This window comes from Prevotella pallens, from assembly GCF_900454935.1.
GTDB classification, from domain to species: Bacteria; Bacteroidota; Bacteroidia; order Bacteroidales; family Bacteroidaceae; genus Prevotella; species Prevotella pallens.
Genome location: NZ_UGTP01000001.1, coordinates 807401 through 865071 on the forward strand (window position 1 = coordinate 807401; position 57671 = coordinate 865071).

At 36.8% G+C, this 57671-nt stretch carries 46 protein-coding genes and 1 pseudogene (2 of these 47 running past the window's edge); 25 read left to right on the forward strand and 22 right to left on the reverse strand.

Going from position 1 to position 57671, the window contains the following annotated elements:
* From DX009_RS03510 to DX009_RS03610, 22 genes are all read left to right on the forward strand, one after another.
* On the forward strand, positions 1-1169 hold the 3' portion of the coding sequence (locus DX009_RS03510; protein WP_006045342.1) for a uracil-xanthine permease family protein. Its footprint begins 46 nt before the window's first position; 1169 of the gene's 1215 nt are visible here — the last part of the coding sequence; its start codon lies beyond the left edge, outside the window; the stop codon is at positions 1167-1169.
* A 433-nt stretch (positions 1170-1602) separates the two neighbouring features.
* Positions 1603-2511, forward strand: a complete 909-nt coding sequence (locus DX009_RS03515; protein WP_438823209.1) for an IS256 family transposase, variant Zn-binding type — start codon at positions 1603-1605, stop codon at positions 2509-2511.
* A 225-nt stretch (positions 2512-2736) separates the two neighbouring features.
* Positions 2737-3201, forward strand: a complete 465-nt coding sequence (locus DX009_RS03520) for a hypothetical protein (protein WP_245944574.1) — start codon at positions 2737-2739, stop codon at positions 3199-3201.
* Positions 3202-3329: 128 nt separating this feature from the next.
* Entirely contained in the window at positions 3330-4370 is a 1041-nt protein-coding gene (gene rlmN / locus DX009_RS03525; RefSeq protein WP_115083026.1) for a 23S rRNA (adenine(2503)-C(2))-methyltransferase RlmN, read from the forward strand.
* On the forward strand, positions 4357-5271 hold the full coding sequence (locus DX009_RS03530) for a DUF4837 family protein (RefSeq protein ID WP_115083027.1): 915 nt from the start codon (positions 4357-4359) through the stop codon (positions 5269-5271). Before rlmN ends, DX009_RS03530 begins: the two co-directional genes overlap by 14 nt.
* A 37-nt stretch (positions 5272-5308) precedes the next feature.
* On the forward strand, positions 5309-6400 hold the full coding sequence (locus tag DX009_RS03535; protein WP_115083028.1) for a PdxA family dehydrogenase: 1092 nt from the start codon (positions 5309-5311) through the stop codon (positions 6398-6400).
* A gap of 35 nt (positions 6401-6435) precedes the next feature.
* Positions 6436-7428 carry a lysylphosphatidylglycerol synthase transmembrane domain-containing protein gene (locus DX009_RS03540; RefSeq protein WP_115083029.1) on the forward strand — a complete coding sequence of 331 codons (993 nt, stop codon included), beginning with the start codon at positions 6436-6438 and terminating at the stop codon, positions 7426-7428.
* Between the two features lie 66 nt (positions 7429-7494).
* Positions 7495-9177 (forward strand): right-handed parallel beta-helix repeat-containing protein, encoded by a 1683-nt coding sequence (locus DX009_RS03545; RefSeq protein WP_115083030.1) that lies wholly within the window; start codon positions 7495-7497, stop codon positions 9175-9177.
* A gap of 477 nt (positions 9178-9654) precedes the next feature.
* Complete coding sequence (locus DX009_RS03550; protein ID WP_115083031.1) at positions 9655-11247, forward strand: hypothetical protein; 1593 nt, start codon at positions 9655-9657, stop codon at positions 11245-11247.
* 17 nt (positions 11248-11264) lie between these two features.
* Positions 11265-11423 (forward strand): hypothetical protein, encoded by a 159-nt coding sequence (locus tag DX009_RS13285; protein ID WP_181792311.1) that lies wholly within the window; start codon positions 11265-11267, stop codon positions 11421-11423.
* Positions 11424-12278: 855 nt separating this feature from the next.
* Complete coding sequence (gene gyrA, locus DX009_RS03555) at positions 12279-14867, forward strand: DNA gyrase subunit A (protein WP_115083032.1); 2589 nt, start codon at positions 12279-12281, stop codon at positions 14865-14867.
* 101 nt (positions 14868-14968) lie between these two features.
* On the forward strand, positions 14969-16222 hold the full coding sequence (locus tag DX009_RS03560) for a tetratricopeptide repeat protein (RefSeq protein WP_115083033.1): 1254 nt from the start codon (positions 14969-14971) through the stop codon (positions 16220-16222).
* A 172-nt stretch (positions 16223-16394) separates the two neighbouring features.
* Positions 16395-17498: a tetratricopeptide repeat protein gene (locus DX009_RS03565; protein ID WP_115083034.1), complete on the forward strand. Its 1104-nt coding sequence runs from the start codon at positions 16395-16397 to the stop codon at positions 17496-17498.
* 59 nt (positions 17499-17557) lie between these two features.
* On the forward strand, positions 17558-18715 hold the full coding sequence (locus DX009_RS03570; protein ID WP_174262615.1) for a UDP-N-acetylglucosamine--peptide N-acetylglucosaminyltransferase SPINDLY family protein: 1158 nt from the start codon (positions 17558-17560) through the stop codon (positions 18713-18715).
* Complete coding sequence (locus DX009_RS03575) at positions 18702-20018, forward strand: DEAD/DEAH box helicase (RefSeq protein ID WP_115083035.1); 1317 nt, start codon at positions 18702-18704, stop codon at positions 20016-20018. Before DX009_RS03570 ends, DX009_RS03575 begins: the two co-directional genes overlap by 14 nt.
* Before the next feature lie 206 nt (positions 20019-20224).
* Positions 20225-21295 (forward strand): 3-phosphoserine/phosphohydroxythreonine transaminase, encoded by a 1071-nt coding sequence (serC, locus tag DX009_RS03580; protein WP_115083036.1) that lies wholly within the window; start codon positions 20225-20227, stop codon positions 21293-21295.
* 77 nt (positions 21296-21372) lie between these two features.
* Positions 21373-22290, forward strand: a complete 918-nt coding sequence (locus DX009_RS03585; protein ID WP_115083037.1) for an NAD(P)-dependent oxidoreductase — start codon at positions 21373-21375, stop codon at positions 22288-22290.
* Positions 22291-22383: 93 nt separating this feature from the next.
* Entirely contained in the window at positions 22384-23631 is a 1248-nt protein-coding gene (locus tag DX009_RS03590) for a DUF1015 domain-containing protein (RefSeq protein WP_115083038.1), read from the forward strand.
* A 42-nt stretch (positions 23632-23673) separates the two neighbouring features.
* Positions 23674-24264 carry an IMPACT family protein gene (locus DX009_RS03595; protein ID WP_115083039.1) on the forward strand — a complete coding sequence of 197 codons (591 nt, stop codon included), beginning with the start codon at positions 23674-23676 and terminating at the stop codon, positions 24262-24264.
* Between the two features lie 579 nt (positions 24265-24843).
* Complete coding sequence (locus DX009_RS03600; protein ID WP_006046532.1) at positions 24844-25191, forward strand: hypothetical protein; 348 nt, start codon at positions 24844-24846, stop codon at positions 25189-25191.
* The gene (locus DX009_RS03605; protein WP_245944575.1) at positions 25182-25964 is read left to right on the forward strand and encodes an RHS repeat domain-containing protein; all 783 of its coding nucleotides are present in this window, start codon (positions 25182-25184) and stop codon (positions 25962-25964) included. Before DX009_RS03600 ends, DX009_RS03605 begins: the two co-directional genes overlap by 10 nt.
* A gap of 9 nt (positions 25965-25973) precedes the next feature.
* A complete protein-coding gene (locus tag DX009_RS03610) occupies positions 25974-26486 on the forward strand; it encodes a HicA family toxin-antitoxin system (protein ID WP_115083040.1) in 513 nt (170 codons plus the stop codon).
* A 593-nt stretch (positions 26487-27079) separates the two neighbouring features.
* Here DX009_RS03610 and DX009_RS03615 read toward each other — a convergent pair.
* The 5 genes and pseudogenes from DX009_RS03615 to xpt form a co-directional block, all read right to left on the reverse strand.
* A pseudogene (locus DX009_RS03615) lies at positions 27080-28136 on the reverse strand (IS5 family transposase).
* Between the two features lies 1 nt (position 28137).
* Positions 28138-28614 carry a hypothetical protein gene (locus DX009_RS03620; protein ID WP_147278665.1) on the reverse strand — a complete coding sequence of 159 codons (477 nt, stop codon included), beginning with the start codon at positions 28612-28614 and terminating at the stop codon, positions 28138-28140.
* 136 nt (positions 28615-28750) lie between these two features.
* Positions 28751-29227 (reverse strand): hypothetical protein, encoded by a 477-nt coding sequence (locus tag DX009_RS03625; protein ID WP_115083042.1) that lies wholly within the window; start codon positions 29225-29227, stop codon positions 28751-28753.
* A 95-nt stretch (positions 29228-29322) separates the two neighbouring features.
* Positions 29323-30666 carry a nucleobase:cation symporter-2 family protein gene (locus DX009_RS03630; protein WP_006045314.1) on the reverse strand — a complete coding sequence of 448 codons (1344 nt, stop codon included), beginning with the start codon at positions 30664-30666 and terminating at the stop codon, positions 29323-29325.
* Between the two features lie 6 nt (positions 30667-30672).
* Complete coding sequence (gene xpt / locus DX009_RS03635; protein WP_115083043.1) at positions 30673-31245, reverse strand: xanthine phosphoribosyltransferase; 573 nt, start codon at positions 31243-31245, stop codon at positions 30673-30675.
* 294 nt (positions 31246-31539) lie between these two features.
* Between xpt and DX009_RS03640 the strand changes: the two genes are divergently transcribed.
* Positions 31540-33612: a TonB-dependent receptor gene (locus DX009_RS03640; protein ID WP_115083044.1), complete on the forward strand. Its 2073-nt coding sequence runs from the start codon at positions 31540-31542 to the stop codon at positions 33610-33612.
* Between the two features lie 962 nt (positions 33613-34574).
* Here DX009_RS03640 and DX009_RS03645 read toward each other — a convergent pair.
* From DX009_RS03645 to DX009_RS03660, 4 genes are read right to left on the reverse strand one after another with little or no spacing between them, the layout of a single operon-like run.
* The gene (locus DX009_RS03645; RefSeq protein WP_006045310.1) at positions 34575-35561 is read right to left on the reverse strand and encodes an MlaD family protein; all 987 of its coding nucleotides are present in this window, start codon (positions 35559-35561) and stop codon (positions 34575-34577) included.
* Positions 35558-36817: an N-acetylmuramoyl-L-alanine amidase family protein gene (locus DX009_RS03650; protein ID WP_115083045.1), complete on the reverse strand. Its 1260-nt coding sequence runs from the start codon at positions 36815-36817 to the stop codon at positions 35558-35560. The genes DX009_RS03645 and DX009_RS03650 overlap by 4 nt, the downstream gene beginning before the upstream one ends.
* Positions 36818-36868: 51 nt before the next feature.
* A complete protein-coding gene (folB, locus tag DX009_RS03655) occupies positions 36869-37252 on the reverse strand; it encodes a dihydroneopterin aldolase (protein WP_115083046.1) in 384 nt (127 codons plus the stop codon).
* A 20-nt stretch (positions 37253-37272) separates the two neighbouring features.
* Positions 37273-39876 carry an adenosylcobalamin-dependent ribonucleoside-diphosphate reductase gene (locus tag DX009_RS03660; RefSeq protein WP_115083047.1) on the reverse strand — a complete coding sequence of 868 codons (2604 nt, stop codon included), beginning with the start codon at positions 39874-39876 and terminating at the stop codon, positions 37273-37275.
* A gap of 94 nt (positions 39877-39970) precedes the next feature.
* On the opposite strand from DX009_RS03660, the gene DX009_RS03665 reads away from it, so the two are divergent.
* Positions 39971-40708, forward strand: a complete 738-nt coding sequence (locus tag DX009_RS03665; RefSeq protein ID WP_006045305.1) for a nitroreductase family protein — start codon at positions 39971-39973, stop codon at positions 40706-40708.
* A 480-nt stretch (positions 40709-41188) separates the two neighbouring features.
* Here DX009_RS03665 and DX009_RS03670 read toward each other — a convergent pair whose 3' ends face one another.
* The 12 genes from DX009_RS03670 to topA all read right to left on the reverse strand — a co-directional run bounded on the left by DX009_RS03670 (position 41189) and on the right by topA (position 55522).
* The gene (locus DX009_RS03670) at positions 41189-42667 is read right to left on the reverse strand and encodes an MBOAT family O-acyltransferase (protein WP_115083048.1); all 1479 of its coding nucleotides are present in this window, start codon (positions 42665-42667) and stop codon (positions 41189-41191) included.
* 9 nt (positions 42668-42676) lie between these two features.
* The gene (locus tag DX009_RS03675; RefSeq protein ID WP_115083049.1) at positions 42677-43435 is read right to left on the reverse strand and encodes an SGNH/GDSL hydrolase family protein; all 759 of its coding nucleotides are present in this window, start codon (positions 43433-43435) and stop codon (positions 42677-42679) included.
* A 4-nt stretch (positions 43436-43439) separates the two neighbouring features.
* Positions 43440-44192 (reverse strand): exodeoxyribonuclease III, encoded by a 753-nt coding sequence (locus DX009_RS03680; protein ID WP_006045302.1) that lies wholly within the window; start codon positions 44190-44192, stop codon positions 43440-43442.
* A gap of 60 nt (positions 44193-44252) precedes the next feature.
* Entirely contained in the window at positions 44253-44846 is a 594-nt protein-coding gene (gene folE, locus DX009_RS03685; protein WP_006045301.1) for a GTP cyclohydrolase I FolE, read from the reverse strand.
* Between the two features lie 246 nt (positions 44847-45092).
* A complete protein-coding gene (locus tag DX009_RS03690; RefSeq protein WP_115083050.1) occupies positions 45093-45761 on the reverse strand; it encodes an SPOR domain-containing protein in 669 nt (222 codons plus the stop codon).
* Between the two features lie 78 nt (positions 45762-45839).
* Entirely contained in the window at positions 45840-47960 is a 2121-nt protein-coding gene (locus DX009_RS03695; RefSeq protein ID WP_115083051.1) for a BT_3928 family protein, read from the reverse strand.
* Positions 47953-48504 (reverse strand): DUF1599 domain-containing protein, encoded by a 552-nt coding sequence (locus DX009_RS03700; protein WP_115083052.1) that lies wholly within the window; start codon positions 48502-48504, stop codon positions 47953-47955. The genes DX009_RS03695 and DX009_RS03700 overlap by 8 nt, the downstream gene beginning before the upstream one ends.
* A 925-nt stretch (positions 48505-49429) precedes the next feature.
* Entirely contained in the window at positions 49430-49909 is a 480-nt protein-coding gene (locus tag DX009_RS03705) for a hypothetical protein (RefSeq protein WP_006045297.1), read from the reverse strand.
* On the reverse strand, positions 49899-50408 hold the full coding sequence (locus DX009_RS03710) for an RNA polymerase sigma factor (protein ID WP_006045296.1): 510 nt from the start codon (positions 50406-50408) through the stop codon (positions 49899-49901). The genes DX009_RS03705 and DX009_RS03710 overlap by 11 nt, the downstream gene beginning before the upstream one ends.
* A 155-nt stretch (positions 50409-50563) precedes the next feature.
* Entirely contained in the window at positions 50564-52456 is a 1893-nt protein-coding gene (speA, locus tag DX009_RS03715) for a biosynthetic arginine decarboxylase (RefSeq protein ID WP_006045295.1), read from the reverse strand.
* Between the two features lie 79 nt (positions 52457-52535).
* Positions 52536-53126: a shikimate kinase gene (locus tag DX009_RS03720; RefSeq protein ID WP_115083053.1), complete on the reverse strand. Its 591-nt coding sequence runs from the start codon at positions 53124-53126 to the stop codon at positions 52536-52538.
* 50 nt (positions 53127-53176) lie between these two features.
* Positions 53177-55522: a type I DNA topoisomerase gene (gene topA, locus DX009_RS03725; RefSeq protein WP_181792312.1), complete on the reverse strand. Its 2346-nt coding sequence runs from the start codon at positions 55520-55522 to the stop codon at positions 53177-53179.
* Between the two features lie 508 nt (positions 55523-56030).
* Between topA and DX009_RS03730 the strand changes: the two genes are divergently transcribed.
* Positions 56031-57644 carry a hypothetical protein gene (locus DX009_RS03730; RefSeq protein WP_245944576.1) on the forward strand — a complete coding sequence of 538 codons (1614 nt, stop codon included), beginning with the start codon at positions 56031-56033 and terminating at the stop codon, positions 57642-57644.
* 18 nt (positions 57645-57662) lie between these two features.
* Here DX009_RS03730 and DX009_RS03735 read toward each other — a convergent pair whose 3' ends face one another.
* Positions 57663-57671, reverse strand: partial view of a SprT-like domain-containing protein gene (locus DX009_RS03735; RefSeq protein WP_115083056.1) — the 3' portion only. Its footprint extends 654 nt past the window's final position; 9 of the gene's 663 nt are visible here — the last part of the coding sequence; its start codon lies beyond the right edge, outside the window; its stop codon occupies positions 57663-57665.

The following is a 57671-nucleotide window of genomic DNA, read 5'->3' on the forward strand; positions in this document are numbered from 1 at the left end:
TACAATTCCTTTTTGTAGCTTTCGGTGCTACTGTTTTAGTTCCATTACTTGTAGGACTCGATCCAGCTACTGCCCTTTTTACAGCAGGCATTGGTACTTTTATTTTCCATCTCACCACAAAAGGTAAAGTTCCTATATTTCTTGGATCATCATTCGCTTTTATTGCACCTATTCAAAAAGCGTCAGAACAGTGGGGAATGCCTGGAACATTGGCGGGTATTATAGGTGTCTCGCTGGTTTATTTTGTTATGTCGGCTCTTATAAAATGGCAAGGTAGAAAACTGTTAGACCGACTTTTCCCGCCTGTTGTTATAGGACCAGTTATAATCTTAATTGGACTTTCGCTTTCTAGCTCGGCAGTAGATATGGCTAAAAGTAACTGGCTTTTGGCTGGAATATCGCTTTCTGTGGCTATTTTAGTGCTTACTTTGAGTAAAGGACTTATAAAGCTCGTGCCTGTAGTTTGTGGTATCGTTGTAGGTTATATTGTTGCAGTTTGTGCGGGAGACGTAGACTTCGCTAAAGTGGCAGCTGCACCTTGGTTTGCATTGCCACCAGCATTGGCAGACTTTCATTTGCCACAATTTGCTTGGGAACCATTTATTTTTATGATACCAGTAGCAATTGCACCTGTTATAGAACATATTGGCGATGTTTATGTGGTAGGAGCTGTGGCGCAGAAAGATTTCGTAAAAGACCCCGGTCTGCATCGAACAATGCTTGGCGATGGATTGGCTTGTCTTGCTGCAAGTTTCTTCGGAGGACCTCCTGTAACTACTTATAGTGAAGTTACAGGTGCTATGAGCATTACGAAAATCACCCAACCGCAAGTAATTCGTATCTCAGCGGCTACGGCTATTGTTTTTTCTGTAATTGGAAAGCTTAGTGCTTTACTGCAAAGTATACCATCTGCTGTGCTTGGCGGCATTATGTTGCTACTTTTTGGTACCATAGCTTCGGTTGGAATACAGAACCTTATACAACATAAGGTGAACTTAAACCACACTCGAAATACTATCATTATTTCGGTAACACTAACCATTGGTATTGGCGGAGCTATTCTTACATACGGTAATTTCGCAATGAGTGGTATCGGCTTGTCTGCCATTGTGGGTGTATTCTTAAATCTTGTGTTGCCACATCCAAAGGAAGAAGACGTAAAAGAATAAGGGTTTATAAAGGTTTGTTTGCCACAAATAGTAAGTAACCCTGCGGAGATAACTGGACAAAAATACAGTTATTTCCGCTTTTTTATTGTTATATAGTTTACTCTATTAAACATAACTAAAATCAGAATATTATAGAATAAGAAAATTCATAATCCTCGTCAGAATAAATATCTTTTAAGCATTATAATGTATAGCCATTAGAGTTGTAGTTCTTTATGATATCTAATACGCAACCGACAGATATCTGAGACAAATGTGATAGATATCTGAGACGAACGTGATAGATATCTGAAATAAAAGTAACCAAAAACAGATGTTTTATACCTTTATTATATAGATGTTGGCGTAATGGACATTTGGTAGGCTGAAACCTCACGGAACGCTTTTATTTACTACCTTTGCAGCATTTGAAAACCTATGAATAAAAAACTGTATATTCTGCAACAGCTCAAATGTTAAAAAGAATGGTCATCGACGTAATGTTCAGATGTATCTTTGCAGGGATTGTGGTAGGCAATTCCAAGGTGGATTACGTATAAATAATGTGTCTCTCTGGAATGACTATCTTGCTGCAAATAGAACAATCTCAGACCTATCCATTCTTTATAAATGCTCAGAACGAACCATACGACGTAGGTTAAGTTTAGTGGTGGATAGTTTTACTGCTACTTATCCCAAATCTGCAGTAATAATAATAGATACGACTTACTTTTCCAAGACATTTGGCGTGATGCTTTTCCAGGACGCATCATCAGGTAAAATACTTTATCGCAAGTTTGTTAAGAACGAAACTAATAAGGATTATCTTGATGGACTTCGGTATATTGCGAAGCGTGGAACTACAATAAAAGCAGTGGTATGTGATGGACACATGGGACTTTTACAAGCTATAAGTTTCTGTCCCGTACAAATGTGTCAGTTCCACCAATTCCAGATAGTTAGAAGGCTTCTTACTAACAATCCACATTTACCTGCAGGCGTTGAACTATTAACTTTAATGAGAAGTATGTTCTCTTTGGGAAAAGAAGAGTTTATAACAGCTTTTGAGAAATGGTGTGAACAATGGAAAGAGTTTCTAGACGAACGAACTCTTCTAATCTCTGGCAAGACGACCTATACACATAGAAGACTGAGAACTGCAAGACGTTCTGTTAAGACTCATCTTAAATGGCTCTATACGTATGAGGATTATACAGAATTACAAATTCCTAATACAACAAATCTATTGGAAGGATTTAACTCACAGCTTAAAAGGGCACTACATAATCATAATGGATTGAATGAAGCTAACAAGAAGAAGTTTATAGATGGATTCATAAATACAAAAAGTAGGCTGGAATGATCAGCCTACCAAATGTCCATTACTAAAACACGTGAGGTTTTCAGCCTACCAAATGTCCATTACGCCTAGATGTTCTATGTATATCTTTTTAATGTGGAGCGTATAAAATATATTTTATTATAATAAAAGACTTAAAAACTCGTTATAAGTACGAATATTATTAAAAAATGAAAGTAACAAATGAAGAAGTCCTTATTTTTATTTATATCTTGTTGTGTTATAACAATGTTCCTAACATCGTGCCACAAAGAAGCAGAACTAACTCCTGAACAAGAGAAAACTATAGCTGTACGTAAACTTTATTATGGACAGATATTGGGACAATGGTATTACTACGAACAAGATGCGACAAGCTACAACTACATAGCCTATAATTTCAAACCTAAAGGAATGTTAGAAACTCATAAGAAAGAAGCTGTACGTAAACAAATTGCTAATGGAGCTACGGCAACATATAGCGATTGGGAAGTAAAAACCGACACCATAATAAAAGGAAAATGGGACTTAGGCTGGGAAGAAGAGTATGGCGAGATGTATCTTTCTACATCAGAGGAAGATGGTAAAGGACACAGTGTAGTGCAACTTCACGGTTTAGAATATGTAAATCAGTATGAGATGGTACTGAAATACTTTGGAACAGGTAATCATTCTATGCTTTTTAAACGTGGAACCTCTACACCTACAATTTAGTAAAGCTTTGCTTTTGTGAAGGAATAACCACGTTCTCCTGTCGGTAATTCGTTTATTATTCGACAGAAAAACGTGGTTATTCCTTATTTTTTCGTTATCTTTGCACCATATATATAGCGAAAAAAGAAATGGAAGTTGTAAAGAAATCACTTATGGGCCTAAATCTTTTGGAACTGAAAGCAGTTGCAAAAGAATTTGGAATGCCTGCTTTTACAGGCGGACAGATGGCAAAGTGGCTTTATATACAGCACGTAACTACGATTGATGAGATGACAAATATCTCTAAGAACAATCGTGAGAAACTAAAGGCAGCTTATACCATAGGGTGTAAAAAACACATAGATGCACAGTATTCTAATGATGGGACTATAAAATATTTATTTCCAACAGATAACGGGAAGTTTGTAGAAACTGTGTATATCCCTGATGACGACCGTGCTACTCTCTGTGTGTCATCACAAGTTGGCTGCAAAATGAATTGTCTTTTCTGCCAAACAGGAAAGCAAGGATTTGAAGGAAACTTATCGGTAGCCGACATATTAAACCAAATATACTCACTACCCGAAATAGAAAAACTAACAAACATAGTTTTTATGGGGCAAGGAGAACCAATGGACAACTATGATAATGTGTTGCGAACCACTCAAATATTAACATCTGATTATGGTTTTGCGTGGTCGCCAAAACGTATAACAGTAAGTTCTATTGGTGTTAAGAGTAAACTAAAACGCTTTCTTGAAGAGAGCGATTGCCATATTGCTATAAGTTTGCATTCGCCTATTCCAACAGAACGAGCAGAGATAATGCCTGGCGAGAAAGGAATGTCAATAGCTGAAATAGTAGAGCTGTTGCGTAATTATGACTTTTCTCATCAAAGGCGATTGTCGTTCGAATATATTGTTTTCAAAGGCGTGAACGATACAGAACGTCATGCAAAGGAAATAATAAAACTGTTGAAAGGATTAGACTGTAGAATAAATCTGATTCGTTTTCATACCATTCCTAATGTACCATTACATGGAGTGGACGACAGAAAGATGGAAGAGTTTCGTAATTATCTAACAAAACATGGTGTGTTTACAACTATTCGTGCTAGTCGTGGAGAGGATATATTTGCAGCATGTGGTTTGCTTTCTACAGCAAAAAAAATAGCCAATGAACGTACATAGGCAACTCTTATTTGTTGTTTTTGTAGCTATGTTGATGCTGCTTGGGTGTAAGAATAGTATAACCCACTTGGCAAGTTATGGTAAAGCCTACGAAGTAGTAGTTATTAACGATATCGATAGTTTGCTTTACAATACACTTTCGGTGCCAATGAAAGGATTACCACAAATAGAACCCACATTTGATGTTGTGGAAATAACCTCAGATAAACTCAAAGGCGATAGTAAATTGGTGCGTAATATAGTTGTACTAACCATAGATAAACGTCAAAAGCGTGTAGATATAAGCAGTAAACAGAATGTATATGCGCAACCACAGGTAATAATAAATATAGTAGCTCCATCGCAATTGAGCCTACAAATATTCTTAAAGAAATATGGAAATGAGTTGCGTAACTATCTTATCAAAACCGAATTGCATCGTGCTCAGGGAGATATAGCCAGACAAACAAATGTGAAAGCCGCATCAACAATATATAAAATGTTTGGCATAAGAATGCAAGTACCTCCTGAATTAACAACAAGCAAGGTAGGAAAGAACTTCCTTTGGTTGTCGAACAATGCATCATCTGGTATGGTAAATCTCTGTATATATAGCATTGGGAAAGGTAAATTTGCTCAAGAGCGAGATAGTGTAATGCGTAAAAATATTCTTGGAGAGCAGAAAGGAATGTATATGCGGACAGCTTCTATTGTTTCAATGGTACATGGAAAGTATAATTCGGTAACAATACGGGGACTTTGGGAAATGCAAAACGATGCAATGGGAGGACCTTTCGTTGCATATTGGAAACCAAATGGAAAACGAATTGTTGTAACAGAAGTTTTCGTTTATGCACCTGAAACAAAGAAACGAAATCTTGTACGCAGATTGGAAGCAGCTCTTTACACTCGAAATAAATAAGAAAAGAAATAGAGATACATAATATTTTAAATAAGTTATGAGTAATAATAGAAAAGTGCGAGTAGCCATTACACATGGCGATACAAACGGAATAGGATACGAATTGATATTCAAAGCATTTGAGGAACCAACAATGTTGGAACTCTGCACACCTATAATATATGGTTCTCCTAAAGTTGCTACTTACCATCGTAATGCTTTAGAGATGGAAGTAACCTTTACTATTATTAATGATATAAGTGAAGTTCAAGAAAACAGAATAAATTTTATACCAGTATTCGATGAAGAAATAAAAGTAGAACTCGGTATTCCTACAGAAGAATCGGGTAATGCTGGCTTGCTTGCAATAGATCGAGCATTAGAAGATTATAATGCTGGTGGATTTGATGTTTTAGTAACTGCACCTTTAGAGAATAATGAATGTTTTCATTTTAGTGGACAAAGTAGATATATTGAAGATCATTTGCTAGCTGAAGAACCATCGCTCTCAATGCTTATAAGCGAAAATATGCGTATTGCTTTGGCTACTCGTAATCTGCCATTAAAACAAGTTGCCGAATCTCTTTCTATTGAGAAAATCACCGAAAGCGGTCGTCTGTTATTTCAAAGTATACGCCGCGATTTTCGTATTTCTAATCCGCGTATAGCTATTTTAGCTCTTAATCCGAAAGCTGGAGATAATGGATTGTTAGGTTCAGAAGAACAAGAACTAATAGAACCTGCCATTGATATATTAGAGAAAGAAAATATTTTGGCATTTGGCCCATACGCAGCAGATAAGTTTTTTGCAGGTAACGATTGGGATAAATTCGATGGAATTCTTGCTATGTACTATGAACAAGGATTAACACCATTCCGTTCGCTCACAGTAGAAGGAGGAGTTAGTTATCTTGCAGGACTACGATTGATACGTACAACTCCAGAAGTTATAGATAATTTCAGTATTGCTGGTAAAGGAATTGCCGATGCAATGCCTATGCGCCATGCTATTTTTCTTGCTATAGATATATTTCGTCATCGTAAAGAATACGATGCTCCAATGGGAAATCCATTGCCAAAGCTATATAAAGAACGCCGCGACGATAGTGAGAAAGTACGTTTTACTATTCCAAAACGTAAAGAAGAATAACAAGAAAGCAGAAAATAGCATAAACCATTGAGCCAATGAAGAAGAAGTTTCAGAATGGATTTTTCCTTTTCGGAATAGTAGTGTTAGCTATAATGGTAACACAGTTAAACTTCTCCGAAGTATGGAAAGGATTGCAGCATGCAGGCTATTGGTTCTTCGCTGTATTGTTGTTGTGGGCATTTCTTTATATATTCAATACAGCATCTTGGTATATTATTATTAAAAGTCAAACTAAGGGAGAAGATAAACGAATGGTTTCGTTTGGATATCTCTATAAACTTAGTGTGTCTGGATTTGCATTAAACTATGCAACACCAGGCGGCTTAATGGGTGGCGAACCTTACAGAATTATGGAATTGTCGCCATATATTGGAGTAGAACGTGCCACATCGTCGGTGCTTTTGTTTGTAATGACACACATATTCAGCCATTTTTGGTTCTGGTTACTATCTATTCCTCTCTTTATACTAACACAACACGTTAGTGTTTTTATGGCTATTATGTTAGCAATATGTGGAATTTTTTGTTTAACAGCTATTTGGTTCTTTTTCACGGGATATAAAAAAGGACTCGCTGTTCGTGTTATGAACCTGCTGAAACATATTCCTGGTATAAAAAAATGGGCACATAAATATGTCGAAAATAATAAAGAACGCTTAGAAAATATAGATAAGCAGATTGCAGCATTACATAATCAAGACCCAAAAACATTTATATCGGTTGTTCTTATAGAACTATCTTGCCGTATTTGTAGTGCTCTCGAGGTGTTCTTTATACTGTTAGTGTTGTTTCCAAGCATTAACTATTTGAATTGTATCCTTATAATATCCTTTACAACATTATTCGCAAATATTTTGTTTTTTATGCCTTTACAACTTGGAGGACGTGAAGGTGGATTTCTAATGTCAATATCCGGATTAGGTTTAACAACTAATGCAGGAATTTTTGTTGCTCTTATTGTGCGTGTAAGAGAACTTATTTGGACGGCAATTGGTTTGCTTCTTATTAAAATATCAAAAAGCAAATAGGAGCTATAATAACAGGAGAGAGGTAATTTTAATATTCTAACTTAACAAACAAAAGCATATTGAAAAATGAAACATTTAAATCTTTTTGCAGTAGGATTTGCTGCCTTTTTTGCAGCAACTCCATTACAATCGAAAGTCTATTACGTAACAACAAATGGAACAAACGATGGCACTTCGTGGGAAAAAGCTATGGGAAGTTTAGACGATGCCTTAGCAAAAGCAACTTCGGGCGATGAAATTTGGATTGCAGCAGGTACATATAAACCCACACAACTCATTAAAACTTCGAAGAAAAACTCACGACATATTCCTCTAAAAAATGGCGTTTCTATTTATGGAGGCTTTGCTGGTACAGAGAAGAATAAAGAAGAACGTATGAAAGTAGAAGATGGTGAAGCTTACGATTATGTGAATACAACAATATTGAGTGCTGATGATGATGTTCCTGATGAGTGGATTAGAGAAACGAATGCAGAAAATCCGTATATGTTTGGGTGGAAAGTTGATAACAATATAATTCCAGGAACGGCAAATAATGCTAACCATATATTATATACGAAGGAAGAAATAACAGCTCCCGTAACAATTGATGGACTTACCTTGAAAGGTGCAAATGCAATGGTGTATAATGTGCAATGTTCAGGAGGTGCTATTTATGCTGTAGGCGATGTTACAATAACTAATTGTCGATTTATAGAAAACTCTTGTTACTTTACAGCCGAAGGAAATAAATATGCCAATGGTGCTGCTATTTATTTAATAGGTAAGAACAATGCAAAAATATCTGGCTGCTATTTTGAACGTACTTATGGTCATTCTCCAAATACACAAGCACAGGGTGGGGCAGTGTATGCCGAAAATGTAGATATAAACGATTGCTTCTTTTTAGATTGTGTTGCTTTAGATGCAGGTGGTGCTATATATAATGTGGGAGGCACCATTACCGATTGTCTTTTCGAAGGTTGTTATGCTCGTGAAGGTGGTGCAATCTATTCGACAGGCTTATTACGCGATAACGAAATAATAAGTTCTCGTGGACTTATTGGTGGTGGTATCTACAATTTAGGCACTGCGATAAATAACGTTGTAACCAATTGTTTTGCCGATTATACATTATTGGGCGACGATAAAGGTGGTGCTGGTGGTGGTGTTTATAATAAAGGAACTTTCGTGGGAGGTCTTGTTTACAACTGTACATCGTTTAATGGTGGTGGAATATATACCGATGGTGGTAAAATTATAAATAGCACAATTCAGAATAATAAGACGAGAAAGGCTACTACAAATGCAAATTTAGACTATTCTTCTAATTGTAATGTTGCAACTGATATTGTAAATACCATAAATAGTAACACTGTAGACAAAGCAAATTTTGTAGCTCCAACTAATTTTGATGGCTTTACTACCAATAAAGATTCTATTGCCGATATTTTGTTTGCTAGTTGGGAACTGCAAATGGGTAGCGAATTTGTTGATAAAGGAATGCCTATTAGTATTGAAAATTACACAGAAGATATTTATGGTAATAACCGAATAATGGGTAAAAGTATTGATGTTGGTGCAGCAGAGTTTAATCCAGCCACATTTATTACACCAATTAAGCCAGAATCCGAAGGTGTTAAACAAAACTATTATACACTTGACGGGCGATATATAGGCAATACTCGTCCAGCATTACCAGGCATTTACGTTGTACAAACTGTAAATAAGAGAAAACTTCTGACTGTAAAGAAAATATTTATAAAGTAGTGTTTTTTATTTACTTGCTAATATTTATATCTTAACATTTACGTAATAAAAAGTTTTGATATAAGTATAGTGTCGTTACATTATAGATGAACGTTATTTAGTATAAGTTTGTTTATAATAAAAAGAGTATCTGCATATCGAATGTGAATTTGATATGCAGATACTCTTTTTATAGTTTGTATTTATTTGTATAATACTCGTAAATGCCTTAATATCTTTTAATTAAAAGATTACTAAAGAATTTTATTTGTTCGTAAATGTTATTTTAGAGAGTATTTATATACAATTTTATTTCTATTTTTGCTTCACAAGATACTCAGAAATTCATTTTTATTGACTTATATATTTTGGATATTAAGACTATAAATGTAGCTCTGATTTAAAAAATGTTTTGCGTTATATTTTCTATTTCGCACTCAAATTAAATAACTCTGATTATAATTTTTAATTGTATTATATTTTAAAAAAAGGAAAGTAATGATGAAAAAATTACGTTTGATTCAATTGGTCCTATTGTTCTTATTCACAATTGGAGCATATTCTGCAGGACCTATTTCTGGCTATTTTCGTATTAAAAACGCATATACGCGAGCCGATAAGAAACAGTATGTGCAAGTTACGGGTAAGTATCGGGCACAACCAAACCAAACTGCCGAAGCTGTAAAGACACAACCCGGAAGTGTTATTCAGTTAGACGCTGAATGGGATAACACTAAAAATATCTATACCATTAAAACTTTACGTTCGCAGGGTGTAGATGTTGTAAATGACTATTTGTTGAAAGCCATAGATATGGTTAAAAACAAAATAAACCAAAAATTGCACGATAATCTTGGTAATGGTAATTTTTATACTATGGCAAAATCTGAATTCGATGGAGTATTTGCGCAGTGGGATTTAGATATGCACTTAAAAGAAGTTACAACCCAAAATGGCGAAAATGCCTTTTATATGTATGCAACAGTGCCATCTATGCAACCTATTGTAGATACTTATCGGCGTGCGAGTGGCTTATTATCTATTTTTTATCCCTCACTTCTACCCCAAATAGATAATGCTTTTGCAAGCTATCCCGATATTCTGGCAGGACTGAAAGCAAACAAAGCCGATGTGGTGTGGAAAGCAATGGAAAAATATGCAGTGCAAGCACTCGAAGGACGTTTTGGAACAAGCAGCGATTTAGTAATATTGGTAAAAAGTTATGTTGATGCCGGCAGAGTTAATCACGGACATACTTATTATTTAATGGAAGGTGCCCTCGACCGAGTAACAGAAAATGGAAATGCTGTAAATAAATATCGTGAAGGCGATGCTTTGTTCAACTTCTGTAATAATAATAGCACTGCATGGTATGGACCAGAACTGCCAGTTGTAGGAGAAGCTGCAAAATGGATAATAGAACCTGTAGGCGAAAGTAGTAACAATTATTTTGGAGTTACCACAGCCGACAAGATGAAAGGTAAGAATAATAAGTACTTTACAACCCTCTATACCGATTTTCCAATGAAGATAATAGACAATATTAATGCTTACGTTGTGGAATCTGTGGGTACAATCGGCGAAGAAAAAGGATATGCAAAGTGTACAAAAATAGCATCGCAAGGCGAAATAATTCCTGCACAAACTCCAATTATATTAGAATTAGAAACAACTCAAAGTAATGCAAATAGATTGTTGCCTATTGCAAGTTCCAATACAATATCTACAAACAATATTCTTAAAGCTATATTTTTTGATGAGGTAAAAACAACTGTAGAAACTAATGGAAAAACAATTCGTGTGTTCAATATAAATCCAAATACTTCAGTGCGTAATCCGTTGGGATTTTATCGCTATCGTGGAACAACTGTCAAAGGAAATAAAGCATTCTTATTGGTAGATGCAAACACTTCTGGAGCAAAGTTAGACGGATACGATATGGAAAACGAAGAAACTACGGCAGGTATAGAAGAAGTTGCCACACCAAAAACAAACAACGAAACTGTTTATTACGATTTACAAGGTAGACGTGTAGAAAAACCAAATAGAGGTATTTATATTGTAAATGGCAAGAAAGTTATAATTAAGTAAGATAGGAGAGAATAGAGATGAAAAGAAAAGAATATACAATGCCTATTTCTGAAGTTGTTGTATTGCAACTTAGCAACGAATATCTTGAAAGAACGCTTGCTGGACAATCAAAAGTGCCAATAGGTGGCGAAACAGATGACGAAGATGAAGACCCAGAAGTAGATGATATGTATTAAATTCTAACCAATTATTAGGCAATAACACTATGTGCAATTGTAAATACCATTATCTTTAGTAATTTCTAATGCCTAATTAGGTATTAAAGGCTTGCCAAAGTGTACATAGTTTACACGAAATCTACATTACATATATAGTAATTAGCAGCATATTTGCCAGATGCAAATATGCTGCTTTTGTGTTTTCAAATATAGTATTCTCTCTAAGCGTATTATGAATCTGAGAAAATAATAATTATAAAATAGAAAAAAATAATTACAAAATGAAAAATCATAATTAAATTTTCCGATACTTTTAATTATAAATTTTAAAAGGTATATTAAATACAGATTAATAGTTGAATAAAATGCCATATATATCGTCTATAGTTCTCACTCTTAATCATCTTGTTTACCTTTATAAATAGCTGTAAATCAATGTATCTACATTGCAAAGCATATAAATCTGCTTAACAATAAAACAAAATTTACGAGAGTCTAAAATTCTATTTAAGTTTTAGTTTTGGTATTTGTATTATTAACGAGACCCCAATTTAAAATAAAATCCTTTTTTTGTTTATTAATTGTAAGAGCATAGAAGAAAGAGTATCTATAAAAAGATATTTCTTTCTAACCTTCTTGTTTTTCATATTAAGTTATGGCTTTATGTTGTTTTTCTTCAACCATAAGAATACTTAAAATAGTGTTTTTTTCGTTTTTAGGGGTTTATATGTCATTTTTATTTAGTACTTTTACAGCCCGAAATAACAACCAGAAAGGCTTAAAACGAAAATAAATGCTATTTAACGCAATTTTATTAAGAATTTAAGCGGTTGTAGCGAAACAAAAATAATAGAATATAAAAATACAAAAATAATGGACGAGAATCAAACAGTAGACCACGATCGTATTTTAAAAATAAACATTGAGGAAGAAATGAAAAGCTCTTATATCGACTATTCAATGTCGGTAATAGTAGCTCGTGCTCTTCCAGATGTACGCGATGGTTTTAAGCCAGTTCATCGTCGTATTCTTTATGGAATGCGAGGAATAGGCAATTTTAGTAATCAACCCTATAAGAAATGTGCACGTGTTGTAGGTGAAGTGCTTGGTAAATATCACCCACATGGCGATTCTTCTGTATATGGAGCCTTAGTACGTATGGGGCAAGAATGGAATATGCGCTATAAACTGGTGGACGGACAAGGAAACTTTGGTTCCGTTGATGGCGATTCTCCAGCCGCTATGCGTTATACTGAGTGTCGTTTAGCCAAAATGGGCGAACACGTAATGGACGACATTGAGAAAGATACGGTAGATATGGTGAATAACTTTGACGACACGTTGAAGGAACCAGCCGTAATGCCAACCAAAATACCTAATTTACTTGTAAACGGAGGTAATGGAATTGCTGTAGGTATGGCAACAAATATTCCGACACATAATTTAAACGAAGTAATAGATGGTTGTTGCGCATATATTGATAATCCAGAAATTACTGTAGACGAATTAATGCAATATATACCAGCACCAGATTTTCCTACAGGAGCTTATATTTATGGGTTACAAGGAGTAAAAGATGCCTACGAAACAGGAAAAGGACGCGTGGTGATGCGTGCAAAAGCCGAAATAGAAAGCGGAGAACAACACGATAAAATAGTTGTAACCGAAATTCCATACGGTGTAAACAAACAACAACTAATAGAATATATAGCCGACTTAGTGAAAGAAGGTAAGTTGGAAGGTATTTCAAACGTGAACGACGAAACAGGACGTCAAGGAATGCGTATTGTTGTAGACGTGAAACGCGATGCCAATGCTAATATTATTCTGAATAAACTATTTAAAATGACAGCTCTGCAGAGCTCGTTCTCGGTAAACTGTATAGCTCTTGTAAATGGTCGTCCACGTTTATTGAGTTTATACGACTGTGTGAAATATTTTGTAGAGCATCGCCACGATGTAACTATTCGTCGTACAAAGTTCGATTTGAATAAAGCAAAAGAACGCGCTCACATTTTAGAAGGGTTAATAATAGCTTGCGACAATATTGATGAGGTTGTACATATAATTCGTGCGAGTCAAACACCAGCCGAAGCTCAAACTAATTTGGAAAAACGTTTTGAATTAGACGAATTGCAATCGAAAGCTATTGTAGATATGCGTTTATCGCAACTTACAGGTTTGCGTATGGATCAATTGCATGCAGAATATGAAGAATTAATGCAGACCATAAAAGATTTGCAAGAAATTCTTGATAATACAGAGCGTTGTAAAGAAGTAATGAAAGAAGAACTGCAGGAAGTAAAAGAAAAATATGGCGATGCTCGTCGTACCGAAATTATTCCAGATGAACACGAGTTTAATGCAGAAGACTTTTATCCAAACGACCCTGTTGTTATTACAATTAGTCATCTTGGTTATATAAAACGAACCCCACTAACCGATTTTAAAGAACAAGCGCGTGGTGGAGTAGGCTCAAAAGGAGCACGCACAAGAGATAAAGATTTTACCGAATTTATTTATCCTGCAACAATGCACCAAACAATGTTGTTCTTTACAAAGAAAGGACGTTGCTTCTGGATGAAATGTTATGATATACCTGAAGGTGATAAAACATCGAAAGGTCGTGCAATTCAAAATATGTTAGCACTCGATCCTGACGATAGTGTAAATGCTTTCTTACGATTAACAGGATTAGACGATGAAACTTTCCTCGATTCACATTATGTTGTATTCGCCACAAAATGTGGATTAGTAAAGAAAACATCGTTACGACATTATTCACGTCCGCGCACTAATGGTGTTATTGCTATAAATATAAACGAAGGCGACGAAGTTGTAGATGTACGATTAACAAATGGTCATAACGAACTTATAATGGCAAATCGTAATGGTCGTGCTTGTCGTTTTAATGAAGAGGCAGTACGCACTATGGGACGTGTTTCTACAGGAGTACGTGGAATGAGATTAGATGAAGACGGAGACGATGCTGTTGTAGGAATGATAGTTGTAGATAATGCCAATGAAGAAACTGTAATGGTAGTGTCGGAAGAAGGTTATGGTAAACGTTCTGTTGTGGAAGATTATCGGTTAACAAATCGTGGTGGTAAAGGTGTTAAAACATTGAACATAACAGAAAAGACAGGCAAGTTGGTTGCTATAAAGAATGTAACCGACAAGAACGACCTTATGATAATAAATCAAAGTGGTATTGTTATTCGTCTTTCTGTGGCAGAATGCCGTGTTATGGGACGTGCAACGCAAGGAGTTCGTCTTATAAATCTTGCAAAGAAAAACGATGTTATTGCTTCTGTTTGTAAGGTTATGAGTGCTGAAATGGAAGAACATGTTGAAGAAGAAGAACATTCACAAACAAATCAAACGAATGATACTTATTCAAATGAGTCGAACGAAGTAGATAACTCCAACCAAACAACATCTCCATCGGTAGATTTTGAATAAATAGAGAGAAACTTAAGCGTTATTGAAGAAAGTGCAGATATAAAACAAACATAAAGCAGAAGATTTAATAACGAGTATTAATCTTTAAATTATAAACTAATATGAAAAAAATTATTTTGGCAGTAATGATGTTAATAGGAACGTCTACTGCATTTGCTGGAGACAGCGAACCATTAAAAGCAATTTTAAAAGCTCAGAACTATGCTGAAGCTGCTAATCTTGTACAGTCTACTTTAGATCAACTTGCAGGAAATGAAGAAAAAGCTAAAGCTTACAATCGGCTTTACGAGTTGGCAATGAAGAAGGTAAACTATGAAGAAGGTATTCAGCTAGAGAACGAAACCCAAAAACAAATGGGTAAAGAAGGTAATAAACCTGTAGATGAAAAAGGACTTTATGCTGCTGTTGGCGCAGCCTTTAATTCAGGTGTAGAAGCTATAAAATACGATAATATGCCAAACCAAAAAGGTAAGGTAAAGCCAAAATATGCAGCTTTGGTAGAAAGTGTTTATAAACTTCGTAACGACTTGATTAATGGTGGTGTTTATTATCAAGGTAAAGATGATAAAATGGCATATAAATACTTAGCAGAATATGTAGAATCTGCAGGTTATCCAGAATTTGCAAGCTTTAAAGGACAAGACCAAAATTTGCCAGAAATAGCTTACTTTGCAGCTGTATATGCTTACCAAAATAACGATTTTGCAAAGGCAGAGAAATATATAGAATATGCAAAAGACAACAAGGAACGTGCTAAAGAAGTGCAAAACTTAAAATTAGCTATCTTAGGTTCACAACTAAAGACACGTGAAGATTCTCTAGCATACGCAAATAAACTTGCTGAAATTTATACACAAGATCCAAGTAACGAAGCAATTCTTTCAACATTAGCTTCTACTTACAATTCACTTGGTATGGGCGATAAAGCAATGCAAATAATAGATGCGCATCTTGCAAAAGACCCTAAAAGCTACAGTGCATTAGTTTTAAAAGGACAATTTGAAAGTGTTAGAAAAAATTATGATGCCGCAGTTGATGCATTAAAGAAAGCATTACCATTAGCAACTGATGAGAGTGCACAAATAGCAATTAATGCTTCTATTGGACAGTGTCTGTTCTATAAAGCTCAAGAACGTGTAATGGCTGTGAAAAATTTGACCAAAGAAGCACGTGCACAATTCAATGTTGTTTACAATGAAGCAATTTCTTATTTAGAGAAAGCAAAAGCACTTGATACTGCAAAGCAAAGTAAAAACTTATGGGCATACCCTCTCTATGGTAGCTATTATTTTGTAAAAGGACCTGAGGCTCCTGAAACAAAAGCTCTTGCTGCCGATGCAGGTTATGCTGAATAATATAAATATATGTCCCTCTTTGGTGTTCTTTTTGCCAAAGGGGGATATTTTTATACGTCTCATCTCTATTCTATCAATAAAGAATGATAGAAAAACTAATAAAAACTGATTTGGAGATTTTTTCTCTTTATAACAGTAAAGATGAGAAAGTTATACTATAAAATGAAAGCTTATGAGGAAATTAACGATATATGTTTTATTTTTGTCTTTCTGTTTTTTGTCAGCGCAGGCACAGAATAATAAGGTAAACGCTGAAAAATTTAATAAACAAGCTGAAACTGCATATCAAAGAGTACAATCGAATACGGATAGGGATTCGCTCGCTATCTATCGTGCTGTGGTAGATGGAATATTGTCTTCGTTAAAATGCGATGAATATGATAGAATGCCTAATCGTAAAGGTAAAATTAAACCAGAATTCAGTGAAGAAAACCAACAACGCATATCAACATTGTATCCAATGTTGATAGATGCAGGTCAGTTCCTATTAAAAAATAATTATACGAAAATAGAAGGACAGAAAGCTTTAGAACTTTATTTAACAACAAGAACAAATTCTTTGGTAGCAGATATTCCTGATGAAAGTGGAATTGCTGCATATTATTTGGCTTATGATTATTTAAAAACTAGGAATTTTAGATTAGCAGAGAAATATGCTAATATCGCCATACAATATGATGAAACAGCACAACCAGCTGTAGAAGTGAAGACAGAATGTATGGGAGAACAAATGAAAAATGCAGATGATTCACTAAAATATCTTGGTGTTCTAGCAAAATTATATGAAACAGAACCAACAAATACAAAATATTTTTCTTGGTTAATGAAGTTTTATCAGCATTCTACAGCCCGATTTAATATAGAAAGTTTTATAGACCATCAGTTGGTAAATAATTCGAAATCGTCAATACCCTGGATATTGAAAGGCGAGATAGCTATGCAAGCAGGAAGATGGGACGAGGCAATAGAAGCATATAAACTGGCAGATCAGCTATCGCCTAATTTAATTCCAATAGCTTTTAATATTGGTGTGTGTTTGAATATGCGAGGATTAGAGATGAGAAACGAAATGTTGGAAAAACAAAAGAAAGGAATACCAATACAAGAAAATGATTATATGATATATTTTGCCGATGCACGAAATTATCTTGAAAGAGTAAAAGCAAAAGATCCTCGACGTAATAAGGTAGATTGGGTAAACCCTCTTTATATGGCTTATACTATGTTAGGAGATAAAATAAAGGCACAAGAATTAGAAGGACTGACAAATAAATAAACGAGGTGAAAAAAAATATTTTAAAGAGCATATTGTTTCTTGTATTTATATTTAGCCCTATGTTATTGTATGCTCAAAAGAAACAATTGGCAACAGCTCGCGAATCACTGAAAACAGGAAAAGAGTTAGTGAAGGCGGAGAAATCTATGCAGAACTTATTAGAGGATTCGGTAAATCGCACTAATACTAAAATTTGGGTAATGCTTTGTGATATATTGATGAAGCAATATGAACAAGGTAATGAAAAATTGTATTTAAAACAACAATATGATACCGCAGCTTTCTTCTCTGTAACAAAACGAATGTATGAGACTATGGCAAAATTCGATTCTATTGATGCACACCTGAATATGCCTTCTCCCGTACTTCCAAAATATAGAGAACGTCATGCTCAATTTTTAAATTCTATTAGACCAAACCTTTTTAATGGTGGCACATATTTCCTTCATGTGAAGGATTATAAAACTGCTTACGATTATTTTGATAATTATATCAAGACGGATAAACAGTCGCTTTTTATAGGTTATGATTATGAACATAAAGATGATTTAATGCCCCATGCTGCTTATTGGGCAATGTATTGTGGCTATAAATTGGGAGATACAGAAAAAACAATGCGGTATCTGAATTTGGCAGAACGTGATAGTTCTATGTTGAACTTTGTGAGACAGTATGAGGCTAGTGCTTATTTAATGCAAAAAGATACAACAAAATACCTTAAAGCTTTGCAAGAAGGTTTTAAAGAATATCCCAATTTCGCATTTTTCTTTCCTCGATTAGTGGAATATTATGTTAAAAATGGAGATAACCAAATGGCACTCCAAATAACAGATAAAGCTTTAGAGACTGATTCAACAAGTGTATTGTTCCGTTTCACAAAGAGTACGGTATTGCTTAACCTTGGACGTTATAAAGAATGTATAGATATTTGTTTAAAACTGATACAAGAGAAGGCTGATTTTGCTGATGCATATTGTAATTTAGGATTAGCATATTTTGACCAGGCTATAGAGTTAGCCAAAACTCAACAAAATCGTTCTAAGCGAGTTAAAATAAATAAATTGTATGAAACTGCAATGCCATATTTAGAACAATACAAAAGATTGGCACCAAAAGCACGAGATAAATGGCTAGCACCATTATATACAATTTATTTGAATTTAAATATGGGAAAAGAATTTGACGAAATAGATAAATTGCGTAATGAAGCTAAATGAAGTAATAGAGAAATTAGATATAACGCTAAACGAAATGCAAGAAGCTACCTCCAAGGCAATCTTGCATTCCAATAAAGATGTTATAGTGTTGTCGCCAACTGGGTCTGGGAAAACTTATGCTTATTTGTTGCCTTTGATAGAATTATTAGACCCAACAAAAGATGAGGTTCAGGCAGTTGTATTAGTACCTGGAAGAGAATTAGCAAAACAGTCGGCAAATGTAGTCCAAAACATAAAATCAGGTTTAAGAGTAATGGCTCTTTATGGTGGTAGACCAACAATGGACGAACATCGTGAAATGCGTAATGTGAAACCACAAATTGTTTTTGCGACTCCAGGTAGATTGAACGATCATCTTGATAAGGAAAATTTTGAATCAAAAACTATACAATGGCTTATTATTGATGAATTTGATAAGTGTTTAGAGATGGGATTTCAACAAGAAATGCAAGAAGTTGTAGATAAGTTGCCTATGGTGAGGCGTCGTATATTATTATCTGCAACTGAGGCGGATTCTATCCCAAAGTTTATAAATATAGGCTCTAATATTTGCATAGATTATAGGAATAATGAAGACGAAACTTCTAATCGTGTTCAATTACATACAGTTTATAGTACAAAGAGAGACAAGTTAGAGACTCTTTCTGATTTATTGAAATATCTTGGCGACAAGAGTAGTATTGTATTCTTAAACTATCGAGAATCTGTTATTCGTACTGCTACTTATTTACAGGAAGAAGGTTTTTCTGTTTCTATATTCCATGGCGGATTAGAACAGAAAGAACGTGAAGCAATGTTATATCGATTTTCGAATGGTTCAACTAACATTCTTGTAAGTACAAATTTAGGAGCAAGAGGTTTAGATATTCCCGATGTAGATAATATTATTCATTATCACTTTCCAGAAAACGAAGACGAATATATTCATCGAGTGGGGAGAACTGCGCGTTGGGATAAATGTGGTAATATATATTTCTTGTTAGGTCCAGATGAGCAACTCCCTAATTATATAAACCAAAAGGTTGATATTATGAAACTTCCAGATGTATTGCCTACCATAAAACCAGCACGAATGTCTACATTATATATTGGTAAAGGAAAGAAAGACAAGATATCCAAGGGTGATATAGTAGGTTTTTTATGTAAAAAAGCAGGAGTGGAACGAATGGATATAGGAAAGATAGACGTAATGCCACGTTTTTCTTATGTAGCAGTATCTCGAACAAAAATATCTCAAATTCTAAAGATGACGAAAGGTGAGAAAATAAAGGGTATTAGTACCGTTGTGGAAGAAGTGAAGTGATAGTTGTGTTATAATGCTGTATAATTTATAGATTACAAGCAAAAGGATTGATGAGGCAATAAAAATAGAAAGTAAAAATATGCTTAAATATTTGCCTATGTCAAATAAAAACTTTAATTTCGCAGACGTATGACTAAGTCTATACGCCCTTTTGAGGAATATAATAATATAATAATAAATAAGTTCAACTAAAAAATTAAGACATCATGAAGAAGTACAATTTTGGTGCTGGTCCATGTATTCTTCCACGCGAAGTAATAGAGAAAACAGCAAGTGCTATCTTAGATTTCAACGGAATTGGTCTTTCAATCGCTGAAATCAGCCACCGTTCAAAGGATTTTCAACCTGTAATGGATGAAGCAATGGCTTTGGTAAAGGAAATACTAAATGTTCCTGAAGGCTATTCAGTATTATTCTTAGGTGGTGGTGCATCACTTGAGTTCTGCATGATTCCTTTCAACTTCTTGGTAAAGAAGGCAGGTTACCTAAATACAGGTGTTTGGGCAAAGAAAGCAATGAAAGAAGCTAAAATGTTTGGTGAGGTTGTTGAAGTTGCATCATCTGCAGATGAAAACTACACATATCTTCCAAAGAATTTTGATGTTCCAACAGATTTGGATTATTTGCATGTAACAACTAACAATACAATATATGGTACAGAATATCATAAAGATTTAGATGTACCTGTTCGTATGATAGGTGATATGTCTTCTGATATTTTCAGTCGTCCAGTAGATGTTTCTAAGTACGATTGTATTTATGGTGGTGCACAGAAAAATCTTTCAATGGCTGGTGTAACATTCGTTATTATTAAAGACGATGTTCTTGGTCATGTACAGCGCGAGATTCCTACAATGTTAGATTATCGTACACATATTAAGAAAGGTTCAATGTTTAACACTCCTCCTGTTGTTCCTATTTATACAGCATTAGAAAATCTTCGTTGGATTAAGGCTAATGGTGGTGTAGAAGCAATGGAGAAATTTGCTAAGGAACGTGCAGATATTGTTTACAATGAAATTGATCGTAACAAGTTGTTCCGTGGTACAGTAAAATGTGAGGAAGATCGCTCTTATATGAATATCTGCTTCGTTCTCAATGATGAGTATGCAGAACTTCAAGATGAGTTCTTCAAATTTGCTACAGAAAGAGGTATGGTTGGTATCAAGGGACACCGTGATGTTGGTGGCTTCCGTGCAAGTTGCTACAATGCAATGACAGTAGAAGGCTGCAAGGCTCTTGTTGAAACTATGAAAGAATTTGAGGCTAAGCATTAATTAGAAAATATAGTAAAGGCACGGATAGACCTCTAATAGGTTATATCCGTGTACTTGCATTATAAAAATTTATTACTATGAAGGTTTTAATCGCAACAGAAAAACCATTTGCAGCAGCAGCTGTTGAAGGTATTAGAAAAGAAATAGAAGGTGCTGGACACGAACTTGCACTTTTAGAAAAATATACAGAAAAAGCTCAGTTGTTAGATGCTGTAAAAGACGTTGATGCACTTATCATTCGTTCAGATAAAGCAACAGCAGAGGTATTTGATGCTGCTAAGAATTTAAAAATAGTTGTTCGAGCTGGTGCTGGTTACGATAATATTGACCTTGCTGCAGCAACTGCACACAACGTAGTTGCAGAAAATACTCCAGGTCAGAACTCTAATGCTGTCGCTGAACTAGTTTTAGGACTTCTTGTTTATGGTGCTCGCAATTTCTATAATGGTAAGAGTGGTTCAGAATTGATGGGTAAGAAACTTGGTATCCTTGCATTTGGTAACGTTGGGCGTAATGTAGCTCGTATTGCTAAAGGTTTCAATATGGAGGTTTATGCTTATGATGCTTTCTGTCCAAAAGAAGTTATCGAGGCTGTAGATGTGAAGGCTGTTGATAATCAAGAAGCTTTATTTGAGACTTGCGATATTGTTTCTCTCCATATTCCTGCAACTCCTGAAACAAAACAGAGTATTAACTATGCTCTCGTGAATAAGATGTCTAAGGGAGCAACTCTTATCAATACTGCACGAAAAGAAGTTATCAACGAACCAGAACTCATCAAGTTGATGGCGGAGCGTGAAGATTTGAAGTTTATCACAGATATTAAGCCAGATGCTGATGCTGAATTTGCTAAGTTCGAAGGTCGTTACTTCAGTACACCTAAGAAGATGGGTGCTCAAACAGCAGAGGCTAACATCAACGCTGGTATTGCAGCTGCAAAGCAAATAAATGCTTTCTTTGCTAACGGTGATACCAAATTCCAAGTAAATAAATAATATTTAAACTCATATTGCAGATTATTAGGAACTATGCTTATAAAACAGCAAAAGCCATGATAGTCTGCTTTTATTTTATATCTACAACATATTATGGCAATAGTAAAACCATTTAAAGGTGTTCGTCCTCCAAAGGAATTCGTAGAACAAGTAGAAAGTCGTCCATACGATGTATTAAATTCAGAGGAAGCACGTGAAGAAGCTAAAGGAAACGAAAAAAGTCTTTATCATATCATTAAACCAGAAATAGATTTCCCAGAAGGTACAAGTGAATACGATCCACGTGTTTACGAAAAGGCTGCTGAGAATTTTAAGATGTTCCAAGACAAGGGTTGGTTGGTGCAAGACGATAAAGAACAATACTACATTTATGCTCAAACAATGAATGGCAAGACACAATATGGTATTGTTGTTGGCGCTGCTTGTCAAGATTATGTAAATGGTGTTATAAAGAAACATGAACTTACACGCCGCGACAAGGAAGAAGATCGTATGAAGCATGTTCGTGTAAACGATGCAAATATAGAACCTGTTTTCTTTGCTTATCCAGATAATCCTGTGTTGAAAGAAATTACATCTCGCTATGCTGCTACTACTCCAGAATACGACTTCATTGCTCCTATTGATGGTTTCCGTCACCAACTTTGGGTAGTCTCTGATGATAAAGATATAAAGACTATTACTGAAGAATTTGCAAAGATGCCAAGTCTTTATATTGCAGACGGGCATCACCGTTCTGCTGCAGCTGGTCTTGTGGGTGGAGAGAAAGCAAAAGCTAATCCAAATCATACAGGTAAAGAGGAATATAACTACTTTATGGCTGTTTGCTTCCAAGCTTCTGAGCTTACTATTCTCGATTACAACCGTGTTGTTAAAGATTTGAATGGTATGACTCCTGCACAGTTCCTCGAAGCATTGAACAAGAACTTCATAGTAGAAAAGAAAGGTACTGCTATTTATAAACCAGCTCATTTACATGAGTTCTCACTATATTTAGATGGCGAGTGGTACTCTCTCACAGCTAAAGAAGGTACATACGATAACAACGATCCTATTGGCGTGCTCGATGTTGATATATCAAGTCGTTTGATTCTCGATGAACTTCTCGATATAAAAGATTTACGTTCAAGCGATCGTATAGACTTTGTTGGCGGTCTTCGTGGTTTAGAAGAACTTAAGAAACGTGTAGATAGTGGTGAAATGAAGATGGCTTTGGCACTTTACCCTGTATCTATGCAACAAATTATGGATATTGCTGATAGTGGAAAGATTATGCCTCCAAAGGCAACTTGGTTTGAGCCAAAACTTCGTTCAGGACTTATTATTCACAAGCTTTCGTAAGTATAGAATATCATTAATGCTGATTTTATATCAAGTTAATTAATGACCGATAAGTATAAAACAGTACACAAAGACACAATAGGCGAGGGGTTTTATTCCGAAAAGAGGAGTAAATTCCTCGCCTTTGTGCATCATATCGAATCTGCTGAAGAGGCTTTAGATGTTGTGAGGTATTATAAAAAGAAGTATTACGATGCGCGGCACTGTTGTTATGCTTATCGTTTAGGGGCTGATGGTGCTGAATTTCGTGCTAATGACGATGGAGAGCCTTCTTCAACTGCAGGTAAACCTATTCTTGGTCAGCTTATAAGCAACGATATTACTAATACTTTAATTTGTGTAATCAGATATTTTGGTGGCGTAAAGCTTGGTACGAGTGGACTGATTGTTGCATATCGCGAAGCCGCTGCAGACGGTATAGCACATTCGGAAATAGAAGAGAAATTTGTAGAGCACATTGTTCATTACACCTTTTCTTATCCGATGATGAACGATGTTATGAAGATAGTGAAGGAAATGAATGCCAACATCGTTGAACAAAAGTTTGATAACACTTGCGAAATTGTACTCTCTATTCGCAAATCATTCGCCGAACAGCTTGAAATGCGACTGAATAGTCTTTCGTTTGCTTAGTATGGGGATATAAAGCTATTTATTCGACCTATATGTCAAAAATACATAGTGGCGAACAAAAAAGGCTACTGACTTTTATATGGAATACTGAAACTAACAAACACAAATGCCCCAAAATATCGGAAATAATGTTCAGGAACATTGACAATGTTATTAGTATTATGGAAAGAACTATAGTTCGTCTAATAATTTATTTTCATGTTTATCTGTGTTTATTTGATCCCAATAGTCAATATGGACATTATAGATATATGGATAGTTATACATAGTTTCATTTTTACTTATGAAAATATCTATTCTACCAAAGCATTCTTTCCATATAGGTTCTTCTTCTGATGGCAATTCATAACGTGAAGAGTTCTATGCAAAATCCAACAAATCCACCATTATTGCTATCAATACAGATAAAATTGAACCAAAGAAAATTATAGATATTTCTAATGGGATTGATCCACAGACAGGAAAACCCTTACAAGGAAAAGCTTTTGGATATGCGACAAAGGATGCTGAGGTCCTTATTGATGGGGAAATACCAAAAGAAGCATATACTGTTGTAAAGAAACATCATTAAATTATATTATGGATTATATAAAACAACTATGTAAAATAAAGAAATCTTTATCTACTTTAGATAGTACTCCTTGTAACACCATAGAAGAAGCTAAACTTTGCTTAACAAAATATGATAAGCTGAAAGATGATATCATAAAAGTTATAGCATCTGTTTCGAATGATTCTATGCTTTCAAATCAAGACAAGGAGGAAGTCTATGTAAACGGTATTCGTGTTTTAACGAATTATATTGGTAATGCTGACGACGTACAAAAATATGGTAAGGCGTTAGAAAATATTCTAGGGGATACAAAAATGATGAAGGCACAATTGGATTTTTTTTATAACAGTTTAGATATTGGAAGATGGTTATAGAAGACTATAACTATAACGACTTCCCTGCAGTAGCGTTCGCAGCACGAATAGATGGAAGAGACCAAGACACGTTCGTGCCTGCCGCCAAGCTTGTTGCCAACGGCGATTGTTTCTCCATCGTGTCCGACTATCTCGGCACACCCCTGCAAGCTTACGATAAAAAGGGCGACAAGGTTTGGGAACAGGAACTGGACATCTACGGGCGGCAAAGGAAACGCCCGTCTGCAATCATTCCATTCAAGTACCAAGGGCAGTATGAGGATGCGGAGACAGGTTTGTATTACAATCGTTTCCGCTACTACGATCCGAATTCGGGGAGTTATATCAGCCAAGACCCGATTGGGTTGGTAGGCGAGAATCCTACTTTGTATTCACATGTTAAATCACCTAATTCCCAATTAGATCTCTTAGGGCTAGATGTGTATGCGTTAGTTGCGACTCATGATGGATGGTATCCTGTCTACGAATATGGAACAAAAGATCCTATTGCATATACAAAACTGAATAAAGGTGATGTTTACAAAATAGGAGAAACTCAACACCCTAAGACCAGATATTCTCAAGTGCGTCTTGACGAAGCAAGGATTAATAGATCAAAGGCCACAGCTGTTGCCTTTGATGCCGATGGAAACATTATTCCTGCAGGTGTTAAGATGAAACCAATATCACAGGGAGGAACAAAAAAAGCTGATCGTCAACTGGAAAACAGCTTATTAAAAAAGTATAACGAAGAGCATGGCCACCTGCCTGCTGGCAATAAACATTATCACTAAGCAAAAAGTATGAGCGTATTTTTATTTTCAACTTATGAGTTAGATTCCTCTGGTGCACATTCTACAGATTTGCGTATAGGAAAAGTTCTTGATAATATTGTCGATAACTTGAATGACTTATATTGGCAGGAAACGCTTGTCAAACAAATAGGTTATGACAAGCGCAAAGGAAGAAAAATTAAATTATATTTACGAGTTTTCCGAAAGAATAGAATTGCTGAGAATGAGATGAAATCTTATTGTAGATTTATGAAGAAAGAAGGATGTTTAATAATTGATCCTATTTTTTCTTTAGAAGACTATTCTAGTTTGAAAGATAAAGAGTTGTCAGCCAAGATGTATAATGATATATTTCAATATTTAGAACTATCCATAAAAAGATACAAAACAAAATTTGATGATTTCAGCTTTCATACATTTTTTGATTGTTTACAACTTAGAGTTAACGACATACGGCAAGGCCATTTCACACAACATGAGAATGATCAACTTGAAAAACTTTTAGAGGGGATAATAGATTAGGCTAATCTTTGTGAGACGTTCTCTTTCCTTTACTTTTTATTTCGTTCCTATGCAAGAGATGCTATAGGTGGTGTGGCATCTTAAGTTACGCTACGGCTTGTTTGTACTGTCGCTACCAGTTGCTGGTAGTGGCAGTACAAAGCTTTTGTAGAGGGTGTGTCAAAACTCGTTTTCAGCTAAAGACAGCTATCATTTTGTAAAGAAAAACCGTTACCAAAGAGTTAATAACTCAATGATAACGGTTACTTTAATATTTATGAGGGAGTGAAACTGTTGATATGAAAGGAAGCTTTTCTGAATTCTTAGTTTTGACACACCCCCTACAAAAGGCTTGTACTGCACCATGCGGTATAAACGCCAACGAACTTAAACATAGTTTAAGAAAACAAAACCTTTATGTGAATATTGTTAAAGAAGGAGTCTTTCTTCTCTTTATTTGTTGCCGTTTTGAAATTATATTGAGACTCTGCAAAACCTTCATTTATAGAGAAATTCCCATTTAGTTGTGTTTAGAAGCATATTCCAACGTGTTTATTGTTATAATTGATGCCGTAAAACGATTATTATCATCTATATTTGTGTCCAATTTTCTTTTATTTGAGAGCATTGGACACAATTATCCCTGGCGTTCGATATAAGTTGTAGGCAACAGCCTCCATAATATGCTGTGCATGTGTTTTGGCAAGTCCTACATATCTTGCCGTACCTCCCCTAAACCATCTGTGTATGGAACCAAAAGTGCGTTCCACCCTGTACCTAATTTTACTGATAGCCACATTGATGCGTTTCTCTCTTTCTGTAATCTTATGCGTCCTTGTTCCTTTGTGCATAATGCGACATTTTAGTTTCATTCGAGCAAGTGTCTCCTTGTTTTCTGCCGAGTCATAACCCTTATCAGCATATACGAGAGTCTTTTTCGGAAGATTTGCTTTTTTCAGGGGCGTTTCCAAATGCTTGATGTCGCTCTCATTAGCTGCGGTAGTCTCCTCTGCAAGAACCAATCCATTTTCATCTGTAACTGAATGCCGTTTGTATCCAAAGTGGAGCCTTCCCATTTTCTTGATCCAGCGTGCCTCTCCATCCACATTGGGCTTGAGTTTCTCCTTGAGCATAGCTTTCTCGGATTTTAATTTACCCGTTTCTTCATCTCTGTCCTCAATTATCTCATACTCCTTACGACCACGTGGACGACGAGGACTATCGGTAATGCTGGCATCGACGATAGCCCCCACGTTTGACAATAACACCTTGTTGCTCCAACTGACGGTTAATCTCATTCAGTACCATATCATAAAGGTCTGCCTCTACAAGAATGTTACGGAAACGACATACAGTCGTACTATCAGGAGCAACATCTTCCAAACCCAGTCCTACAAAGCGGCTGAAAGACAAACGATCGTTTACCTGCTCCTCAACCTCACCATCACTAAGACCATACCAAGTACGGAGAAGTTCGATTTTAAAAAGCACAAGACTATCATAGCTCGGACGACCAGTTGCCTTGTTACCTTTGGTGTAGGCAATTTCAATAATACCACGGATTGGATTCCAATCGATAATATTGTCTATCTGAGAAAAGAAGGTCTGCTTGACCTTACGCTGACCGACTAATAGGTCGGCAAAACTGAGAGAGGAGAGTTGCTGTTTCATACTATAAAGGTACGAAAAAATAATGATATAAGCAAATTTCTAAACTAAGAGTTTTGCAGAGGTCTCGTGAAGCGTAAATAGTAAGACTAGGTTTGTTTTCTTTCTTGTCTTCCTGGAAATAGCAATCTTCATATTTCCTTTGCAACAATTGCTGTATCATCTGATATTTTTGGTCTGCCAATTCTTCTGAAATATTATTAATAACAGCCTTTACACGATAGACTTTCTTTATTTGTTCATCATAATAAACATACAATCCTACCTTATTCCCAACGAAAGTTCCATCAAAACATCTTACTCCGTTTGATATAGCTTCACTATATAGTTTATTATACACATATCCTTTCTGTACTATTTTTGCTTGAAACTGGTTGATAGTTCCATCTATAGGAATGCCAGAAAATTTTAGATGTTCTGACTGGGCATAACAGAATATGCATAATAGCATTGTGAATGTAAATAATACGATACGTTTCATAAGTGTAATTGTTAAGTTAATGTTTCTAGTGAGCTTAAAAAATGTTATGATATACTGAGACGGTTTATGCTCTTTACTGTAAACTATCTATTGATTTCTTTTGCGAATACCACAAAGTGTCTCAGACAAAGCAAAATTATTGTTCAATCTTCTCTACTTTTGGCGATGAAACTTTCTCTATAGTTGGTGTAGTTGCAGGTTTTGACACTGTTTTTGTAGGTACAGTTTGTGTAGGGTCGTTAGCAGGAACTGGTAGAGGGGCAGAAGGCGTAACATTTTCTTGATTCTCTTTTTCTGCTTTCCGTTGTGTGTTTATGATAGTTTCTTCATTATTTTTCTTTGTTTCGCTATTACTTTTTACGTTTTCTTCGTTTGTTGTTAGGTCTCTCTTCCTACTTTTTCGGTTTGGCCATAGGTAGTCGCCCACAACATCTACAGTATCAAGCACAGCATTCCGTTGTTGCTCTTCTTGCTGTTCTTGTTCAGAAACTACATCATCTTCGGCAATCACAAAGTTGTAAAACAGTCCGAAACCAAATAAAATTAGTATCATTACGAGCAGTTTAAATGTAAGAGAACTTATAAACTTACGTTTCTTTCCTTCGTTCGCCATAGTTTACGTTTTATTAATTGAATATATTTTTGCAAAGATAGGAATAAAAAAGCAGAAAAAGGGGCAAAGCTGAAAAACTCTCCCCCCTTAATGTTTTATTCTTTAATTCGTATAAGGGCATTTGCTAAGATAGCAGTTAGTCCCCCCATTGTTATACCGCTAGAGAAAATGTTTTTTATTATTGGGGGCATTTGGTCTAATATGTTTGGCACAAGTTCTACGCTTAATCCCATAGCAAAACTTATAGCCATAACCAAAACTGCCTTGCGATTGATGGAGGTTGATGCAATAATACGAATGCCAGCAGCTGCAACAGTTCCAAACATAAGCAATGTTGCACCGCCGAGAACGCAGTCTGGAATGAGTGAAAATATTTGTCCTACCACTGGAAATAGCCCTAAAATAAGCAAAGCACCTGCTACAAAGTAGCCCACATAGCGACTGGCAACACCCGTAAGCTGTATCATTCCGTTGTTCTGTGCGAAGATAGAGTTTGGAAAACTATTGAAAACTGCTGCAAGAAGCGAATTGAAACCGTCTGCCAAGATGCCTCCTTGCGCACGTTTCATGAATACTGGTCCTTCAACTGGTTCTCCTGAAATCAGCGAATTGGCAGTAATATCTCCGTAAGCCTCAACTGCTGTTACCAAATATATCAGTCCCAATCCGATGATGGATCCGGTGTCGAAATGCAAACCATACTTGAAAGGTTCAGGAATGTTTAGTGTACCCGTATCGCCTAACCGTGAAAAGTCTATTAAGCCTAAGAAGTAAGCAACAGTAGAACCTAATATTAGTCCCAAAACGATAGATGCCATTCGTAAGAACGGATTGCTTGATCTATTGAATATAACGATGCTGACTAGCACAAGTAATGCTAATCCAAGATTTTGTATAGAGCCAAATGTATGTGTAGCCATTGCAGCATTTCCACCGCCACACGAGTTTATGCCCGCTTTTATTAAGCATAAACCAATAAGTGTAACAACAATCCCCGAAACTAGGGGAGTTATTATCTTGCGCATATAGGGCAGCACGCGGCTGACCAGCATTTCTACAACTGACGCCACCATACAAGCTCCGAATATATAGCTTAGTCCCATCTCGACATTCATCTTCCCGTTTACCATTCCGAGCATACCAGCTCCGATAATGGGACTGATGAACGAGAAAGAAGTTCCTTGAATGCACAGCAAACCTGCACCAAGAAAACCAAAACGTTTACATTGAATGAAGGTTGCAATGCCCGAAACAAACAACGACATAGATATAAGATATCCTGTTGTTTCTAAATCGAATTGTAACTCAGAGCTGATAATGAGTGGTGGAGTAATGATAGCTACGAAAATTGCTAACAGATGCTGTACTGCAGCAAAGATTGTTTCGCGCAAAGGCGGTCGGTCGTTCAGCCCATAAATAAGTTCTTTTTTTTGTTCCATAGGTTTTTATTGTTGTCTAATCTTTATTTCACAGTTGTCTAATGAGTCGATAATAGCCAAGCTTTCGCAACGTATTCCTGCTGCTTCTATAATCTCACGACCATTTTGGAATGCCTTTTCAATGATAAATCCCATACCTACAAGTTCAGCCCCAGCCTGACTACACAAGTTTATTATTCCTTTTGCAGCATTGCCGTATGCTAAGAAGTCGTCTACAAAAAGAACCTTATCTGAAGGTGTAAGATATTCTTTTGATATACAAACATGGTATTCGCGCTGCTTTGTAAACGAGAATACAGTAGCCGAAAGCATATCAGCCATTGTAGAAGGCTTTTTCTTTTTGGCAAAAACGACTGGCAAATCGAGCAAGAACCCCATCATAATGGCTGGTGCAATGCCACTTGCTTCAACAGTTATAATCTTATTTATTTCTGTGGAAGCATAGCGCCGAATAAGTTCCACAGCAATTTGCTTCATCAGGTTAGGGTCTAACTGATGATTAATAAATTTGTCTACCTTTAAAATACCCCCCTCATAGCATTTCCCATCTTTAAGAATGCGATCTATCAATGTTTTCATTGTACGGTTATTTACTTAGCTTGTTGTTAATTTTCTGCTTATATATGTCTAACGCTGTTGCTAAAAACGGTTGTTAGAAATATATAGAGTGCAAAAGTAGTAAATTATGAAAGACTATTAGCCAATCTCATCATTTATTTTCTTTTTCAGTGGAAAGAAACGAAGTAAAAGGACAGTTTTTGCTAAAGTTGCATTCCTTTCTGTAAAATATTATGTACTTTTGCAGCCTAATTTCGGTATGGTTTGCTTTATACTAAGGTTTATTGTACCGATATTAACAAATCTATTAATTATATGTACAAACCAATTTTTAACAAGCGTAGTGTAGTGAAGTTTACTCACTTTTCTAATCGCGGCTATTCTCTCTTTGCTGTTTTAGGTAAAGAAGTGATAATTGGTGTACTGAGTGTTGCTACTCTTCAACATGCAACGGCACATAACACAAGTAATGATGCCTTGAAAGTAAGTGGCGATTCTACAGTAACCAATAAGCAAGTGCTGTTAGACGAAGTAAATGTAACTGGTACACGGGCGCCACTGACTGTTAGTCAGCAAGCGAGAATGGTAACTGTACTGAGTCGTGAAGATATTAAAGCTGCGCCAGTACAAAGTGTAAACGACCTTTTAAAGTATGCTGTAGGGGTAGATGTGCGACAGAAGGGAGCTTTAGGAGCACTTACCGATGTGAGCATACGTGGTGGAAACTCTGAGCAGATTACTATTTTGCTGAATGGCATTAATATCTGCGACGCACAAACAGGACATAATGCGTTTGATTTTCCTGTTGATTTAAATGAAATTGAACGTATAGAAGTTCTCGAAGGTCCGGCAGGACGCGTTTATGGTACATCGTCTTTATTGGGTGCTATAAACATTGTAACAAAAACTCCCCAATCTTCTTCTCTCTCAGCACGTATAGAAGGTGGTTCTTATGGCTATCTTTCGGCTGGTACACGTGCAAACATTGCACAAGGGCATTGGAACAATCAGCTTTCTGCATCGTATACTCGAAGCGATGGATATCTACGAAATAAGGCTGGAAAACTGAACGCAGACTACAAGACGAGTAAGGCTTTTTATCAAGGTAATTATAACGACGACCAGATTGCAGTAAACTGGCATGCTGGAATGAGCGTTAAAGACTTTGGTGCTAACACGTTTTATGCGGCAAAATATGACGACCAGTTTGAACACACGTTTAAAACTTTTACTGCCTTGCAGGCTGAGAACAAACAAGGACTATTTCACATTCGTCCGTCTATCTATTGGAATCGTAGTATGGATAGATTCGAACTATTCCGTGGAGCACCACAAAAGTATGCGTATAACTACCACAGAACCGATGTGTATGGTGTAAATCTTAATGCTTATTTCGATTGGCGTTTGGGACGAACTGCTTTTGCTGCTGAGCTGAGGCAAGAGGAGCTTGTGAGTACAAACCTTGGCGAAAAGCTCGAACGAAACCATCATATCCATGGAACTAATCTCGACTATACGCATGGAATTAACCGTACCAATCTGCAATTCGTATTGGAACACAATATTCTTCTTTCACGCTTTACGCTATCGGCAGGTATTGTTGCTGTGAAGAATAGTCAGGCCGATATGAATATGCGCATCTATCCTGGTATAGATGCAAGTTATAGAATAGGAAATGCATGGAAAGTTTATGCCTCGTACAATTCTTCGTTGCGTATGCCGTCGTTTACCGAATTGTTCTATTCGGTGGGAGGACATAAAGCCGATAAACACCTAAAACCAGAAGAGCTTTCGGCTCTCGAAACTGGTGTAAAGTATAGTTGGAGCGGAATTAGTGGAAAAACGAGTCTTTTCTATAATCGGCAGAAAAATCGTATCGACTGGATTTCTGATGGAACACTTGATGCTAATGGTGCAGTGCTTTGGAAAAGTGTAAACTTTGGTCTTATCAACGTTGTTGGTTTAGAATCTTCGTTACGTTTCGACTTCTATATGTTGATGCCATCACAACGTTTCTTTAAACAATTTGGTATAGCCTATTGCTATCTTAACCAAAATGAAGAGGAACATAATGGCGTTACAAGTAAATATGTTTTAGAATATGTGAAAAACAAAATGGTGGCTGATTTGCAACTGAATTTATGGCGAAACCTTGACTTAGGTCTGAACTATCGGTTGCTTCACCGTATGGGAAATTACATTGATACCGCCAATCAGCACCATAAATATGCAACGTATGGCATACTCGATGCACGTCTATCGTGGAATGCAAATAAATGGACAGCATTTGTTGCTGCAAACAACTTGCTGAATAAGACATACGTAGACTATGGAAATGTGCCACAACCAGGGACTTGGATTACTGCAGGTTTCAACATACAAATGTAGTTTTGTAATATTGGCTAGTTATAACAATAGATGTATTCATTACTCTTAAAGTTTATTACTCAATATAACATCGTTTCCAATAAAAAGATATGATTTCGAACTAAGTGCTTAAAGCACAACACTTAAAGTTGAATGAAGATTATAATATATAGGAATGATTTAGAAATGAGTGGTATGTTTGAAAATTCATAGTATTGTTATAGGTAAAGAACGCTCACTATTTCGACAGTAAAGATAATGCTTTGCGTGGAAAAGTGAACGTTCTTTTGTATATTTCCTCTTCGTTTCTTTTTTCTGCTTGCTTTAATAACTTCTATTTGTAACACCTAAGGTAAGTGAGTTCTACTGTATGTTGAGGCTATATACAATGTATTGTTAATTAGATACTTATAATAGTGTGTAAATCAGAATATTATAGAATAAAAAAGTTAATAATAGTCATCTGGTTAAATCTCTTTTAAGTGTTATAATATAAAGTGACAAAGGTTGTAGTTTTTTGTGATATCTAATTTGCAACTGATAGATATCTAAAACGAACGTGATAGATATCTAAGACGAGTGCGATAGATATCTAAAATGAAAGAACTGTATTTGACTAACTTTTATATGGCATTTGATATGTTTTGTTTTATGGGCGAGTAGACAGTAGCCATTGGTTATAATATTCCAATCTATTATTTACTGTGCCTCCGATTCTATTGTAGATTAGATAGTTTTACTTTATAACATACACCGTCTGAGTAGTGTTATAAAGTGGAACAAGATGGATGGTAAGAAGACGAAAGCAGGCACAAGGTCAATAGTATGAACTATAACAATGGAGTTACCGTATAATGGCAGATTTGGGTTTGAATTAAAGTATAGTTTTTAGTTTGAATTGCGGGAGGATAAACAAAAAGAATGGAAGAACTGTATTTAAAGTTCTTCCATTCAGTACAATTGTATGTTTTATAAAAGAGTGTTTATTTGTCTTTTCGTCCGAATATAGAGAAATGTACGTATCGTTTTGGGTGTGCTTTAAGGTTTACAACCAAACTATCAACACTGCGCAATGTGCTGTTTAAGTTGTTGTAAAGTGCAGGATCGTTCATTAGCAAACCCATTGAGCCCCGGTTACTATTCAGTGTTGCCGTAAGTTTGTTTACTTCGTCGAGTGCCATATTTAGTTTGGCAACAGTAGTTTGAACATCTAACGCATTAACCTTATCGTTTAACGATGTCATTAATACGTGTGCACCTTTAACAGTTGAACGCGCATCGGCAATGCCATGTTTAGCTTCTACCATTACACCATTTGTATTATTAAGCAGCCCGTTAGCTTTTCTTGTCATAGATGGAAGTGAACTATTAAGTTGTGCCAACAATATATTTAACTGTTTGCTTGATATTGTTAAGTCGCTACTAATTTTATTTGCGTTGTGTAATGTGCTTGTTAAGGCTGGGTCAGAAGTTAATGTTACGATATTCGAAAGTATGCTATCTATTTTTGGTATCATTCGTTGAACATCAGGAATAGCTTCTTTCATTTTTCCAAATACACCGTCGTTAACATTTCCTGCTATAATGCCATCTTGCTTTAAATATTGTTTTGCATTACTAAGAATAAGGTTTACCTTTACATTACCCATAATATCGCTTACAATTTCAGCAGTAGAGCCAACAGGAATTTGCATATCCTTACTTATTGTAACAAATACGTTAATAGGTTTAGATGGGTCTTTATAGTTGTAAACAATATCTTTTACTGTTCCCACTTTAAATCCATTAGCATAGATTGGTGTGGTAGGCGTAAGTCCATCAACCTTATCGAATTGCATATTATACTCCATATCAGCTGAGTATAAATTAATTCCTTTAAGGAAATTCATACCAAAATAAAGTATTACGATGCCAACAATTGCCACCAATGCTATTCTTACTTCGGGCGATAATAATTTTTTCATATTCATTTCTTCTTAGTCTTAACAAATTCTTTAATAGCTTCTCCAGTGTTCATTCGTTTGCCTTTTTTGAATGCAACTATAAATGCTTGTGGAAAGTCCTGCTTTAGTTTCTCTTTTAATCGTAAAATCTCGTTGTAGTCTGCACTATTACCAATCATATATTTGTACAAATCTCCCTCAATTTCTGACGATACGTTTTTGTGTCCTTTAAACAATTGGCTGTCTGGGGTAAGTTGCCTGTTTATGGCAAATATTTGTATTTTAAATATGGGGACATCTGTTGTTGGTTTTTCTACAACAGGTTGTTTCTTGTCTTTTGTATGTGTAGCTTTTGCTATGGGGTTTACTGTCTGTTGTTTATTCCTTACAACATTTATTTTTTTAGGTACTTCTACATTCTCCGACGATTTACTTGTATTCTCCGATAATCTACCTAAAATGTTCTCTATAGGTAATTGGTTTTTGGTAGACGGACGATAGGGAATGGTAACTTTCCCGTCATATCTGTTCTTATATTCTACAAATGCCTCGTAAATGCCATGTGCCATAAGGTCTATTCCGCGTTGTGAGTTAAGGAACTGTTCTTCTTCTTCTGACGTAATGAATCCTAACTCTATAAGGCAGCTTGGCATTGAAGTTTCGCGCAATACAAGAAATCCTGCTTGATGCACTCCTTTATCGTTTCGATTGGCTTTAGAACAAACAGAACGTTGAATGAGTCGAGCTAGTTCGACACTCTTCTCCATATTTCCCGATTGAAGAATTTCAAACATAATATAGCTCTCTGATGACTTTGGATCGAAACCCTCGTAAGTCTTTTCGTATCCTTTCTCCAGTGAAATAACACTATTCTCTCGCATAGCCACATCTAAGTTGTCCTTTGCACGGTGCATACCTAAAGTATAAACTTGAAAGCCCTGTGGGGGTGTTTTTGTGGGTGGAACAGAATTGGTATGTACAGAAATAAACAAATCGGCTTTCGCTTTATTGGCTATTTCTGCTCTACCTTTCAGTGGAATAAATACATCAGTTTTGCGTGTGTAAATAACCTTAACATCTGGAAGATTATCCTCAACCAAACGCCCAAAGGCTAATGCTACGTTTAAATTAATATCCTTTTCGTTTGAAAAGGCACCTAATGCTCCCACGTCTTTTCCACCATGACCAGCATCAATAACAAGTGTGAATTTATCTTTTGCACTTATTTTTATGAGTGCAAACAAAAAGAAAATTATGAGGAAAAAGGTAGTTCGTCTATTCATACTTTGTATAATTGCACGCAAAGTTAAGCATTTTCATTTGAATAGATTAGGCTAACACTTGGTTTTTTCATTTATTAAATGTAATTCTACACCTGCTCCGCTGCAATCAGCTCCCATTGGTGGATTTATCTTTGTTAGGTTAAGGTCTATTGATTCTATATCGGGGAAAACTTTTATTATAGCTTCTGCTATCCGATATGCAGTATGTTCTAACAATTTTGCAGGTTGTTGCATTACTGTTTTTACAATATCGTAAACATCGGCATAACTTATGGTGTCGTTTACATTGTCTGTTAGCATTGCTTTGCCTATATGATAACACAAACGAAGGTCGGCAACATAATCGTTGCCAACCTTTCGTTCCAATTCGCTTACACCGATGTAGGCATGAAACCTTACACCTTTTATATATATATAGCTTGTTTCTAATTTCATTATTTGACAAAACTATTTGTTTATCCGCAGCGAGAAGCTCCGCAATTAGTACATATAAGACAGCCTTCTTGATAAACTAATGTCTCTTGTCCGCACACAGGGCACGTTTGTCCTGAAGCTGTTGTACCATCGGTTACATATTTCTTTAGAGCACGTTCCACACCATTCTTCCATGTATTAATACTTTCATCTTTCAACTGTAGCGACCCTACGAGATGAATGACATGGTCTATTGGCATACGATAACGCAATACTCCAGAGATGAGTTTTGCATAGTTCCAGTATTCTGGATTAAATTTCTCAGAAAGTCCTTCAACGGTTGTTTTATATCCCCGTTTATTCTCAAACTGGAAGTCATAACGGTGTGTACCATCGGCATTGGTTTGTTTTATAACTTTACCCTTAGTTACACTTTTGGGCAATACAATACCTTCATCGTCGTCTTGTAATCCAGTGAATATTTCGTAGGGATAACCATCAAGAAGTCCTACGAATGCAACCCATTTTTCTTTATTGTTCTGGAATCTAACTACATCGCAATCTAACACTTTGGGACGTTCTTCTATTACTTGCGGTGGGGTACAAGTATGTTCGTGCTTCTCTTCTGATGAATTCAAATCATGGTCTTCGTTTGTTTCTTTTTCTTTTTCGTTTTTCTTTTTCTTATCTTTCTTCGAAACAGAAATCATAACGCCTGAACGAGAACCGTCGCGATAAATGGTGCAGCCCTTGCAACCAGAGCGCCAGGCCTCTACGTAAAGTTTGTTTACCAATGCTTCATCTACATTGTTTGGTAGATTTACTGTTACAGAGATAGAGTGGTCTACCCATTTCTGAATAGCTCCTTGCATCCGAACCTTCATAAGCCAATCTACATCGTTAGCGGTAGCTTTATAGTAAGGCGACTGTTTTACAAGGTCGTTTATCTCTGCTTGTGTATATTTCTTTGTTGTATCGAATCCGTTTATCTTCATCCATTCTAAAAATTTCTTGTGATAAACAATGTATTCTTCAAATGAATCGCCAACCTCGTCTACATAATCAACGTGTACATCTGTATCGTTCGGATTAACTTTTCTACGACGTGTGTAAACTGGCAAAAATACTGGTTCGATACCCGAAGTAGTTTGTGTCATAAGTGAAGTTGTTCCTGTAGGCGCAATTGTTAAGCAGGCAATGTTACGACGACCATATTTCTGCATATCGGCATAGAGTTGTGAATCTGCCTCTTTTATGCGTAACACAAATGGATTCTTTTCTTCTCGTTTTGCATCAAAGATAGTAAAGGCGCCACGTTCTTGTGCCATTGTAACCGATGAACGATAAGCAGACAGTGCCAGTGTTTTATGCACGTCTACAGCAAATTTAGTTGCTTCTTCTGTTCCGTAGCGTAAGCCCATAGCAGCTATCATATCACCTTCGGCTGTTATTCCTACTCCTGTACGGCGTCCTTTTCCACTCTTTTCTTTTATCTTTTCCCAAAGGTGGTATTCGGCTAGTTTCACTTCGTCGCTTTGTGGGTCATGCTTAATTTTTTCCATTATATGATCTATCTTCTCCATCTCTAAATCTACAATGTCGTCCATTAAGCGTTGTGCCAAAGCAGCGTGTTTCTTGAATAAATCGAAATCGAAGGTTGCGTCTTTTGTAAATGGATTCTTTACGTAAGCGTAAAGATTGATAGATAGCAAGCGACAGCTATCGTATGGACACAATGGAATTTCGCCACAGGGATTGGTAGAAACTGTACGGAAACCTAAGTCGGCATAGCAATCTGGAATACTCTCTCTAATAATTGTATCCCAAAAAAGAACACCAGGCTCAGCACTCTTCCATGCGTTGTGTACTATTTTATCCCACAACTTTTTGGCAGAAATTTCTTTTTTGAAGCTTGGTTTTTCTGCATCAATAGGGAATTGTTGTTCAAAAGGAGTATCGTTTACGGCTGCTTCCATAAAGCCATCGGTAATTTTTACTGATACGTTTGCGCCTGTAACTTTACCTTCTTCCATCTTTGCATCTACAAAAGCTTCAGTATCGGGGTGCTTAATACTTACGGAAAGCATTAATGCACCACGGCGACCATCTTGTGCTACTTCGCGTGTACTATTAGAGTATCGCTCCATAAATGGTACTAAGCCTGTTGAGGTAAGGGCTGAATTGTTTACAGGTGAACCTTTTGGGCGCACGTGACTGAGGTCGTGTCCTACTCCTCCACGGCGTTTCATTAATTGAACTTGCTCTTCGTCTATACGCAAGATTGCACCATAAGAGTCGGCATCGCCATCAAGTCCTATCACAAAACAGTTTGAGAGTGAGGCTATTTGGTAGTTGTTTCCTATTCCTGTCATTGGACTTCCTGCTGGTATTATATAGCGGAAATGATCTAACAGATGGAAGATTTCTTCTTTACTAATAGGGTTTTTGTACTTCTTTTCTATGCGAGCTATTTCGTTGGCAATGCGCCAATGCATATCTTCTGGCGATTTTTCGTATATATTGCCAAAGCTATCCTTCATAGCATACTTGTTTACCCAAACTCTTGCGGCTAATTCATCACCGTCAAAATACCTCAGCGAGGCCTCAAATGCTTCGTCAAATGAGTATGTTTTGTTCTCTTTCATTAATTTGTCTAGTAAAAAATGCGGTTGCGAAGTTACTAATTGTTTTCCAAAACAGAAAACTTTTGTTTAACTTTGTAGCCTAAAATTTTCTAAAATGAACAATATATTCAATCGTAGAAGCATTAGAAAATACAATAACAGAGAGGTTTCTAATGCTCTTTTAAAGGAACTTTTGAGTAAGGCTGAACGAACTCCAACTATGGGGAATTTGCAACTTTACTCGGTTGTTGTAACACGTAACAGTGAAATGAAACACAAATTAGCGCCTGCACATTTTAATCAGCCAATGGTAGAAAACGCAGCTGTGGTATTAACATTTTGTGCCGACTTCCGTAGAACCACTATTTGGGCAGAGAATAGAAAGGGAACTCCTGGTTACAACAATTTTCTTTCGTTTATGAATGCGGCTACAGATGCCTTACTTTATTGCCAGACATTCACAAATTTAGCAGAAGCAGAAGGACTTGGGACGTGCTTTCTTGGAACAACCATATATAATTCAAAGGCGATTATAGAATTGCTTAAACTTCCAAAGTTAGTTATGCCTGTGGCTACGCTTACAATTGGCTGGCCTGATGAAATGCCTGAACAACCAGACAGATTACCCATTGAAAGTATTCTGCACGAAGAAACTTACACGGATTATACAGCTGAAAGTATAGACTTATATTATAAGGTGAAAGAATCGTTGAAAGAAAATAAACACTTTGTAGAAATAAACCATACTGAGACGTTGGCGCAAATATTTACCGATATACGATACAAGAAAAGCGATAACGAAGTGATGTCGAAAAATTTATTAGATGCGTTAAAACAACAAGAATTTATTTAATAGTAATCAGTTAAAGATAGATGGATTTAGTTTTATTGCGAACCTCTAATTACTAAATTTGGGTTTAATAAGTAATGGTAAGCATTACGCTCTAAATGATTGGTTAAAGAGGTAAGTATTTTAACTTTCTGTTCTTACTTAGCATAGACTTTCTCTGTACTATAAAGTGGCAGATAAAGTCTATGTCTATTCTGGAATCAGAACATTACAGAATAAAGGATTTCGTAATTCTCATCTAAATAATCACCTTTTTGCTATTATAACATAGCCTTATAAAGGTTGCCATTTTTTTTGATATCTAATTTGTAACTGATAGATATCTGAGACGATCGTGATAGATATCTGAGACAATCGTGATAGATATCTGAAAAAAGAGTAGCTGTCGTATGGCTGTTTTTTCTAAAATATCCGAGCTATTTATTTGAATTAAAAGTACCCATAGACATTGTTTAAATATCTTTAGTTTATTTCTGCCCAGCCTTAAAACTGGGTATAAATAAAGGGTTGAATATTGTTCTGACTTAGGTTTATAACAAGCTGCAAAACAAATAGGAAGATTACTAATTTGGCAATCCATGGTAGTGCAATAAACTTTTGTTGAAGCCACTTATAATCGCTCTGTCGAATAGAGTGTAGCTCTAAACTTACAGCTAATAGCATTATCCATAGTAAGCGGGCATTTATAAAGTTCTGAATGTCTATCAGGTGTAAGTCGGTTGTTATCTTACCAATAATATTAAGAGCTGTATGAATGTCGTGTGAACGGAAGAATATCCACGCAACAGATATATAGGTGAAAGTTATTGTCCAACAGAAAATCTTTACATATATGGTGTTGGGAATTTTATTAAAACCTCTGTTGCACGCAAACTTATGGACCGTTAAACCAATGCCGTGTAGGCTTCCCCACAAAGCAAACATTCCCGATGCTCCATGCCACAAACCTGCAATAGTCATAGTAATAATGGTGTTTCTATAAGTATTTAGTTCACCTTTTCTGTTTCCACCCAGTGGAATATAAATATAGTCGCGAAACCATTGTGAAAGTGTTATGTGCCAACGATGCCAAAATTCGGTGAGGTTTAAACTTTGGTATGGCGAGTTAAAATTGTTGGGTAGTTGGAAACCCATTAGTGCTGCAATGCCAATAGCCATATCGCTATATCCCGAGAAATCACAATAAATCTGTAGTGTGAAGCCTAAAACTCCCATTAAATTCTCAAAACCTGTATAAGCCAGTGGGTCTGCAAAAATCCAATTGTTATATTGCGCCAAGTAGTCGGCTACCAGAGCCTTTTTTAACATACCACAGATAATGAGCCATAACCCTGTATTTATGAGTTGTTTATTTGTAAGTTGTGGAGTGTTTATCTGTGGAATTAGTATGTGTGCACGTGTAATGGGACCTGCTATTAGTAGTGGAAAGAAAGTTAGATAAAAACAATAGTCCAACAAATTTGTTTTCTTGGTGAAGTGTTCTTTGTATACATCTATCGTATAACTAATTGCTTGAAAGGTGTAAAACGATATACCAATGGGCAATAATAGTTGCAAAGGCGCAAAATTACTTCGCAACAAATGGTTCAGAACATCGAGTGTGAGATTAGAATATTTATAGTAGAGTAGTGGCATCAGTTCTATTAATATAACAATGGAGAAACCTATTTTGCGAGGTTTTCCACGCCGTAGCCGCATCATCTTTTTAGTAAGAAACCACGAAAGCAGTGTAGTGGTAGGCAGCAGAACCATTAAAGTGCCGTTTGCCTTATAAGCAAACATCAGTCCGAATAATACAACGTATGCCTTTTGCCATGCCTTTTGATATTTGTTTATATAAAGATAGCCTGCAAAGAATATGATAAAGACTACCAAAAACGACAATGTACAGAACGACCAATCTGAGTTGGGAGTCGTCAGAAAGGAACTTAATTCGTGTATTGTTTGTTTAAAACTTATCATAGTTTCTTATTAATATCCGTTGAAAGAAGGTTGCAAAACTTTAGTATGAGTAGCCTTATGGTGTTGGCGAGGAATGTTTAGGGCTACCGGATAGGCAACTTTAGGGCTATTCATAAATGTAGCAACCTTATTTAACCATAGAGCTGCAGCTTGCCACGTGGGGTGATAATGGTCGGGACCACGCTTAAGTTTCAAACCTCTGCTATCAAAAAAACAACCCTGTTGGGCATGTTTCTTTATTAAATCAATAATTCCAGTATCTCCATTCCAGCTAGCCGGACCAATCCAAACGTAAGGAAAGTTGCCCAGCTTATTTAAAATGGTTTTTATATACGCTTCTCTTGCATCTAAATCGTTTACAAAAAGTTCATTGCTTCCTAAGCAAAGCAAAATGTAAGAGGGTTTATATTCGTTTATAAAGTGCTCTATTGTTTGCGATTTTGCCCACTTCTCTGTGGTAGAGGCATACCATATAACAGTGTAAAGTTTGTGTCCATTTTCTTCAGCGTAATCGCCGAGCCGTCGAGAAAGCCCTTCAACCATCGAATCGCCTATGAATAAAAAAGTTTGATGATGCCTAAATAGTTTTGGTTTCGTTGGGTGTGGTTTCGCAGTTGTATCGTTATGAGGCGATAGACACAGTTGTGTAAGACTAATTTTTTTTAGTGAGAATGTGCCAAAAGCTATTTCTTTTGGCACAAATGCGTAGCCCAAAACAATGGCTAATGCAATAACTAATAGCAGTAATATTTTGATTGGCTCGCGCACAATGCTATAAATTCAGTTCAACTTCTACAGGACAATGGTCGCTACCATACACTTCTGTGTGTATTTTGGCATCTATGAGTTGATTGCGTAGGCGGTTTGATAGTAAGAAATAATCAATACGCCAACCAGCATTCTTTTCTCTTGCTTTGAATCTATACGACCACCACGAATAAGTTATCTGCTCTGGATAAAGCGTCCGGAAGCTATCTATAAAACCATTATTAAGAAATTGAGTCATCTTAGCTCGTTCCTCATCAGTAAAACCAGCGTTTTTCCTATTCGTCTTTGGATTCTTTAAATCTATTTCCTCGTGTGCAACATTCAAGTCGCCACATATTACTACTGGTTTTTTCTTGTCCAATTGTTTTATGTATGCTTGGAAATCGTCTTCCCATTTCATTCTATAGTCTAATCGTTTTAGCCCATCTTGCGAGTTAGGTGTATAGCACGTTACAAGAAAGAAAGTCTCCATTTCTAGCGTAATAACCCTGCCTTCGTGATCGTGTTCGTCTATATCCAGACCATAGTGCACATTTATGGGCTTGTGCTTTGTGAAGATAGCTGTACCCGAATAGCCTTTCTTATCAGCATAATTCCAATATGATTCGTAACCATCGAAAGTTATATCGAGTTGCCCCTCTTGCATTTTCGTTTCTTGCAGACAAAAGAAGTCAGCATTCAATTCCACGAAACTTTCTTTAAATCCTTTTGTTACACAAGCCCGAAGACCGTTTACATTCCATGAAATAAACTTCATATTATTACGTTTTGTTCTATTCTTATTGATTCAACAATTTCTTTCTTATCAATGGTCTATTTATATACGCATCTTGTCGGAGTGTACAAGGTTCATAAACTCTTCGCGTGTTTTTGCTTGATTGAATGCTCCGCTAAATGCACTAGTAGTTGTTATGGAGTTTTGTTTCTCTACACCACGCATCTGCATACACATATGTTTTGCTTCTATCACAACCATTGTACCTAGTGGGTGCAATGTGTCTTGTATGCAATCCTTTATTTGTTGGGTTAATCTTTCCTGTACTTGTAGGCGATGGCTGAATATATCTACTACGCGTGCCACCTTGCTTAAGCCTGTAATGTATCCATTGGGAATGTATGCGACGTGTGCTTTGCCATAGAAAGGCAACATGTGGTGTTCGCACATAGAGAAGAAATCAATATCTTTTACAATCACCATTTGGTTGTATTCTTCTGCAAACAGTGCATCGGTGAGCACCTTTTGTGGATCTTGTGTGTAACCGCGTGTCAGTACTTGCATTGCTTTAGCTACACGCATTGGCGTCTTTTCGAGTCCTTCTCTGTCTGGATTCTCTCCTAAAAGCTGCAATACGTGTCGGTAATGTCCTGCGAGTTCATCAAGACCTTCTCGAAATTCAATGTTTGATTTCATTGTTAGTTCTGGGTAAATCGTATAAAATTATCTTATAATAATGTTTGTTCAATCATCTAAGACGAACTAGTTCTATAGGTGAAACCTATTCATTTGTTTGTTAAGGCTTATTCTACTGTCTGATGAAAGTAGTTCGCTCGTCTAACAAAACAAAAATAGTCGACTGATTTCTGAATTTGGCTGACCATTTCTTGAAGTTAGTTGCCTGATTTAAAGTGTCCGTTTGGCAATATAGAATGAAGCAGATTAATAATCCATATCGTATGTATCGCCTATCACTTTGGTCGTTTCTATTGTAACCATCGTTCTTATAACGTTTGCTTGGGTAAAGCCTTCTTTCTTTAAACGCCTCATCACCTTTCGTGCTTGTTCGTAGCTTGTGTAATTTCCTATCTGGCACATCCAACGAGGAGAATAGAAATGAACATATATAGGTTCTGTCTGTAGAATTTCTTTAGCCTTTTGTCCCCATCGTTCAGCTTCTTGCCTGGCTATTCTTGTATTTCCACCTGAATATGCTAACACTCTAAAGCCTCTCACCTTTTTAATACCTTTCCATACTCGTTTTGTTACAGTTTGTTTTACAGCAGTACCGTCAATAGGGTCTACCAATGCACGACGTACTTTCTTTCGTACAAGTTTCGTTCGTGGGTAAGCTTCTGTATTAGGAGAGGAAGAAATATCTGGAGGTGTTATTCTGGGCTCTACTCGTGGAGTAGAAATAGATGGCATAGAAGGCTTTCGCACTGTCCCTTGCGATTGTGGCTGTTGTTTCTTTTTGTTTATTTTGGCATTTTTCTTTCCATTTACCAGAGCATCAATATCCTCGCTCTGGGTAACTGTAACCGTACCTTGTGCTCCTACTGCTAAACATCTAAGGAATGCAACGACCAATATAACAAGGATTTTCTTCATTTCTTTTATTTCTATAAAGTGCCTGAGAATCGCCAATACTTGCAATTAGCGACCCTCAGGTATTTTATCTATTTGTTTTTACTTTTTCCAAGCATCGATAATGCCTTTAAAATCGGCAGCTTTTAAAGATGCTCCACCTATCAAGCCACCATCAATATTAGGCTTAGAAAATAATTCTGGTGCATTACTTGCTTTGCAGCTTCCACCATAAAGAATACTTGTTTCGCTTGCAGCATCTTTACCATATTTTTCTGCTACGATAGAACGAATGTATGCAAGCATCTCTTCTGCCTGGTCTGATGTTGCAGTTTTACCAGTCCCGATAGCCCAAATTGGCTCGTATGCAAGTATAATATTCTTCCAAGCCTCTGCACTGAGATGGAAAACAGATCCTTCGAGTTCAGCCTTTACCACTTCATTCTGTTTGTTCGCCTCACGTTCTTCTAATGTTTCACCACAGCAGAAAATGATCTTTAGTCCATTAGCAAGAGCCAATTCTACTTTCTCTTTCAGTATTTCGGCTGTTTCGCCATAGTATTGGCGACGCTCAGAGTGTCCGAGTATAACATATTCTGCACCTGTGCTCTTTACCATTGCAGCAGAAACCTCGCCAGTGTAAGCACCTTTTTCTTTATCAGCGCAGTTTTCAGCACCCAGCTTTACTAATTCTTTATCCAATACATCAGCTATACTTGCTAAGTGAATGAAAGGAGTGCAGATTACAACATCACAGTTTGGTTTGTCTGCCTTCAATGCGTCATTAATCTCTTTTGCTAATGCAACACCTTCTTGCAGGGTCTCGTTCATCTTCCAATTGCCTGCTACAATTTTCTTTCTCATATTTCTTTTACGTTTTAAAAGTTGATAAAGTTTCTTACTTTGTTCGTTCTTTAAGAGCCTTTGTTCTTTCTCTTTTATCCATTTCTCGCGTTTCTGTACCCATTTTGTCCATGCCCAGAAACGGTCGGCAACAATAAGTAGTATTAGTGGGAGCACGTAACAGAGTATCATTGTTAGTATTTTCTTCCACGTACTGCTTTCTGGTTCGTGCCCAATAGTAAGCAAGTTTAAAGGAGCATTTAGTTCTGCAACCTTTGGTATATCGTTGTGATTCCACTTGTTTATTATAGTACCCTTATAGAGCAATAATAGTCCAGGATTGCTTCTTATCATTGTTTTCAATGTTGTGCCATCGGTAACATAAAAAGGATACTCGGCTCCTGTTATATCGCGCCAATGTTTTATGCCTTTATCGGTACTTGCTGTGAGTCCATAGAAAGCATATCCGTTTTCTTTTGCATATTCGTATATGCCTTCAATATCGCCAAAGTTTCTGTCTTGTGCCACTTCGAGCATAGGCGATACAAGCAAGAAGGTATATCCGTCTTTATTTAAGATCTTTTCTGTAAGGTCTTCTCCTGTCTTTTCGTCAGTGATGGAGAAGTCGTGAATAGGTGGCTCGTATCCTTTCTCTATTACTTCTTGTTTTGTATCTACAAATACCCACGTGCTATCGTTGTAAGGATAATTATTTTCGTTAAACTCTTTCTGAACTCCATTCTTGGTGCAAATAAATGTTGTTTTATATTTTGTTTGCTTTGCTCCTTTGGGTATTTGCATTCCTTTCAGAATATTCTGTCCTATATAATATGGTCTAAAATCGAACAAAGGCAAGTGGTAAAGACTTAGTAGCGACACTATAACTATGAATATCATTGTGAAGTAGGTTGCTATCCATTGATTGGTTTTAGAAATAAAGCGTACCTGATAGAGTGGCAACCGCATAACGACTATTGAGGCAACGAGCAATACTAAGTTCTTTATAAATGTCTGGCTATTTGTAAGGTGTATAGCATCGCCAAAACAACCACAGTCTTGTATAGGGTTGCTAATAGTGAGCCACAATGTTATTAATGTCATTCCTAACATTAGCACAAATGCCAATTTGCTTACCAAACGTCGGCGAATTGCTAATAGAAGTAATATTCCCAACGTAAATTCTGCACCAGAAAGCGATATGGAGAGTATTAGTTGCACCCATTCAGGTATCTTCCCCGCCATACCTAAAGCTGTAAGATAGTCGCCTATCTTATATTGTGAACCGAGCGGGTCTATTGCTTTTACAAATCCAGAGAAAATAAATGTGATGGCAAGTAAAAGCCTACAGATGTTTACTAATATTGATTTTAGTCTACTCATCTCTTAGTTTTATAGCTCCAAATACTGCGTAAATAATAATATCCATATAGTTTGCATCTATACCTTCGCTCACCAAAGTAGCACCCTTTATGTTCTCTATTTCTTTCACACGTTCTATTTTTGTGAGAATAAAGTCGGTGTAGCTACTTACGCGCATATCTCGCCATGCCTCGCCATAGTCGTGATTCTTCTTTAACATTAGTTCATAAGTAGCTTTTTCGTATTGTTCGTAGAGCTTTGTTGCTTCGTCTGGAGAAATATCCACTGTATCGACAAATGGGTGTGTTAGTTGTATCAAGCCAATTATTCCATAATTGATAAGGGCTATAAATTCTCCTCTAACGCTTTCACCAACATGGTTCTCGTTCGTTATCTCTATAGAACGAATACGTTTCGCTTTTATAAATAGTTGATCGGTAAGCGATGACGGACGCAGTATTCTCCACGAAGCACCATAATCGTGTAGCTTCTTGTAGAAGAGTGCCTTGCATTCGCTTAAAACTTCTTTAAACTCTTGATTAGTCTTTGTTATCTGTTCAGACATAGTGGATATTCTATTTACAATGCAAAAATACAGAAAATATACGAACTAACAAAATCATTCATATAATATATGTTTGCAAACAAGTTTTTGGTTTTGTGGCTATTGCATCAGTTTGTTACTTTAAAATGAAAATAATGCGATAGTAAGAACGATAGGTAAGTAGGATTCGGGTTCATAATTCTATAATTTTTTATTTTCTGAATGGTGCATATCTTTAATTTTTTTATTGATGTATTCTATATCTCAATTCCATAAGTTGTAGGTTTTATAATTCTCATCTGAACAAATATCTTTGAAGTATTATAATATGAAATAATAAAAAGAGTAGTTTGTCTGGTTTTGCCAAATAAACAAACTATGAGTTCTTGCGTGTCCAGTAAGACTAAGTGCTTATTATTTCAGTATGAATTGTTCACTTGTGTCTAACTATTCAGTAGGCATAATAAGAAAATATCTGCAGAAGCAGCTAATATAACTAAGAAGTGTCTAGTGAAAGCTGGGAAAAACTGACAGATATCTGAAACGCTACTGACAGATATCTAAAATTCAACTGACAGATATCTAAAACAGAATTGACAGATATCTAAAACAGAATTGACAGATATCTAAGATTCAACTGATAGATATCTGACATGAAAGTAACTATAGCAGACAGTTGTTTTTAGCTATCTGAAACATTCTATTTGCTTGGCTAATAAACAGTAGGCGTTGCTTATATACCATTCACCTATTTTCAACTAAAACATATCTTTATGCTATTTAGCTTTGGTAGAATAGTAGTGGGGAAAAAGAAAAACCGGCATCGAAAGATACCGGTTTTCGTCTGTTGTCATAAAAAATTTGAGAAATGAAACTTCGCAGTTTCGAACTTGTTTTATTAGAAAATGATTTGTTTTATAGAGAAAGCATTAAAATGATATTTCTTTTAATTGTATTCTGTATCGGTGATAGTGCTAACCTTCTGGGTTGAATCTATTTTGGTTGAGTCAGCTTTTGCCACAGCCGGACCTTTAGCTTCCTTGTTTGCGTGTGGCACCTCAACAGATTGTTGAGCCGAAGGCGTCGTACTCGTGAAAGTTTCTTGTAGTGCATTTTGCAATGTTAGCAAAATGGCAACAACTGCTGCCGCTTTGAAGAGAGGCATTAAACGTTTGCGCATTGTAATGGTGCGAGCCTTTACTGGCTGGTCTCCATTTACCTTCTCGAGTATCTTTTGGTTAAAGTCATCGCCCAATATATCGGTTTCCTTTTGTTCCTGTTCGTAGATAAACAAGTCTTTGTAAGGCACCAAATTGGTAGGAACCTCCTCTTGAGAGAAGAATAATCGCAATATTTCCTCCTCTTGCAGCGAAGTTTCGCAACGCCAGTAGCGTTCCAATAATTGTTCGATGTACTTATAATCCATATTGTTCTATTTTCTGAAATTGTTGTTTTACAGTTTGGCGTGCACGGAAGATGTTTGTTTTTACTTGTTCTTCTGTTATGCCTAAGACGATTGCAATTTCTTTATATTGCTTACCTTCAAAGTCGCGTAGTTGCATACATACACGCTGTTTTTCGGGCAGAGAGTTTACAATCTCTTTCACTACACGCAACCTATCCTGAGCTATCAGGCGGTCTTGTGGTGTTGAGAGTAGTTCTTGGTTGGGTTGTTCTTCTTCCAAAGAGCCATTTTGGTTGTCTCGCTTCTTCATTCTGTCAAGCGAAAGGTTTCTGCATATTCGTAAGCTATAGGCCTCTATGGAATCAATGGTGCCCCATTCGTATCGTTTGTTCCAAACTTTTATCAGTGTGTCTTGTACTATATCCTCGGCTTCTTCCTTATTGAGGGTTATGCGGAGGGCCAATCTGAAGAGTTGATTCTTCAATGGCAAGACATCGTTTCGGAAGCTAACTTTTTCCATACTCTCTATTACAACGACGAATAAGTGTGGGGTGAAGTTACAGAATACTATGCAAAAGTACTATATTTTAACCTTTGTTAGTTGTCTGAATAAAGAAACATACAAGAAAGAACAATAATTAACATATAAAAATAAAATACCTATTTGGAGCAATTTTACTCCAAATAGGTATAACCATACAGTCCACTTCGATAATTGTTGAGGAATTCTTTTCCTTCTTCGAGTGATATTTTTCCTTGCTTAACGCTTTTTGTAACCCATATTTCGAGCTGTCTAACAAGCTTCTTTGGATTGTATTGCACATATTCGAGCACCTCTTCCACTGTTTCTCCATCTATAATTTGGTCGATGTGATAACTTCCATCTTTCACGGAAAGGTGCACCGCATTGGTATCTCCAAACAAATTATGAAGGTCGCCGAGTATTTCTTGATATGCACCAACGAGGAAAACGCCTAAATAATAAGGCTCGCCACGTCGCAAAGTGTGTACAGGTAGCACATGGCTGGTGCGTCCCTCGCTCACGAAATTGGCTATTTTACCATCACTATCGCATGTAATGTCTTGCAAAGTGGCTTTTCGTGTGGGGCGTTCGTTTAGTCGTTGTATCGGTATAACGGGGAAAAGTTGGTCAATAGCCCAACTGTCGGGAAGTGATTGGAAGAGAGAGAAATTGCAGAAATATTTATCTGCCAGTAGTTTATCTAAGTTTCTCAGTTCGTCTGGCACGTGTTTCATTCCCTTTGATAGTGTATTTATTTCGTGGCAGACACTCCAATACATTGCTTCAATTTCTGCACGAGTTTTCAAATCGACCATTCCATGAGAGAATAGTTCTAACGATTCTTCTCGAATCTGTTCTGCATCGTGCCAATCTTCAAGCATATTGCGCGAGTTTAGATTATCCCAAATCTTGTAGAGTTCTCGTACTAACTGATGATCTGTTTCCTTTGCCTCGAACTCTTCCGACATTTCTGGTAGCGAAGCTGTCTCCAATACATTTATAATAAGCATAGAGTGGTGTGCAGCAACATTACGTCCGCTTTCGGTAATAATGTTTGGGTGTGGTATTCCGTGCTTATTTGCTGCATCTACAAAGGTAGAAACACAGTCGTTTACGTACTCTTGAATGCTATAATTCACAGAACTCTCACTGTTAGAAGAGCGTGTTCCATCGTAATCTACGCCCAATCCACCCCCACAGTCAACAAAATCTACATTGTATCCCATCTTTCTTAGATTGGCATAATACTGTGCTGCTTCGGTGAGAGCAGTCTGGATACGTCGTATCTTCGTAATTTGCGAACCAATATGGAAGTGTATCAATCGTAAGCAATCGTGCAATCCTTTTTCATCGAGCTTCTCCAATGCTTGTAGAAGTTCTGATGCTGTTAAACCAAATTTAGATGCATCGCCTCCACTTTCTGCCCATTTGCCAGAGCCTGTAGATGCTAATTTGATACGAATACCAATATTAGGCATAACGTTAAGTTTCTTAGCAGCTTTTGCTATGATATCTATTTCGTTAAGTTTCTCTACTACAATAAAGATGCGTTTACCCATCTTTTGTGCTAAGAGTGCAAGTTCTATATAGCTTTGATCTTTGTATCCGTTGCAGATGATGAGCGAATCACTTTGACATTGAACAGCTATTACAGCATGTAGTTCAGGCTTTGAGCCAGCTTCTAAGCCCAAATTGAATTTACGTCCGTGCGAAATAATCTCTTCAACTACTGGCTGCATCTGATTAACTTTAATAGGATAGATTATGAAATTCTCTCCTTCGTAGTTATATTCCTGCTTTGCAATTTCGAAACACGACGATATTTTCTCTATACGATTATCTAGAATGTCTGGGAAACGCAACAGAACGGGCGGCGTTACATCACGTAGTACAAGCTCGTCCATAATCTCGCACAAATCTAACTGGTTATTATCCTTGCACGGAGTAACGTAAACATGTCCAGCCTCATTGATTCCAAAGTAAGAAGCACCCCAACCTTTAATGTTATAGAGTTCCTTTGAATCTTCAATCGTCCATTTTTTCATACCTATTTGTTGTGTTTTTAGAGAACTTTTTACCGATACTATTCGGCTAGATACAGCTCTCAATAATGAAATAGTATTCTTATTTATTATTCTTTTCTATTGTGGGTAAAGCCTTTCGGCTCATTTCTATTATTGAAATAAGTTGTTTTGCCATTGCATTTATTTTCTTACGATTGTCCATTAAATGCACTTTTATAATGTGTTTAGCCTGTTTGTAGTAGATGTCTCGTTCTTCTATTTGTTTCTTTACAAAGACTTTTACTTCGTCTTCCGACTTATCTTTCAACAATGGACGAACGTTTCTGCTAATATTAAGATGCTGGCATATAATGTCGGCAGTTGCATTCATATATATCGTTTCGCCTTGTTTGTTAAGGTATTCCATATTATCGAAGAAGCAAGGGGTTCCTCCTCCGCAAGCAATAATAACGTTTTCAAACTCGGCAACCTCATGTAACATATTTCGTTCAATAATTCTAAATCCATCTTCACCCCGTTCTTCAAATATCTGGGCTATAGTTTTGTGCATTCGTGTCTCTATATACCAGTCTAAATCGTAGAATTTGAAATTGAGAATTTTAGACAAAGCCCAACCAAGCGTGGTTTTTCCAGCACCCATATAACCTATTATTATAATTCGGTTTGGAGTATTTTGTAGGCTCTCGGTCATTCTTTTTGTGTATCTCTGCCTACCCTAATAAGGGAGGCAGATGATTTTATTTATTTGCGTTTACGCTTTGTTTTGGGTTCGGGTGCATTCTTTATAATGTCTTGACATTCCTCATACGTAAGTTCAGAGGCTTTGTCGTGCATTGTTTTCGGAATACGATAGTTCTTTCCATCGTATGCTATGTATGGACCATAGCGACCGTTCATTATTTCTAATTTAGGGTCTTCGTCAAACTGTTTAAGGTGTCTTTGTGCATCTTGGAGACGTTTTGTTTCTATTAAACGTATGGCAGTGTCTAATGAAACCGTCAAAGGGTCTTCCTCTTTGGGCAGTGATACATACTTCTTATTGTGCATTATGTATGGGCCGAAACGCCCTGCACCAATCACAACATTAGTTCCTTCAAACTGTCCTACAGTGCGTGGCAACTTAAACAGTTCCAATGCATCGGCGAGCGTAAGTGTTTCCATACTCTTATCCGCTGGAATCTGCGCAAAACGTGGCTTGTCCGTATCATCGGCAGTACCAATTTGTACAACAGGGCCGAAGCGTCCAATCTTTACAAATACAGGCTTATTGGTCTTAGGATCTACTCCCAATTCGCGTTCACCAGCCTTATGTTCTGACCGTGCATTCATTACAGATTCCACTTCGGGCTCGAAATGCTTATAGAAATCTTTCATTGCAGTGTTCCATTTCGCCTTCCCTTCAGAAATTTTATCGAACTCTTGCTCTACTTTAGCAGTGAAATTATAATCCATAATGTCAGGGAAGTTCTCCATAAGAAAGTCGTTTACTACAATGCCAATATCGGTTGGAATAAGTTTACCCTTATCTGCACCAGCCATTTCCTTCTTGTTCTTTGAGGTAATCTTTAGTGCCTGCAATGTGTCTACGATGTATGTGCGTTCTTCCCCTTTCTTTTCTCCCTTCTGAACGTACTCGCGTTGCTGAATGGTAGATATGGTTGGAGCGTATGTTGATGGACGACCAATGCCCAACTCTTCGAGTTTATGTACCAAACTTGCTTCTGTATAGCGACTTGGTCCCATTGAGTAACGTTCGGTAGAAACAATGCTACGTCGTTCCAAAATCTGGCCGTTGTTCATTGCTGGCAATGCATGCGTTGTGTCTTCCCCTTCATTCTCATCATCGGTAGACTCTCGATAAACTTTTAAAAAGCCATCGAATGTAATAACTTCTCCCATCGCAACAAACTGTAAATCGGCTGTCTCGTGTCCTTCTGCGTTGAGAATACTAATAGCAACAGTAGTTTTGTCTATTTTTGCATCTGCCATTTGCGATGCTGCTGTGCGCTTCCAAATAAGGTCGTAAAGACGTTTTTCCTGACTTGTTCCGTCTATACTGTGTGCACTCATATCGGTTGGACGGATAGCTTCGTGTGCTTCTTGTGCACCTTTGCTGTTGGTATGATACTTCCGCACCTGGCTATATTCTGAACCATAGTGTTTCTCTATCTCTGTTTTAGCTGTATTGATGGCAAGTGATGAGAGATTTACACTGTCGGTACGCATATATGTAATACGTCCTGCTTCGTACAACCGTTGTGCCACCATCATAGTTTGACTTACAGTAAAACCAAGTTTACGTGCGGCTTCTTGTTGTAATGTAGATGTTGTGAATGGGGGGGCAGGAGTGCGTTTCAGCGGTTTCTTAGCTATAGAAGATATCCGGAATAATGCAGTTTTGCATTGTTCTAGAAACTCCAATGCTTCTTCGTGTGTCGAAAAACGTTTGTTTAGCTCTGCCTTTACTTCGTTTTTGGTGCCATCGTCGCTTGTAGCAGCGAAAATAGCATTTATTCTGTAATAAGGTTCAGACTTGAAATCTTGTATCTCACGCTCACGTTCTACTATCAATCGTACGGCGACGCTTTGCACACGTCCTGCGCTTAGAGCTGGTTTTACTTTGCGCCACAACACTGGAGACAGGCGGAAACCTACCAAACGATCCAAGACACGGCGTGCTTGCTGTGCGTTTACAAGGTTCATATCCAAATGACGGGGATTCTGAATGGCGGCAAGAATGGCTGGTTTCGTAATTTCGTGGAACACAATGCGACTTGTTTTTGCTTCGTCGAGACCTAAAACTTCGCAAAGGTGCCAACTTATGGCTTCTCCTTCGCGGTCTTCATCGGATGCCAACCAAACCTTTTTGGCGGCTTTTGCGTTCTTTTTAAGTTCTGAAACAACCTTCTTCTTCTCTTCCGGAATTTCGTAATTGGCTTCTAAAGTATCCAAATCCACACTCAGCTCTTTCTTTTTCAAATCACGAATATGTCCGTACGACGACATAACTTTAAAGTCTTCACCTAAGAACTTCTCTATTGTCTTCGCCTTTGCAGGGCTTTCCACTATAACTAAGTTTTCTTGCATATCAGCATAAGTAACATTATTCAAGGGCGCAAAAGTAAGCAAACTTTTTCCATACACCTTATATAATAGGCTATTTTTAGTTTTTTTAATATTAGAGCTTGTAGGAATATTATGTATTCTATGTTTCTAACTTTTTAAAAGAGCTTGTTTCACGACGTCAAACAGGCCCTTTTGCATTGCCAAATAGGCTCTTTTGCAAGGCAAAACGATAGCTTTTTGTAGTATGTTGAGTATTAAATAGTTATCCGAACAATATTTTTGCTGTTTTTAAAACGCTATGATGCCTTAAGTGTGCGTTAGATAATCGCAAATATTAAAGTCGTGCTTGTTCTGTAGTTTTAACGCTTTAGCTAAACTCCTCCCCCTGTTCCGTCTATCAATATATAAATTCGTACCATCATAAAGTTTCTTAAAATGCAGGCCTTTATTCTTCAAATTTCTTATCTTTGTCTCAAAAATAAATGTACTTATGAAGAAAAATATTTTCCTTTTTCTATTTTTTTACTGTATGGCAACCAGTCTTTATGCGCAGCAACGACTGTCTTTGCCCGATGTAGATGCCATAGGTTACGACGCAAATGGCAGTTGGATAGACCTTTATAAAAAAGTTGGCACCGACCGTTATGCTCAAAGACGTCTGCAAATAGATCGAAAAGAAATAAGCATAAGTAAAGCTTCCGTAGCTTATCAGATGGTCTGGGATTTATATTCTTGCAATGATACACTAAGTAGAAACGATATAGAAAAAGGGAGAGAGCGTTTCGTTGATGTAGATAATCTGCGTCCCATAGCTCTCGAAAGCTATGTTGGCAAGACGTTCGATATCAAAGAAGACGGCAACTGGAAGCGCAATGAAGAAAAATCGAATTATGTTTTAAAGTTCTTACGACCCGACCTTGCGTTTATTCAACAGCTGCGTTATACCAAAGCTGATAGGTATGCATACCGCGTAATAACTACTTCTTCGTGTGTTCCAGACTCGGTTACAACCTGGCGTGGGATGTCTCAACCATTGAGTCCGCTTGTTTTAGAATTAAAAGGTGGAAAGACGGTTTTGCTATTCGCTTATAGATCATTCAATTATTTGTTGCTTCCAACGATTAAAGGCGACCAGTTCGTGAAATTATCTCGTGACTGTCAACCTGCAGAACTAACAGAAGCAGGAAATAAATACGATGCTGCTGCACCCTACGATTTTATGAATATTGTTCTTAAAGACTTCCTGAACGTTAAGAAAACGGACGAAGGTAGGTGCCAATTGGTGAACGCTTTCGGCGAAAATATGCTGAAACAAGATTACGACAGCATTATTTGTGGAGAGCGTTTTATTATTGCGCATACAAAGAAAGGGGTTGATGTGTACAATCTTTACCTTCAAAAGCTCGACTTGGGAAACGTTTTGGTTGCGTATGAAATACCTAATTGTATGATTGGTTGCATAAATGTGCTGAACGAAAAGGGTGCTTTTTACTACGATGAAATGGGGAAAAAAATGAAAAATCCTTGGAAAATACAGTTGGGAGTTTGTGGCACTGTACCTCATTGGACATATAGTTTGCTAAAGAAACGTGGGCAATACCAGCTGAAATACTACACTGCCGGACCTGGTGTAACGTGCGAAGAAGACAAGCGTTACGTGCTTTCAGACTGCCAACCTACCGATTCCATTTCCTTTCTTGATGGTAAAAAAGAGTACAGATGCAATGGAAACAGTTGGTTTCTGGGAGATCTCGATGTACGTCCAGAATGGATAAGAGTAGGAAGAAATGGCAAATTTGGTATTCTTGCTTACGATTATAAACAGCCAAACGATGTGGAACCTAAGGAAGGTACAGTAAAATATGGTGATTGGGAAAGACCATTGGAGACTTATCCTGTGCGGACTCTAAAGGGCGAAACAATTCTTCCGATGGTCTACGACTCTATTATGATGCACAACGATGGATATATTTATTTCTACAAAGATGGCAAAGTGGGCATCTATTCGTACAACGACACACCTGTTTACGATAAGTTGGAACAGAACACTCGATACTTTTACCACATAGTGAAGGACGGCGTTAGTGGCTGGCTCGACCTTAAAACCAACAAAGAGCATTATTATTCAAAGTCTAAGGAGTAGGCTATAACATGCGGGTGGCTATGGTTC

Excerpts from the sequence above, each read along its gene's own strand:
- DX009_RS03620 (WP_147278665.1), bottom strand. The coding sequence starts at position 28,614 with ATGAAACGTATCGTATTATTTACATTCACAATGCTATTATGCATATTC.
- DX009_RS03710 (WP_006045296.1), bottom strand. The coding sequence starts at position 50,408 with ATGGAAAAAGTTAGCTTCCGAAACGATGTCTTGCCATTGAAGAATCAA.
- DX009_RS03545 (WP_115083030.1), top strand. The coding sequence starts at position 7,495 with ATGAAACATTTAAATCTTTTTGCAGTAGGATTTGCTGCCTTTTTTGCA.
- DX009_RS03660 (WP_115083047.1), bottom strand. The coding sequence starts at position 39,876 with ATGAAAGAGAACAAAACATACTCATTTGACGAAGCATTTGAGGCCTCG.
- DX009_RS03680 (WP_006045302.1), bottom strand. The coding sequence starts at position 44,192 with ATGAAGTTTATTTCATGGAATGTAAACGGTCTTCGGGCTTGTGTAACA.
- DX009_RS03575 (WP_115083035.1), top strand. The coding sequence starts at position 18,702 with ATGAAGCTAAATGAAGTAATAGAGAAATTAGATATAACGCTAAACGAA.
- gyrA (WP_115083032.1), top strand. The coding sequence starts at position 12,279 with ATGGACGAGAATCAAACAGTAGACCACGATCGTATTTTAAAAATAAAC.
- DX009_RS03565 (WP_115083034.1), top strand. The coding sequence starts at position 16,395 with ATGAGGAAATTAACGATATATGTTTTATTTTTGTCTTTCTGTTTTTTG.
- DX009_RS03560 (WP_115083033.1), top strand. The coding sequence starts at position 14,969 with ATGAAAAAAATTATTTTGGCAGTAATGATGTTAATAGGAACGTCTACT.
- DX009_RS03705 (WP_006045297.1), bottom strand. The coding sequence starts at position 49,909 with ATGGATTATAAGTACATCGAACAATTATTGGAACGCTACTGGCGTTGC.
- DX009_RS03720 (WP_115083053.1), bottom strand. The coding sequence starts at position 53,126 with ATGACCGAGAGCCTACAAAATACTCCAAACCGAATTATAATAATAGGT.
- DX009_RS03535 (WP_115083028.1), top strand. The coding sequence starts at position 5,309 with ATGAGTAATAATAGAAAAGTGCGAGTAGCCATTACACATGGCGATACA.
- DX009_RS03640 (WP_115083044.1), top strand. The coding sequence starts at position 31,540 with ATGTACAAACCAATTTTTAACAAGCGTAGTGTAGTGAAGTTTACTCAC.
- DX009_RS03540 (WP_115083029.1), top strand. The coding sequence starts at position 6,436 with ATGAAGAAGAAGTTTCAGAATGGATTTTTCCTTTTCGGAATAGTAGTG.
- DX009_RS03700 (WP_115083052.1), bottom strand. The coding sequence starts at position 48,504 with ATGTCTGAACAGATAACAAAGACTAATCAAGAGTTTAAAGAAGTTTTA.
- serC (WP_115083036.1), top strand. The coding sequence starts at position 20,225 with ATGAAGAAGTACAATTTTGGTGCTGGTCCATGTATTCTTCCACGCGAA.
- DX009_RS03590 (WP_115083038.1), top strand. The coding sequence starts at position 22,384 with ATGGCAATAGTAAAACCATTTAAAGGTGTTCGTCCTCCAAAGGAATTC.
- DX009_RS03690 (WP_115083050.1), bottom strand. The coding sequence starts at position 45,761 with ATGAAGAAAATCCTTGTTATATTGGTCGTTGCATTCCTTAGATGTTTA.
- DX009_RS03520 (WP_245944574.1), top strand. The coding sequence starts at position 2,737 with ATGTTCCTAACATCGTGCCACAAAGAAGCAGAACTAACTCCTGAACAA.
- DX009_RS03665 (WP_006045305.1), top strand. The coding sequence starts at position 39,971 with ATGAACAATATATTCAATCGTAGAAGCATTAGAAAATACAATAACAGA.
- topA (WP_181792312.1), bottom strand. The coding sequence starts at position 55,522 with ATGCAAGAAAACTTAGTTATAGTGGAAAGCCCTGCAAAGGCGAAGACA.
- folE (WP_006045301.1), bottom strand. The coding sequence starts at position 44,846 with ATGAAATCAAACATTGAATTTCGAGAAGGTCTTGATGAACTCGCAGGA.
- DX009_RS13285 (WP_181792311.1), top strand. The coding sequence starts at position 11,265 with ATGAAAAGAAAAGAATATACAATGCCTATTTCTGAAGTTGTTGTATTG.
- DX009_RS03550 (WP_115083031.1), top strand. The coding sequence starts at position 9,655 with ATGATGAAAAAATTACGTTTGATTCAATTGGTCCTATTGTTCTTATTC.
- DX009_RS03600 (WP_006046532.1), top strand. The coding sequence starts at position 24,844 with ATGGATTATATAAAACAACTATGTAAAATAAAGAAATCTTTATCTACT.
- DX009_RS03585 (WP_115083037.1), top strand. The coding sequence starts at position 21,373 with ATGAAGGTTTTAATCGCAACAGAAAAACCATTTGCAGCAGCAGCTGTT.
- xpt (WP_115083043.1), bottom strand. The coding sequence starts at position 31,245 with ATGAAAACATTGATAGATCGCATTCTTAAAGATGGGAAATGCTATGAG.
- DX009_RS03695 (WP_115083051.1), bottom strand. The coding sequence starts at position 47,960 with ATGAGTAGACTAAAATCAATATTAGTAAACATCTGTAGGCTTTTACTT.
- DX009_RS03630 (WP_006045314.1), bottom strand. The coding sequence starts at position 30,666 with ATGGAACAAAAAAAAGAACTTATTTATGGGCTGAACGACCGACCGCCT.
- DX009_RS03625 (WP_115083042.1), bottom strand. The coding sequence starts at position 29,227 with ATGGCGAACGAAGGAAAGAAACGTAAGTTTATAAGTTCTCTTACATTT.
- speA (WP_006045295.1), bottom strand. The coding sequence starts at position 52,456 with ATGAAAAAATGGACGATTGAAGATTCAAAGGAACTCTATAACATTAAA.
- DX009_RS03530 (WP_115083027.1), top strand. The coding sequence starts at position 4,357 with ATGAACGTACATAGGCAACTCTTATTTGTTGTTTTTGTAGCTATGTTG.
- DX009_RS03730 (WP_245944576.1), top strand. The coding sequence starts at position 56,031 with ATGGCAACCAGTCTTTATGCGCAGCAACGACTGTCTTTGCCCGATGTA.
- folB (WP_115083046.1), bottom strand. The coding sequence starts at position 37,252 with ATGAAATTAGAAACAAGCTATATATATATAAAAGGTGTAAGGTTTCAT.
- DX009_RS03645 (WP_006045310.1), bottom strand. The coding sequence starts at position 35,561 with ATGAATATGAAAAAATTATTATCGCCCGAAGTAAGAATAGCATTGGTG.
- DX009_RS03670 (WP_115083048.1), bottom strand. The coding sequence starts at position 42,667 with ATGATAAGTTTTAAACAAACAATACACGAATTAAGTTCCTTTCTGACG.
- DX009_RS03650 (WP_115083045.1), bottom strand. The coding sequence starts at position 36,817 with ATGAATAGACGAACTACCTTTTTCCTCATAATTTTCTTTTTGTTTGCA.
- DX009_RS03610 (WP_115083040.1), top strand. The coding sequence starts at position 25,974 with ATGAGCGTATTTTTATTTTCAACTTATGAGTTAGATTCCTCTGGTGCA.
- rlmN (WP_115083026.1), top strand. The coding sequence starts at position 3,330 with ATGGAAGTTGTAAAGAAATCACTTATGGGCCTAAATCTTTTGGAACTG.
- DX009_RS03595 (WP_115083039.1), top strand. The coding sequence starts at position 23,674 with ATGACCGATAAGTATAAAACAGTACACAAAGACACAATAGGCGAGGGG.
- DX009_RS03570 (WP_174262615.1), top strand. The coding sequence starts at position 17,558 with ATGTTATTGTATGCTCAAAAGAAACAATTGGCAACAGCTCGCGAATCA.
- DX009_RS03605 (WP_245944575.1), top strand. The coding sequence starts at position 25,182 with ATGGTTATAGAAGACTATAACTATAACGACTTCCCTGCAGTAGCGTTC.